The sequence below is a fragment of the Duganella sp. sic0402 genome (assembly GCF_019219065.1).
Lineage (GTDB): Bacteria > Pseudomonadota > Gammaproteobacteria > Burkholderiales > Burkholderiaceae_D > Rugamonas.
Genome location: NZ_JAHUWK010000005.1, coordinates 57,073 through 114,743, shown reverse-complemented (window position 1 = coordinate 114,743; position 57,671 = coordinate 57,073). Strand labels below are relative to the sequence as shown.

Genomic DNA, 57,671 nt, shown 5'->3' with positions numbered 1-57,671 from the left:
GCGCCAGATCCGCGAGCTGGAGGACGAGCTGGGGGTGGTCATCTTTGAACGCAACGGCAAGCGCCTGACCGGCATGACCGAGCCGGGCAAGGGCATCCTGAAAATCATCGACCGCCTGCTGATCGAGGCCGAGAACCTGCAACAGGCCAGCCTGGAATACACCGGCCAGCAAAGCGGCACGCTGAGCGTGGCGGCGACCCACACCCAGGCGCGTTACGCGCTGCCGAAAGTGGTGCAGAGCTTCCGCACCGCGTATCCGGACGTGCGCATCGCCTTGCAGCAGAGCGCGCCTGAGCACATCGCCGAATGGATTTTGTCCGGCAAGACCGACATCGGCATCGCCACCGAAGGCCTGTCGCAGTTCCCGGACCTGGTGTCCTTCCCGTGCTACCGCTGGAGCCACCTGATTGTGGTGCCGGACGGCCATCCATTGCTGTCGCGCTCGCCGATAAGGCTGGAAGACCTGGCCGAGTTCCCGCTGATTACCTATGACGTCGGCTTTACCGGCCGCGGCCATATCGACGCGGCATTCGCGCAGGCCGGCGTGCGCCCGGACATCGTGCTGACCGCGATGGACTCGGATGTGATCAAGCAGTACGTGTCGCTGGGCCTGGGGGTAGGTATCGTGGCCTCGATGGCGTTTGATCACGGCCGCGACAAAGGCATGCGCGCGGTGGAAGCATCGCATCTGTTCGCGCAGAACACCACGCGACTGGCAGTCCGCAAGGGAGCTTACCTGCGCTCCTACGCCTATCATTTCATCCAGCAATTCGCGCCGGACCTGAGCCGCGCCGACATCGACGCCGCCCTCAATGGCGGGGACCCGTCCTGATTTGTTGCCGCCGCTACATCACTGTGGCGGCGGCAAAACAGTCATTCAATTTTTCTAATTTTCATGCTGGAATGACCATATACTGACTCCCTGCATCCAACTCAGGGGAGCGCGTAATGGGTTTCGGTAATTGGAAAATCGGCTACCGCCTCGCAGCCGGTCTGGGCGTGGCCATCCTCTTCATGATCGGCATTTCGGTTGAAGGCATCGCCAAGCTGGGCCGCCTGAACGACAACACCAGAGACCTGGCGTCCGACAAGGTGCCCAAGGTCATCCTGGCTTACGAAACAATAGGCGGCTTGAACGATGTGGCGCGCGCCATGCGCAATGCCATGCTGTCCAGCGATCCGGCGGTGGTCAAGGCCGAGCTGGAGCGGGTGGAAAAGCGGCGCGTCGAAAATGGCGAGCGGCTCGACAAGCTGGGCCGGCTGATCGCCGACGATGGCGACCCGCAAAGCAAGGCCAAGCTACAGGCGGTGCTGGACGCGCGCGAAAAATACAGCGTGGTGCAGAGCGCTTTCCTGGCGATGTCGCCCGACGCCAGCCGCCGCGACGAGTCGGTCAAATACCTGCTGACCACGGTGCGCAAGGAGCAGACCGCCTATCTCAACGCGCTGACCGACATGGTCAAATTCCAGAGCGCCGCGATCGAGCAGACGGCGACGGTGGCCGAACAATCCTATAGCAGCTCGCGCACCACGATGATAGTGTTGACGGTGGCGGCTGCGGCGCTGGCGGCGTGGGTGCTGTACGTCATCACGCGCAGTATCACCCAGCCTTTGAACCGCGCGGTCGGCATGGCGCAGGCAGTGGCCGGCGGCGACCTGACCATGCGCATGGAATGCCATACCACCGACGAAACCGGCCAGCTGCTGCGCGCACTGATTGATATGAACGAATCGCTGGCGCGCACGGTGGGCCAGGTGCGCTCGGGTACGGATACGATCACTCATGCGTCGAATGAAATTGCCACCGGCAATATGGATTTGTCGACGCGCACCGAGCAGCAGGCGTCCAGCCTGGAGGAAACCGCATCATCGATGGAGGAGCTGACCTCGACCGTGACGCAAAACGCCGAGAACGCACGCCAGGCGACGCGGCTGGTGGTGGCGGCCTCCGATTATGCGAGCAAGGGCGGACAGGTGGTGGGCGAGGTGGTGTCGACCATGGGGGCGATCAAGGCGAGTTCCAGCAAGATCGTGGACATCATCAGTGTGATTGACGGGATCGCGTTCCAGACCAATATTCTCGCCTTGAATGCGGCGGTGGAGGCAGCGCGCGCGGGTGAACAGGGACGAGGCTTTGCGGTGGTGGCGTCCGAGGTGCGCGGGCTGGCGCAGCGTTCGGCTTCGGCGGCCAAGGAGATCAAGCAGCTGATCGGCAGGTCGGTGGAGACGGTGGATGCTGGTTCTGCGCTGGTGGATCAGGCGGGTGCGACGATGCAGAGCATTGAGCAATCGGTGCAGCAGGTGGCGCAGATCATGCAGCAGATCAGTGCGGCCAGCAGCGAGCAGAGCACGGGGATTGAGCAGGTGAATCAGGCGATTGTGTCGATTGATGATGTAACGCAGCAGAATGCGGCGCTGGTGGAAGAGGCAGCGGCGGCTGCGCAGAGCATGCGGGATCAGGCGGATCTGCTGGCGCAGGCGGTGAGTGTGTTCAAGCTGGCGGGAAACCCGCCACCAGCGCGGCGGCTGGCGGCGGCATGAGGCTGGTCTGGCTTACCAGGTAAAGCCAGCCTTGGCGTAGTAGTAGCGGCCGTTGAAGCCATTCGGCGCCCAGCCGCTGTACGGGTTGATGCCGTCGTTGTACAGATTGCCGGCCGACGTCACCTTATCAGGATAACGATCGGTCGCGTTATCAACACCAACGGTCAGGCGCCAGTTCTTGCCCAGCTTGACGCTGGCCGACAGATCCAGCACCCACTGCGGATCATAGGTCTGATCCAGCGTCGCATTATTCTGCGGTACGGTGAAGCTGCCATAGCGCGTCACCACCGCACGCGCGCCCCATTGCGCCAGTGACCAGTCGGTCGCCAGGCTGAACTTGTCTTTCGGCGAACCCACGGTAATCCGGTTGATGGTCTGGCGATCAATCAAGGTCAGGCCATTGCTGGTCAGGATAGGCGGATTAGCGTTCACATGTTCCAGCGAATTCTTGTTGTGGTTGTAGGCGCCGGTAAAGTCGAAACGGCCTGCATCGCGGGTTTCCCAGCGATAGGTGCTGAGGATATCGACGCCGGTGGTGCGCGTATCGATGGCGTTGGTGAAGTAGCGGCCGGCGCCGACCAGGATGCCTTGCGCGGCCAGTGTGCGTTGCAGCGCCGGGCTCAAGGTCATGTTGGCCGACAGCGCAATCCGGTCGTCGATGTCGATGCGGTAAGCGTCAATCGATGCGGTCCAGTTGCGGGTAGGCTGGAATTGCAGGCCGAGGCTGTAGTTGCGGGCTTTCTCCGCCTTCAGCTGGGTTGCGCCCAGCGCTGACGCGGCGGCACTGCCGACTGCAAAGGTGCCGGTTTCGATCGGCGTATTCACGCCATTCACCACCGAGAAGTTGGTGGTGGTAATCGTGTAGAACTGCTGCGCCAGCGACGGTGCGCGGAAGCCGGACGAGGCGGTTGCGCGCAGCGACACCGCATCATTGAAGGCATAGCGCGTCGACGCCTTGGCTGAAGTGGTGTTGCCGAAGTCGCTGTAGCGCTCGTGGCGCAGCGCGGCCGAGGCCGAGAACTGCTTGGTGATCTCCGCTTCAAAGTTGGTGTAGACCGATTGGTTGTGGCGGCTGTTGCTGCCTGCGTTGACCGGGCGGAAGCCGGAGAAACCCTGCGCACCGCTGCCGCTGTACGAGGCTTCATCACCGGCGCCGATCTTATATTCCTCATGACGGTATTCTGCGCCGAGCGCCACCGTCAGCGGGCCGCTGAAGCCGTCCACCGGAAACTCTTTGGCCACGTCGAAGTTCAGCAGCGACTGGGTGTTTTGCAACTGGCCGGCGTAGAAGTGGGTCGGGCTGTTGGCTGCCAGCGTCAGATTGACGGTGTTGTCCAGGTCCAGCTTGAATTTGTTGCGGCCGTAGTTGGCGCTCAGGTCCCAGCGCCAGCCGCTGGCTTCACCGCGCAGGCCAGTGACCAGCGAGGTGTCGGTGGACTTGCTGTTTTCCAGCGGCAGGAAACCTTCCGGGTAGATGCTGCTGCGGCCGAAGCTGCGCCAGGTGGCGGCTGCCGAGGTTTCGCGCTGGCCGTAGTTGGCGAAGGCGTACCAGTCGATATCGTCGCTCACCCGATACTGGCCGTTGACGAACAGTGTGCGTGGGTTGGTTTCCGGATCGCCGAAGCGCTGGTTGACCTTGCCGTAGCGCGGATCGGTTGGATAGCGGTAGTCGGCGCCGGCGCGGTTGGTCGGATCGCGGTCGGCCGCATCCACCGCCAGGCGTATCCAGCCGTCTTCGCCGAGATTGAAGCCGGTCGAGCCGCGTACCGAAACCTGCTTGCCGTCGCGTTCCTGATATTCACCGAAGCCGATTTCAGCGTCGCCGCCGGCCGCACCTTTCTTCAGGATGATGTTGATCACGCCGGCAATCGCATCCGAGCCGTATTGCGCAGCGGCGCCGTCGCGCAGCACCTCGATGTGGTCAATGGCCGATAGCGGAATCGCGTTCAGGTCGACCGGCGCCGAGCCGCGTCCCTGCGTGCCGTTGACATTGACCACCGACGATGCATGGCGGCGCTTGCCGTTGACCAGCACCAGTACCTGATCAGGCGACAGGCCGCGCAGCTGCGCCGGGCGCACCGCATCGGAAGCATCGGCGCCGGAAGGGCGCGGGAAATTCAGCGATGGCAGCACGCGGCCCAGCACGGTGGCCAGCTCGGTCGAACCACTGGCCTGCAGCTCGCGCGCACCGATGATGTCGACCGGCGATTCGGTATCGATGGTGCGGCGGTTCTTGGCGTAGGTGCCGGTCACCACGATGGACTGCAATTCACCATCCACCGGTTGTTCTTGAGCGAAGGCGGGAAGGACGATAGAGGAAATCAGGCTGGCCAGCAGCAAAGGACGTGCGCGCATCGGATAGTCTCTTGAAAGTATGAATAGAAAAAAGCATATCAGCGGGCGCTTATGCTGCCCACTAATCGTTATGACTAATGATATTCAAGTTTTGGATATGGTGTCGCATCCCGGATTTATTGGCCGGGATTGGTGATCTCGGCGTGGATCTGGTCGACTTGCTGGATGACTTGCTGCGGCAGCTGGATGGCGTAGGCGTCGATGTTGTGCTTGAGCTGCTCCAGATTCGTCGCGCCGATGATGGTCGAGGCGACGAACCAGCGCGAGTAGCACCAGGCCAGCGCCAGTTGCGTCGGCGTCAGGCCGTGGTCGCGCGCCAGCTGGGCGTAGCGCCGCGCCGCTTCCACCGTCGCCGGGCGCGTGTAGCGCGGACTCCAGTTGGCCGGGAAGACGGTCAGCCGGCCGTGCGCCTGCGGATTGTCCAGGTACTTGCCGCTCAGCTGGCCAAACGCCAGCGGGCTGTAGGCCAGCAGGCCGACGTTTTCGCGGTAGCAGGTTTCGTCCAGCAGGCTGGTTTCGTAGTGGCGCGCGCTCAGGTTGTACAGGTTCTGGATGCTGGCGATGCGCGGCAGGTCTTTCATCTCGGACTGCTTGATGAATTCGTTGACGCCCCAGCACGATTCGTTCGATACGCCAATCGCGCCGATCTTGCCTTGCTTGATCAGTTCGCCCAGCGCCGCCAGCGTTTCCTCAATCGGCACGCTGTCGCGCTCGTGCTTCGGGTTGAACACGTTGTTGCCGAATACAGGCACGTTACGGCTCGGCCAGTGCAATTGGTATAAATCGATATGTTCGATTTGCAGCCGCTTCAGGCTGCTCTCCACCGCCGCCTTCAGATTGGCGGCGTCGAAGTTGCGCGCGCGGCCGCCGCGTATCCAGCCGATGCTGGCGTTCGGACCGGCCGCCTTGGTGGCGATCACCAGCTTGTCGCGCTGACCGGATTGCTTCAGCCAGCTGCCCAGGTGACGCTCGGTCGCACCTTGCGTTTCAGCGCGCGCCATCACCGGGTACATTTCCGCCGTGTCGATGAAGTTGATACCGCGCTCGACCGCATAGTCGAGCTGGCTGTGTGCTTCCGCTTCGGTGTTCTGCTCACCCCAGGTCATCGTGCCGAGGCAGATTTTGCTGACGTGCAGATGGCTGTTACCCAGCTGTACCTTGTCCATCGATGCTCCCTTAGTCTTAGTGGCCGCGCACGGCGTCGGCGCAATCCTTGATCAGCGCCGGGCCGGCGTAGATCAGGCCGCTGTACAGCTGCACCAGCTGCGCGCCGCATTCCATTTTCACGCGTGCGTCCGCACCCTGCATGATGCCGCCCACGCCGATGATCGGCAGCGCATCGCCCAGTTCGGCTTTGAGCAGGCGGATCACGGTATTCGAGAACTGGAATACCGGTGCGCCCGACAGGCCGCCCGCTTCCGCGCCGTGCAGCATGCCGGTCACGGCGTCGCGGTCGAGCGTGGTGTTGGTGGCGATGACACCGTCGATCTTGTGGCGGATCAGCGCGTCGGCGATATTCTTGACCTGGTCGCCATCCATGTCCGGCGCGATTTTCAGGGCCAGCGGCACGTAGCGCTTGTGCAGGTCGGCCAGGCGCAGCTGAGCTTCCTTCAGTGTGCCCAGCAGGCCATCCAGTTCCGAGCCGCCTTGCAGCTGGCGCAGGTTCTTGGTGTTCGGCGAGGAGATGTTGACGGTGACGTAGCTGGCGTAAGGATAGACTTTTTGCAGGCAGTGCAGATAGTCGTCGGTGGCGCTTTCAATCGGGGTGGTGGCGTTTTTGCCGATGTTCAGGCCCAGCACGCCCTCCTTGTTCTGGTAAAAACGCGAGGCCTGCACATTGGCCACAAACGCGTCCACGCCGCCATTGTTGAAGCCCATGCGGTTGATGATGGCGTGCGCTTCCGGCAGGCGGAACATGCGCGGTTTCGGATTGCCCGGTTGCGCGCGTGGCGTCACGGTGCCGACTTCGATCGAGCCGAAGCCCAGATCGGCCAGCGCGTCGATGTAGGCGCCGTCCTTGTCCAGGCCGGCGGCGAGTCCAACCGGATTCTTGAAGGTAATCCCCATCACGGTGCGCGGATCGGCCTTGGGCTGCGCGACCAGCTTGGTCAGGCCCAGCGACGCGGCGCGTTTCAGTGCGGGAAGGGTGAAGTGGTGGGCGGCTTCGGCTTCCATCGAAAACAGCATCGGACGGGCCAGGGAGTACAGGAATTTGTTGGACATGGGCGGCTCTGGTTGTAATTCGCCCGTATTTTATCAGGCGTCCAGCACGCTCCACACGCCTTTTACCCGCGCCTCCAGCGGTTTGAAGTTGGTTTTGTAGGACATTTTCGGGCTTTCCTTGATCCAGTAGCCCAGGTAGACATAGGGCAGCTTCAGCTCCCGTGCTTGTTCAATTTGCCACAAAACATTGAAGGTGCCGTAGGAGGCGCCTTCCATATCAGGGTCGAAGAAGGTGTAGACCGATGACAGCCCATCTGACAGCACATCGATGATGCTGACCATGCGCAGCGTGCCGCCCGGTTCGCGGAATTCCACCAGCCGCGTGTTGACCCGGCTTTGCAGCAGGAATTGCGCGTACTGGTCGCGGCTGTCCTGGTCCATGCCGCCGCCGGCGTGGCGCTTGCTCTGGTAGCGCAGATAGAGTTCGTAATGCTCGTCGGAGAAGGACAGCGTGGCGACGCCGGCGCGCAGGTCGCCATGCTTCATCCAGGCGCGGCGCTGGGTGCGGCTGGGGCGGAACTCGTCGGTCACCACGCGCACCGGAATGCAGGCCTGGCAGCCATCGCAATATGGACGATACGTAAAGATGCCGCTGCGGCGGAAACCGTTCTTGACCAGCTCCGAATACACATCCGCGTTGATCAGGTGTGAAGGCGTGGCAACCTGCGAGCGCGCCTGGCGCGCGTCCAGGTAGCTGCAAGGGTAGGGCGCCGTGGTGTAAAACTGCAGCGTCGCGAAAGGCAGGTCGTTCAGGTGCGTCATGCACGTCCTATCGGCGGTGGTTGAGGCTCCATGTTAGCTTAACTGGCTGGAGCGAGTGGTGCAACGGGTTCCCATGCGGTGATCTGCGGCAATTCAATACTGTTGCGCAGATGCGCCAGGAATTGCGCGCGCGGGATGGGGGCGGCGCCCAGCGAAGCCAGGTGGCCGGTCTCCTGTTGGCAATCGATCATCTGTACGCCGTGCTGGCGCAGGAAGCGCACCAGGTAGGCCAAGGCGATCTTGGAACCGTCGGTGACGCGCGCGAACATCGATTCGCCATAGAACATGCGGCCGATGCTGACGCCGTAGGCACCGCCGACCAGTTCGCCATCCAGCCACAGTTCGGCCGAGTGCGCATAGCCCATCTGGTGCAGGCCGGTGTAGCCGGCGATGATGTCTTCCGAGATCCAGGTGCCGGGACCGTCGCGGCGCGGCGCGGCACAGTTGCGCATCACTTGCCCGAAGGCGCTGTCGAAGCGCACTTGCCAGCGGCCGTTTTCTTCCATGCTGCGTTGGACTTTGCGCAAGCTTTTCTTTAGCGAATCGGTGATGCGGAAGTTCTCCGTCATCAGCACCATGCGCGGGTCGGTGCTCCACCACAGGATGGGCTGGCCTTCGGAGAACCAGGGGAAGATGCCCTGCTTGTAGGCCATCAGCAAGCGCTGCGGCGACAGGTCGGCGCCGGCCGCCAGCAGGCCGGGCGCGTCCTTGGTCAGCGCTTCGGCGACGTCGGGAAACGGCGTGTGGGTGTCGAGCCAGGGTATCATCGATGCGTTACACCGGGTCGCTATCGGAACGCATGTTGCGGGTGATGTCCTGTGTGTGGAAGCCGTAGCTGCCGCCTTCGCGGATGTTGATGCGGTCGGCGAAGAACAGTTCCAGCGTGGTGCGGATGGTGGGGAAGGCCAGGTCGTCCCACGGTATTTCTTTTTCGCTGAACAGCTGGACTTCCAGGCTTTCCTCGCCAGGCGCGAAGTCGAGGTCGAGCAGTTCGGCCAGGTAGAACATATGCACCTGGTGGACGCGCGCGACGTTGAGCAGCGTGAACAGATTGCCAAGCTTGATGTTGGCGCCAGCTTCTTCCTGGGTTTCGCGAATGGCGGCCTCGGCGGTGGTTTCATTGTTTTCCATGAAGCCGGCCGGCAGCGTCCAATAACCGTAGCGCGGCTCAATGGCGCGCTTGCACAGCAATACCTTCAGTTCGCCGCCGCGTTCCCATACCGGAATCGAGCCCAGCACCATTTTCGGATTCTGGTAGTGGATCGTGGCGCAGCTGGTGCACACATAGCGGGGACGGTTATCGCCAGCGGGAATGCTGAGGCTGACGGGGGAGGCGCATTCGGAACAGAATTTCATAAACAATTGCTCAAGTCGATTTAATGCTTACTTTACACCGATTGCCGCATGCACGGCAGACGCGCGGACGCGTTGGCTCGGCATTTATTCGATCTATCGTGCTTGTTTTAGGGATTGATATTGCCTAAGCGAGGGATTTGCCCTATAATAACGGCACAGACGCGGGGTGGAGCAGTCTGGCAGCTCGTCGGGCTCATAACCCGAAGGTCACAGGTTCAAATCCTGTCCCCGCAACCAAATTCTAAAGCCGTTGATGCCGTCAGGGATCAACGGCTTTTTCGTTTTCGGCGGGATAAAAATCCTCATCGAGAAGTTGATCTGTGGTGTAAGGATTTTCTCGCGGGAAGGCTGAGGCTGGCATGCGGGTGTCCAGCACTGCGGCGCGTACCGCTTGGGGATAGGCGTGGGCGACATATTCATCAAGTTGTGGCCGCAAGCTTGGCATTTGCTTCAACACGTCCTGAATTTCTTCCCGATCATGACTGGCTGGAATTGGTATTTCAACAGATGCGCCATCAATCCGCGTAGCCGGCTGGATACTTCGTTCTTGTCTTTTCGCACTTGATACCCCAGCTCGGAAATGATGTTCTCCACATCCAGCTGGTCGAATTTGCCTGCGCGCAGCAGGGCGATCTGGGTGTCGGTCCAGATCAGGGCATCGGTTTCGTAGCGGCTGTTGAGATGAACGTCCATAGGGCACCGTCGTAGAGCGGGGATCGGTGCTTCACTTTATGCTCGATCAAGCTTGTTCGCAAGCGGCCACGGCCTGACGAACGTAGTCGAGGACCGCCGGGCTGACCCAGGTGCCTTTCAGCAGCTCGGGCTCGCTTTCGTGGGCGTGGCGGATCTTGGCTTGCGTTTCGGGATTGTTGCCGGCGCGGGCGTGGAACAGCGCCATCCATTCCTGCGCCAGCCTTTGCGATGATGCGTGTTCGGGCGGCACGCCTTGCTCCATCTGCTGATGCACTTTGATGAACAGCAGTATCCACTCATCAGCGTACTTGCGGCTGTTGGCGCGCAGGTAGCGCATTTCGTCTTCATCCAGGTATTTCGCGTACAGCGCCATCTTGCGCGCGTTGAAGGCCGCGCCGATGTACTGCCGCATTTCCTCGGTCACCGGCGAGCGCCTGCCTTCGGATTGTTCCTGCTGCAGCATCAGGGTCATGCGATGCGCGAAGGCGGGATTGGTGGCGGTGTCGTGCTCCAGCGTTTCCATCCAGCGTTGTGACAGCTGGCTGGCCTGCTCGCTATCGGTGGAGACGCCGCGCGCCATCAGCGAGTGCACCTCGGCCACCATCGTGCGCCAGGTGGCGTTGCGGCGTGCGCTCTGCTGCCAGAATGGCAAACGGCGCAGTTCCTCCGGCGTGAAGTACTGCTCGTACAGCCGCATGTGCTCCAGCGCGCCGAGCCAGTCTTCCAGCGCGGGCTTATCGTCGCTGGGCATCTGGCGCTGCAACTGGCTGAGTTGCTCGCGCAGCGTCGTGGCCTGTTTGATTTGCTGGTCCAGCGCCGCGATCTGCTGCGAGACGATGTCGGCAAACTGTGCGTCCGGGCTGGCGAGGAAGGTGGCGATGTCGGCCAGCGACATGCCGAACTTGCGCAGCGCCTGGATCTTGTGCAGGCGCTCGACGTCGTCGCGGTTGTATAGCCGGTAGCCGGAATCGGCGCGCGCCGATGGCGTGAGCAGGCCGATGTCGTCATAGTGATGCAGTGCGCGCACCGTGAGGCCGGAGCGGGCCGCCAGTTCGCCGATCTTCAGTACGGTTTTTTCCATGCCGTCTAGTTTAAACCGTGGCGCGGATCAGGCGGAAAATACCGCTGAGCTGCGCGCCGTAAAGCGCGCCCAGTTGTTCCGGGCCGAAGTGTTCGACGTGGCAAAAGCCCTGGTAGCGCAGCATGTGCTCCAACAGCTGCGGTTCGAAGCTGCTGTGCAGATGCTCTCCCTGCGCGGCCAGCGAGACGGCGATAAACTCCAGGCCTGCTTGCTCCTGCGCGGTCAGATGCTGGCGCTGAACGCAATAGTCGAAGACGATGCTGCTGCCTGGCGCGCAGTTGGCGATGTCGCCGAGCGTTTGCATGACTTGATCGGGCTTGAGGTACATGCTGACGCCAAGCCATGAGAAGCATGCCGGTTGCGCGGCGTCGAAGCCCGCTTGCAGCAGGTCTTCCATCAGCGATGCCTCGCTGAAGTCGCTGGCAACGTAGCGGACATGCTCCGGCTCGGCGATGCCGGCCGCGCAAAGACAGTCGCGCTTCCATCGCTGCATGGCTGGCAAGTCAACCTCATAAACCCTACCGTCATTCCCGCACAAGCGGGAATCCATGCTGAGCAACGACTCCCGATAAGCATAAGTATCCAGCCCCGCGCCAAGAATCACGTATTGCTGCACGCCCTGAATGCTGTCCTCCGCAAGGCGCGCCCGGACCGCCATGGTGGCGCGCATCGCCACAGCAAGCGGATGCTGCTGGCGCTGGGCGTCGGCGCGCAGTTCAGCTTCATGCTCGGCACCGAGTATGCGCAATGCCAGCGGATCGTTCAGAACCAGCGGCGCATCGTACAGCTGATGCGCGGCGCGGGCGGTGGCGGTGATCCAGGCGCTGGGCTTGGGTGGTACGGGATGTGTCATGTTCTCTCCTCATCAGGTAAAGGAGAGCGTAAAGCCTCACGTTGCGTGAGGCTCAAGCGAAATTTAATCGCCTGGATGCAGGCTGGCCCACAAGTGGGCGGCGGCCATGGTGCGGTGCGGGCTGTAGCGGGCCAGGATTTCCTCGGTGCGCTTGATATGCGGCTTGGCGTCCTCACCGAGCAGCGTTTGCAGCGCGGCGCGCACGGCCACATCGCCATGCAGCGAGCAGTCGGCGTCGCCATAGCCGCGCAGCAGGCCGTAGTTGACAGTCCACGGGCCGATGCCTTTGACGGCCAGCAGCGCGGCGGAGATGTGCTCGATGCGGTTGTCGTCCGCGAGTTCCAGCCGCAGCGCGCCATCCGTGACCAACTGCGCCAGCCGCAGCAGCGTTTCCGCCTTGGCACGTGAGAATTTGCGGCTGGTGAGGTCATCCACCGACAGCGCTGCGGCGCTGCGGGCATCCGGGTAGCACCACAGGCCGCTGCTGTGCTGCTGGCCTGCTTGCAGGATGAAGGTGCGGCGCAAGGCAATCGCAAACGACAGATTGATCTGCTGGCCGATGATGGCCCAGGTCAGCGCTTCAAACACGGTGGCTGATTGAACGATGCGTAGGCCCGGCTGGCGTTTCGCCAGTGCTGCGAACAGCGGGTCTTTTTTGACGAAGCGGTAGAACGGCGCCGGATCGATGCGCAGGCCGAGGATGTTCAGCACCGCATCGCGCGCCTGTTGCTGGCCTGCGGCGCTCAGCTTGCCGTCGGCATGCACGGTGATGCGGGCGTCGGCTGCCGCACCGGCAGCGGGCAAGGCGATGTCCAGCACCACCGGCACGCCATCCAGCAGCATGCCTTTGCGCAGGCGTTCGGTGCTGACTTGTTCCGCGATGCTTTCGGCGTCGCGGCGGTGGAAGGCCAGCACGTCGTCCAGGCGATAATCCGCCGGCAGCGCCAGGGTGTATGGCTTCATGCCGCGCGCGTCCGGAAGCGGAAACCGGTCACCAGTACGGTGCCGGTGATGACGATGGCCGCGCCGGCAAAGGTGTACCAGCCAACCGTCTCGCCGAGAAATAGCACGCCCCACAGGATGCCGAACAAGGGGCTGAGGAAGGTCACTGTCAGCGCCGACGATGGGCCGACATCCTGGATCAGGCGGAAGTAGATCAGGTAAGCCACGCCGCTGCACAGCACCGCCAGCGCGATCACGGCGGCCATGATGCCGATGGTCGGCTCGCCCGGCGCGGGGAAGAACGGTACCACCGGCAGCACCATCAGTGCCGAAGCCCACATCGAGCCATGCGCATTGGCGAACGGCTCGACCGCCTTGGCCTGCCTGGCGTAGTTGCTGGCGATGCCGTAGTTGAAGGAGGCGAATAGCACGGCAGCGATGGCGATGGCGGCGCCTGGCTTGGAACTCACATGGTCAAAGCCGACCAGCAGCGCGACGCCGCAGGTGCCGAGCAACAGGCCAAGCAGCACTTTGCCGCTGACCATGGTGCGCGACCAGGCTGCGGCGATCAGCGTGCCCCACAGCGGCGTGGTGGCGTTCAGCACCGCCAGCACCGATGCCGACAGCGTGCGCGCGGCAAATGCAAACATCAGGAAGGGCAGGGCGGAGTTGAACAGGCCGAGGATGAAGTAGTGTTTCCAGTGCTGTTTCCAGTCCAGTGACTTCTTCAGGAACAGGCCGACTACGGCCAGGAAGATGGCGGCGAACAGTACGCGGTATTCGATCAGCACGGCGGCGCCCAGCACCGGCGCGGCAATCCGCATGAACAGGAATGAGCCTCCCCAGATGGCGGCTAGTAAGATAAGGCGTAACAGGTTGGCGGTGCTCATGCGGGTTTCCGGTGGGTTGTGCGGGGCGGCGTGACCCGGCCGCGTTATTGTCGCTCAGGCTCGCACAGCAAACCAGCCGATTTTTGCTTTTGAATTCAAACGTTGAGTGAGACGTGCCCGGCCGTGCGGGTTTAAACGGCGCCGCTTTCCACCGCGCAGACAGTATCGCCAGGTTTTGTCGGGGCGGCGGCGTGCGGCACGATCATGTCGGTCGGCACACCGTTTTTAATTGCGGTCATTTCGGCCAGAATCGAAATCGCAATTTCCGACGGCGTCTTGCTGCCGATGTACAGGCCAATCGGCCCATGCAGCCGCGCCAGCTGCTCCGGCGTCAGGTCAAACTCCAGCAGCCGCTCGCGGCGCTTGCTGTTGTTGAGCCGCGAGCCGATGGCGCCGACGTAGAAGGCTTCCGACTTCAGCGCCTCCATCAACGCCAGGTCATCCAGCTTGGGGTCATGGGTCAGCGCCACCACCGCGCTACGCCGGTCCAGCTGCATCGCCAGCACCACATCATCCGGCATCTCATGCACCAGCTGCACGCCATCCACATGCCAGCCGGCGCGGTACTCTTCGCGCGGATCGCAGACGGTCACGCTGTAGTCCATGGCCAGCGCGATCTGCGACAGGAAGCGCGACAACTGCCCGGCGCCGATGATCAGCAAGCGCCAGCGCGGCCCGTGCACGGTGACCATCGCCTGCTCGCTGACCTGCATCTGCGCGCCCGCCGCCGCCTTGGACAGCTCGACTTCGCCGCTGCGCAGGTCCAGCCGGCGCTGTACCAATTCATGCCGTTCCAGCCGTTGCAGCAGCTCGGCGATCCGGCTGCGTTGCGACAGCGGTTCGATCGACAGTTCGATGGTGCCGCCGCAGGGCAGGCCAAAGCGGTGCGCTTCGTCCGCGGTGATGCCGTAGCTGACAATTTCCGGTGTGTCGCGCTGGATGCCCTCATCGCGCACGCGGGCGATCAGGTCGTCCTCGATACAGCCGCCCGACACCGAGCCGACCACGGTGCCATCCTCGCAGATGGCCAGCGTGGCGCCGATCGGGCGCGGACTGGAGCCCCAGGTCTTGATGACGGTGATCAGTTCGCAGCGGCGCCCGGACGCGATCCATGCAGCGCTGGTTTTCAATACTTCGAGGTCGATGGAGTCCATGAATGGAATATACTACGGCTCATTAAACCTTGCAGGGAACGGACATGCCTCAGAAGGAAGATGACGGATCGCCCAAATTTGGCCGCTTGCTGATCGTGCTGATCGGCGCAGTGCTGGTGTGCGCTGGCCTCACCTGGCTGATGGCGACGGTATTCCCCAACTTCCCCGGTTAAACCTTGCAAGCCGCGACCAGCGCACTGTCGAAGGCGCTGTCCGGCACGATGTCTTCAGGGTTGAATTTCTCGAACTTGTAGTTCTCCACCGGCTCGCCCTTGCCCATCGCATCCGGGTAGTAGACCTGTGCCAGCAGGGTAGTGGTGTGCTCTTCGCACGCATATACATGCAGCATCTTCACCGAGCGATACAGCTTGCCTTCAGGCGTCTTCTGCATGCGGGGGAAGTTTTGCATCGACCAGACCTTGCGGGTTTTCTCGGTCTTGATGATGCTGGCCTTGTCGATGTAGTAGGTGACAGTGCGGGTGCCGCCGACCTTCAGCCATTCCGCCGCGTGCGCCCAGCCGGCCGTCAACATCAACACAATGGCGATCAGGCCGGACTTGTTCATGGCGTGCTTTCAGTAATCAGGGAACCAGCGGTTGTTTGGACGACTGCTTGCTGCGGATCGCCGACACGGTCTTGTCGATGACGCCGAGGCGGTAGTTCACCGCAGGGTGGTTGGCAGTATAACCGTTCAGCACCGTGGCCGGATATTGGGTCGCCAGGCGCTGCCAGAAGGCGCGCGCGCCTTCGACGTTGTAGCCGGCGCGGGCCACCATGTACAGCGACAGGTTGTCGGCCGCCGCATCCAGTTCCTGCGGCATCGGCTTGACGCCTGCGGTGCCGATCAGCATCGACAGGTCGGGACGCACAGTCACCAGGTTGTCGATGATGCCGCCAACGGTGTAAGCCTGCTTGGTGGTGGCGGCGTGGCCCAGCACATTGTGGGCGATGTCCTTGGCCAGCACGTAGGCGATGGCGTCGTCGGTCTGCGCGAAGTTGACCATGCCGCGCGTGATCATCACGCGCTGGCCGTCGGAATAGGCATTAATGTTGTCCGAGTTGCCGATGTCGATCTTGAAGGCGCAGGCACGCGTGACCGGTACGCGCAGCTGCTGGTTGCTGCCGCCGCGCGAAATGCTCAAGGTCAGGATTTTGTTGTTGCTGACCAGCGGGCCAAGCACCGCAGCCGCGTCGCTTTCGGCGTTGGCCCCGACCGGCAGCAGCTTGCCGTCGGCGGCCACCAGCACGTCGCCCTTGCGCAGACCGGCGCGTGCGGCGCCGCTGCCGGCCAGCACGCTGGCCACTTCCAGGCGGTCGCCGTAGTTCAGCACCGCTTGCGCGGCGTCGACGAATTCGCCGGTGTAGGAGTATTTGTTCTTGGCGGTGAAGCCGAGCAGATTGCGCGCCTGGCTGCGGCACAGGTCTGCGTTATTGATCAGCAGCGGGCCGGCCACGCGGTACAGGCGATCCTGCAAGGCGACCATCTGGCTCAGTTGCTGGCGCGCGGCGGCCATCTTGGCAGTGACCGCCGGCGGTGTTTCGGTGGCGGTGCTGACCACCGAGGGCGCTGGCTCCGGCGCGGAGGGACGGGATTGGAAAGAGGAGCAGGCGGATAGCAGCGCGCTCGCCGCAATCACCGGTACAAGGGACAATGTGCCAAATTTATTCGTCTTGTTCATCCCTGTGCTCCGTCTCCATTTTTAGTGTTTGCCCGTGCTGCCGAAACCGCCGGCGCCGCGTTCGCTGGTATCAAATTCTTCAACCACATTAAAGCCGACTTGCAGTACTGGCACGATGATCAGCTGCGCCAGGCGTTCCATCGGGTTCAGCGTGAAGGCGCTGTGGCCGCGGTTCCAGGTCGAGATCATCAGTTGGCCCTGATAGTCGGAATCGATCAAGCCTACCAGATTACCCAATACGATGCCGTTTTTATGGCCCATGCCGCTGCGCGGCAGGATCATGGCGGCGTAGCCGGGATCGCCGACGTGGATCGCCAGGCCGGTTGGAATCAGCACGGTCTGGCCGGCTTCGATCACCATCGGCGCATCGATGCAGGCGCGCAGGTCCAGGCCGGCCGAGCCAGGCGTTGCATACGCCGGCAGTTGGTCTTTCATGCGCGGATCGAGAATTTTTACATCTACAGTTTTCATTTATTTGGCAAACAAAGAATGTTGCGAGATCCGTTTCGAGATCTCGGAAATCAGTTGGCGCGCCAGCGTCAGTTTGTCGGCGCGCGGCAAAATGGTATGGCCGTTCTCGTCGAACAGGATGATGGTGTTGTCGTCCTGGCCGAAGGTGTGGTGGCCGATATTCCCTACTAGCAGAGGGATGCCTTTTTTCTCGCGCTTGTCGGCACCGAACTTGACCAGGTTTTCCGATTCGGCGGCAAAGCCGACACAGTAAGGATGACCGGCCAGGTTGGTCAGCGCGGCCACCGAGGCCAGGATGTCCGGATTCTGCTCGAACTTCAGGTCTGGCGCGGTGCCGTTCGGGTTTTTCTTCAGCTTCTGGTCGCTGGCGTTGGCGATGCGCCAGTCGGCCACCGCCGCCACCGCGATAAAGATATGCTGATGATCGACGTTGGACATCACCGCGTCATACATTTGCTGCGCGCTCTGCACGTTGATGCGTTGCACGCCAAAAGGCACTGGCAGTGTGACCGGGCCGGATACCAGCACCACCTCGGCGCCGGCTTCGCGCGCGGCGCGCGCCACGGCGTAGCCCATCTTGCCCGAGGACAGATTGGTGATGCCGCGCACCGGGTCGATCGGCTCGAAGGTCGGGCCGGCGGTGATCAGGATGCGCTTGCCGGCCAGGACTTTCGGCTGGAAGGCGGCGATCACTTCTTCCAGCAGCTGTTCCGGCTCCAGCATGCGGCCGAAGCCGACTTCACCGCAGGCCTGGTCGCCAGCGGCCGGGCCGAAGATGACGATGCCGTCTTCGCGCAACTGTTCGATGTTGCGCTGGGTGGCCGGGTTCTGCCACATCTCGACATTCATGGCCGGGGCGATCAGCAGCGGCACATGGCGCGGACGTGCCACGCACATGGTCGACAGCAGGTCGTCGCAGGCGCCGTGCGCCAGCTTGCGGATGAAGTCCGTCGAGCAGGGCGCGATAATGATCGCATCCGCATCGCGCGTGACATCGATGTGGGCCATATTATTGTTGACGCGCGCGTCCCACTGGTCGGTGTACACCGGGCGGCCCGACAGGGCCTGCATGGTCACCGCCGTGATGAAGTGGGTGGCCGCTTCGGTCATCACCACCTGCACGGTGGCGCCGGCCTTGGTGAAGGAGCGGCACAGTTCCGCCGCCTTGTAGCAGGCCACGCCGCCGGACAGGCCGAGGACGATTTTCTTACCAGTCAGTTCCATCATGGTGCAGCTCCGTTATTTATTCACCCGGCGCAGTTCGTCCAGGATGAACAGGCCAGCGCCGATGCAGATGGCCGAATCGGCCACGTTAAACGCCGGGAAGTGGCCAAAGCCTGGCCAGTGGAAATCCAGGAAGTCGACCACATGGCCGTACAGCAGGCGGTCGATGACGTTGCCGACAGCGCCGCCCAGCACCAGCGACAGCGCCCACGCAAACAGGCGCTGGCCGCTGTGCTTCTTCAGCAGGTAGACGATGAAGATGGCGGCGCCAATGCCGATGGCGGTGAAGAAGTAGCGCTGCCAGCCGCCGCTATTACTCAGGAAGCTGAACGCCGCACCCTTGTTATATGCCAGCACCAGGTTGAAGAACGAGGTGATGACTTTCTCTTCGCCATACTGGAAGGTCTTGTTGATGGTGATCTTGGTCAGCTGGTCGATCAGGATCACCAGCGTGGCGATGCCCAGCCATGGCGTGAGGCTGGTCGAGGACTTGGTCGGGAAGATTTTTTTGGTGGCCATGAGTTAGGTTGTCTACGTCGGCAAAGGTCCCCGCTTGCGCGGGGACGACGTGCGGTATGTTAAGCGAACTTGCGCTTTTCGCCCGCACCAAACAGATTGCTGTAGCAGCGGCCGCACAGTGTCGGATGATCGGCGTGCGCGCCCACGTCGGCGCGGTAGTGCCAGCAGCGCTCGCACTTCTCGGCGGTCGACGCGGCCACATTCACCGCTTCTTCCGCTTCGCCCGTCACTTCGGTCACCGTCGCCAGCGACGTGATGAACACGAACTTCAGGTCATCTTCCAGGCTGGCCAGCAGCTTGTACTTGTCGCCTGCCGCCTTGATGCTCAGTTCCGCCTGCAGCGAGGAGCCGATCGCGCCCGAGGTGCGCAGGTCTTCCAGCTGCTTGGTTACGTCGGTACGCACCGCGCGCAGCGCCGTGTACTTGGCCAGCAGCGCTTCCGCATCGTCCAGCGCCGGCAACTGCCACCAGGTCTGGGTGAAGATGGTTTCGTCGCTGTCTTTCCAGCCTTGCGCGCCGGCGAAGATCTCCCATGCTTCTTCGGCGGTGAAGGACAATGCCGGCGCCATCAGGCGCAGCAGGCTGTGCGTGATGTGATACAGCGCGGTCTGCGCCGAGCGGCGCGATGCCGAGGTCACGCCGGTGGTGTACAGGCGGTCCTTCAGGATGTCGAGGTAGAAGCCGCCCAGGTCTTCCGAGCAGTAGTTCTGCAGCTTGGACATCACCGGCTGGAATTCATAGCGCAGGTAGTGCGCTTCGATTTCCTGCTGCAGCTGCGCCATGTTGGCGATGGCGTAGCGGTCGATCTCCAGCAGTTCTGCCGCAGCCACGGCGTCCCTGGCGTAATCGAAGTCCGACAGGTTGGCCAGCAGGAAGCGCAGCGTGTTGCGGATGCGGCGATACGATTCGGTCACGCGCTTGAGGATCTCGTCGGAGATCGACAGCTCGCCGGTATAGTCGGTCGAAGCGACCCACAGGCGCAGCATGTCGGCGCCCAGCTTGTTCCACACGTCCTGCGGCGCGATGGTGTTGCCGATCGACTTGGACATCTTCTTGCCTTCGCCGTCGACCACAAAGCCGTGGGTCAGCAGCGCCTTGTAGGGCGGCGCGCCGTTCAGCATCGAGGAGGTCAGCAGCGACGAGTGGAACCAGCCGCGGTGCTGGTCCGAACCTTCCAGGTACAGGTCGGCCGGGAACGCGGATTGTTCCTTGTGCGAGCCGCGCAGCACGGTCTGGTGGGTCGAACCGGAGTCGAACCAGACGTCCAGCGTGTCCTTGTTCTTCTGGTACTGCGCGGCTTCGTCGCCAATCAGGTCTTGCAGGTCCAGCGCCAGCCAGGCGTCGATGCCGCTCTTTTCGATCAGCTGCGCCACTTGCTCCAGCAGTTCCGGCGTGCGCGGATGCAGCGCGCCGCTTTCCTTGTGGACCACGAAGGCCATCGGCACGCCCCACTGGCGCTGGCGCGACAGGGTCCAGTCAGGACGGTTGGCGATCATGCCGTGCAGGCGTGCCTTGCCCCAGTCGGGGAAGAACTCGGTCTGCTCGATGCCGGCCAGCGCGGCCTGGCGCAGCGTGGCGCCGCCGTCTTTCGGATGCACATCCATACCGGCGAACCACTGCGAGGTGGCGCGGTAGATGATCGGCGTCTTGTGGCGCCAGCAGTGCATATAGCTGTGGTCAAACATCTTCACTTCGAACAGCGCGCCAGCTTCTTTCAGCGCGGCGCAGATCGGTTTCGAGGCTTCCCAGATGGTCATGCCGCCGAACAGCGGCAGCGATTCGGCATATTTGCCGTCGCCCAGCACCGGGGTCAGGATCTGGTCGTCCTTCATGCCGTGCGCCTTGCACGAGATGAAGTCGTCCAGGCCGTAGGCAGGCGCCGAGTGGACCACGCCGGTGCCGCTGTCGGCGGTCACGTAGTCGGCCAGGTACATCGGCGACAGGCGGTCGAAGAAAGCGTCCGACGCGTGCAGCGGATGGCGGAAGCTGATGCCGCCCAGCGCCGCGCCGTCGCAGGTGGCGATGGTCACGCCTTCCAGCTTGTAGCGCGCCAGGCTGGATTCGACCAGGTCTTGCGCCAGAATCAGCAGCAAAGGCTGGCCATCGCGCTCGGTCTGCACCAGCGCGTATTTCAGTTCAGGATGGACGTTCAGCGCCTGGTTGGATGGGATGGTCCACGGGGTGGTGGTCCAGATCACGACGAAGCCGTTTTCGGTCGGCAGCTTGTCCAGGCCGAAGGCGCTGGCCAGCTTGTCGAATTCAGCGAACTTGAAGCCGACGTCGATGGCCGGATCGCGCTTGTCCTGGTATTCCACTTCCGCTTCGGCCAGCGCCGACTGGCAGTCGAAGCACCAGTTGACCGGCTTCAGGCCGCGGTAGACATAGCCTTTTTCCAGCATCTTGCCGAGCGCGCGCAGTTCGTCCGCCTCGTTGGAGTAGTTCATGGTCAGGTAAGGATTCTGCCACTCGCCCAGCACGCCCAGGCGGATGAAGTCCTTGCGCTGACGGTCGACCTGCTCGTGCGCATAGGCGCGCGCCTTGGTCAGCACTTCAGCGGTCGGCAGGTTCTTGCCGTATTGTTTTTCGATCTGGATCTCGATCGGCATGCCGTGGCAATCCCAGCCCGGCACATAAGGCGCGTCGTAGCCGGCGAAGGTGCGCGCCTTGACCACCATGTCTTTCAGGATCTTGTTGACGGCGTGGCCGATGTGGATGTCGCCGTTGGCATATGGAGGACCATCGTGCAGGATGAATTTAGGGCGGCCGGCGGCTGCCTTGCGTACGCGCTCGTAGATTTTCTTGTCTTGCCATTGCTTGACCCAGTTCGGTTCGCGCTTGGCCATATCGCCGCGCATCGGGAATGGGGTTTCGGTCATGTTGACCTGGTATTTACTTTCAGGCTTCTTTGCGGATTTGTTATCGGACATGGTGTTCTTCAGTAGATGTATTCGGAATGCTTGGGTAGCCGGCGCGCGTAGCTGATCGCGCGGTCAAATTCGGTCGGTGGCGCGTTTGGCGAAGAAGGCGCGGGCGATGTCGGCGTCGCGGTTGATGGCTGCCGTCAGCGTCGGCAGATCGACATACTTTTCTTCGTCGCGGATTTTTTGCAGGAATTCGACGCGCACTTGCTTGCCATAGCAATTCTGCGCAAAGTCGAACACATGGACTTCCAGCAGCACCCGGCCGCTGTCATCGACGGTCGGGCGCACGCCCAGACTGGCCACGGCCGGCAGCGGCTGCTCGCTCAAGCCGTGCACCTGCACGATGAAGATGCCGGACAGCGCCGGGCGGTGCGGCACGCGCAGGTTGAGCGTCGGGAAGCCCAGCGTGCGGCCCAGTTTCTGGCCATGGATCACGTGGCCGGAGATCGCGTAAGGATGGCCCAGCAGCGCTTCGGCATGCGGGAAATCGCCCTCGGCCAGCGCGGCGCGCACGGCGGAGGAGGAGATGCGGGTGCTGCCGTTCATCACGGTCGGCAGGGTCTCGACGTGGAAGCCGTATTTTTCGCCGGCTTCCAGCAGCATCTGCACATTGCCGGCGCGCCGTGCGCCGTAGCAGAAGTCGTCGCCGACCATCAGCCATTTGACGTGCAGGCCTTCGACCAGCACTTTTTCAGTGAATTCCTGCGGCGTCAGGCCGGCGAAGGAATCGGAGAAGTGTTCGACGATGACCCTGTCGATACCGTTGTCGGACAGTGATTGCAGCTTGTCGCGCAGGTTGGCGATGCGCGCCGGCGCGCGCGACAGGTCGCCGGCCTTGCGCGCAAAGAACTCGCGCGGATGCGGTTCGAAAGTCATCACGGCCGCTTCCAGCCCGAGGCCAGTGGCGGCGGCGCGTACGCGGGCCAGCAATGCCTGGTGGCCCAGGTGGACACCGTCAAAGTTGCCGATCGTGAGCGCGCAGGGCGCGCGCGCCGCTGCATTGGGAAGACCTCGAAATACCTTCATGGGAATCTTGGGGAAAAACTTGTCGCAAATAAGAGATTATACGGGGAATCCCTCAAAGCGAAAAAAAAGCGCTGTCCGGCTTGGGCCGGAACAGCGCTTTGCGCATCAACCGCCCGAATTACATCGGGTGATTAATGTTCAGGGTCCAGTAGCGGGCCAGGTCGGCGGTGCCGTCGGTGCCTTTAACGGTTTTCAGGGTTGCCAGAGCAGGGGCTTTCTTGCCAGCGATGCTTTGAGCGATACCGTAGTGCAGCTTGATCGCTTCAGGATTGCGGCCGGTGCCCAGCTTGACTGCCTGATCCATCAGAGGCAGACCTTTGTCGGCTTTGCCAGCCGATACCAGGCCGTAGCCCAGGTTGGCCAGTGCGTCGGCATCCTTGGCTTTGACAGCTTCGGCTTCCACGGTGGCGGCTTTGGCGTCGAACTCGGTCTGGGTCTTGGCGGCCAGGTCTTTCAGGCGCTGGTGACGGGCGGCGTCGGTGCCAGTGCCCAGTACGCCTTTTTTGTAGCCCTGGTCGATGATTTTGATTGCTTCAGCCGGATTATTGGCTTGCAGCGACAGCTGGGCCATTTCCATGTATTCAGCTGGCTTGGTCAGCAGGCCGTTGGCCAGGCGCAGACGCAGCACATCCAGCGACAGCGTGGACGAGAAGCCTGGCTTGCCGGCGACACGGTTCAGCAGGTCGGCCCAGTAGCTCGACTTTGGATAGGAACCGGCCAGTTTTTCCAGGGTCTGCACGTAGCCAGCCTTGTCGTTCTGCTTCAGCTGGATATTGGCCAGCATCTGCAGCGACTGCTCGGAGGCATTCTTGTTCGATTGCAGTTCCTTGGCCGCTTCAGCGTATTTGCCGCTGATGTAGTAGGTCTGGATCAGCAGCTCACGCATCTGGCCGTCGTTTGGATTGTCTTTCAGCGCGCGCTGAATCCAGGTGATGGCTTTTGGGTAGTCCTTGGCGCGGTAGTAGATGCCGGCCAGGGCTTGGGTGAATTTTGGTTGTTCGGCAGCCGACAGCTTGCCGGAGTTGATCACCGATTCGAAGGCCTTGGCGGCAGCGTCGTTATCGCCGGCAGCAGCAGCTGCCGAAGCGCGGGTGCGCTCGATCAAATAGGTTTCGTTAGCGGATTTGCCGCCGACGGAGTCGGTTTCTTTCAGTTTGGCAAGAGCTTCCTTGTTCTTGCCGGCCGCGGCCAGTTTCTGTGCTTCTTGCAATGGTTTGCCGATTTCTGCGCGCACCGTTTCTGCTGCGTAGGCGACCGACGAGAAACCTGCGATAGGGGCTGCTGCAGTAAAACCAATAGCGGCCATTACCAGGCCGAGATGAGCGAGACGAAACTTGGTCATGGGTGAGTTTTCTTTCTTCAAAAAAGCAAATAGGCAGGAATGGTCCTGCCTATTATTGTACATGGGACTTATTACTGGAACTGTTCGTTACCGACCAGACCAATCTTGGTCACGCCCAGACGCTGGGCCGAAGCCATCACGCCTGCGACGACTTTGTACGAGACCAGCTTGTTCGGACGCAGATGCACTTCCGGCTGATCCGCTTGCGCGGCGACATCGGTCAGTTTCGCTTCCAGGGTGCCGCGGTCAGGAACAACCACGTTATCCCACAGAATCGTACCGTCGAAGTCGACGTCAATCGTGATTACCACTGGTTCCTTGGTTGGCGGCGGCGGGGTGCCGACCGGCATGTTCAGGTTGACCGAGTGATTGGCCTTAGGAATCGTAATGATCATCATGATAATCAGCACCAGCATCACGTCGATGAGGGGCGTCATATTCATTTCCATCATTGGTTCCGGGTCCGCGCCACCGGCGGCCGGAGAGCCGACATTCATACTCATGATGTTTCCTTTTAAGAAGGGCAGGCCTGAACTACACAGGCCTGCGATGCGCTACCGGGAATTAACCCTTATCAGGCGGTTCGGTGATGAAGCCGACCTTCTGGATACCAGCGCGCTGGGTAGTGTAAATAACCTTGCCGATTGCTTCGTACTTGGTTTCTTGGTCACCACGTACGTGAACTTCCGGCTGCGGCAGCTTCACAGCTTCCACCTTCAGAAAATCGAACAGCTCATTCGCGTCGCGCATTTTCTTCTGATTCCAGTAGATGTCGCCATCCTTGCTTACAACGATGTTAACGTCTTCCGGTTTGGTCTGAATAACCTGGTTGGTTTCTTCTGGCAGCTGGATCTTGATCAGCTTCAGAACAACCGGGCTCGTGATCAGGAAGATAATCAGCAGAACCAACATGATGTCCACGAGGGGCGTCGTGTTGATTTCTGACATGACTTGATCTTCGTCTCCGCTATCGGAGCCTACGGACATGGACATGGTTAATTACCCAACTTTTTTGGAGCCGGTAGCGGTCGACATTGCGCCCGAGATCAGCACCGAGTGAACGTCAGCCGAGAAAGCACGTACGTCTTCCATTGCCGACTTGTTACGACGTACCAGCCAGTTGTAACCCAGAACGGCTGGAACTGCCACGAACAGACCGAAAGCGGTCATGATCAGCGCTTCACCGACTGGACCTGCAACTTTGTCGATCGATGCGTTACCCGACATGCCGATGGCGATCAGCGCATTGTAAATACCCCAAACGGTACCGAACAGACCGATGAACGGCGAGGTCGAACCAACGGTTGCCAGGAACGACAGGCCGTCTTGCAGACGCGATTGAACTTTGTCAACAGCGCGCTGGATCGACATGGTCACCCAGGTCGACAGGTCGATTTGTTCCAGCAGGGCGCCGTCGTGGTGAGCGGTTGCCTTGGTGCCGGTTTCAGCGATGAAGCGGAATGGCGAGCCTTCGGTCAGGGTAGCCGAACCAGCAGCGATCGACGAAGCTTTCCAGAACTTAGCCGAGGTTTCTTTCGACTGTTTGAAGATCTTGGTCTGGTCGATCAGTTTGGTGATGATGATGTACCACGAACCCATCGACATCAGCGACAGAATGATCAGGGTAGCGCGCGATACGAAACCTGCATCCCAAACTGCTTTGAAGCCGTATGGGTTTTCCACTTCTTCTGCACCGTGAGCTGCTGGAGCTGCTGGAGCTGCAGCGTCGGCTGCAGGTGCTGCTGCCGCATCTGCTGCTGGCGCTGGCGCTGCTGCATCAGCTGCTGGGGCTGCAGCAGGTGCCGAGGCTTGCTCTTGCGCGAAGGCAGGAGCGCTCACCAGGGCGGTTGCTGCGGTCACCGAGAACAGCACAGCGGCCAGTACAGCGGACAAACGGGTATTCTTAAACATGCTTCCTCCAAATTGATAAAATAATCAGATCGCTGGCGTAATGACAACGAAAATTACTAATTGAGACGATGGTTTGTCTCGGTTTTACTCCAGCGTCCAGACGTATTGCATCTGCTGCCAGCCTTCTTTTGGTACGCCATCTTCGGTTGCCGGTTTGAAACGGCACTTCGTGATACCGGCGACCGCAGCTTTATCGAGATCCCTGAAACCACTCGATTTCACTACCTTACCTTCGGCAACGCGGCCATCGGCTGCGATCAGGAACGACAGCTGCACAGTGCCGGTTTCCTCATTACGCAGGGACGACTTCGGCCATTCCGGTTTGGCGCAAGTGCTGAAGTCAACCACTGCCGCAGTACGCACACCGGTCTTCGGAGGGCCTGGAGGAGCTGCCGGCGGAGCTGGCGGCGCCTTCTGGATCTCGGTGGTTGCCGGTTTCACGTTGGTCGCGTTAGCGATCGTGTTGTTAGGCGGTGGCGGCTGCTGCACGTTCACCTCAACTGGCGGGATGAATGGCGGTGGTGGTGCCTTCATCTCTGGCGGTGGTGGCGGTGGTGGGAGCTCTTTCGGTGGAGGAGGTTTGACCTCCTCGATGATCTTGGTCTCCACTGGTGCGATCATCTTATGCACCAAACGTGTTCCCAAGCCCGTCACGATCCCATAAGCGACCAGCAAGTGCAACAAAACGACAATCGTTATGCCTGTAAAGTTCTTCCCGGTGCTTTTCTCGTTGTGCGTGAAATTCATGCCTGCTTTCTCCAATACCAACTCTCTTTGGTGCTACTTAAACCCCAAAATGGCGACACAAAACAACAGCCGCATCCGGGACGTCGGCGAATTATACATACGAATTCTTGATTTTACATAGAATTTTCATCCCTAAAACCGGTTAAATTTCATAGGGTTTTCCTATATGGTAGCGCTCACTTTGCACCGTTCTGGCTCAATCAACAAGACTCTTAGTCGCATTTTTGGGCGCTGGCGCACCATGACGTTACTTAGTTTTCCCTTAAGGCCAAATACGGAATTTTATGCAGGTAGCTTTACTACGTGCAATTGATAATTTGGCCGCAAATGTTTCTTTGTCGAAATTCTTGCGGGGACTACTATACAAGTAGGCACAGAAAAATATTGACTTCTGCGCCGCGCCATGCCTCTGCCAAAAAAAACCGGGGTCAGCGCGCCGTCGCTGACCCCGGTATGGACTCTTGCAAGAGCCGTGCCTGTGATATTGCCTTTGGCACGGCGCCAGAAAAAGCCTTATATATTAGTTGGGTCAGGGAATCCGGCCGCGTTTCTCCCGTTTGACTTCCAGGGTACTGACAACTTCGCCGTTCGGCCCCACTGTTTCCAGATGGACGTCGAAGCCCCATAAGCGTGCAACATGCTTCAGTACCTCACCAGCCTGCTGGTTGAGCGGGCGGCGCTGGAACTGGGTATGGCGCAAGGTCAGCGCCCGGTCGTCCTGAGTGTTGACCGACCATACCTGGATGTTGGGCTCACGATTGCCCAGATTATATTGTTCTGCTAGTTGCTGGCGCACGTATCGATAGCCGAGGTCGTCGTGGATGGCGGAGACGTTAAGCTTCTCATTGTTATCATCGTCCAGCACGGCGAAGAAGTGGAACTCGCGTATCAGCTTGGGCGACAGGTATTGCGCGATAAAGCTCTCATCCTTGAAGTTGCGCATGGCGAAGTCCAGCGTCTTGCGCCAGTCGCTGCCGGCGATGTCGGGGAACCAGACGCGGTCTTCATCGGTCGGATGTTCGCAGATGCGGCGGATGTCGGTCATCATCGCGAAGCCCAGCGCGTAGGGATTGATGCCGCTGTAGTAGGGACTGTTGACCGGCGGCTGATAGACCACGTTGGTATGGCTCTTCAGAAACTCCATCATGAAGCCGTCGCCGATCACACCGTCATCGTACAACTGATTGAGGATGGTGTAGTGCCAGAAGGTGGCCCAGCCTTCGTTCATGACCTGGGTCTGCCGCTGTGGGTAGAAATACTGAGAGATCTTACGTACTATCCGCACCATCTCGCGCTGCCAGGGTTCCAGCAGCGGCGCGTACTTCTCGATGAAATACAGCAGGTTTTCTTCTGGCTCGACCGGGAAGCGCTTGGCGGCCTTGGCAGTTTCCTCTTCCTCGCGGCGCGGCAGTGTGCGCCACAGATCGTTGAGCTGCGACTGCACATACGCTTCGCGTTCTTTTTGCCGCGCGCGCTCTTCCATCAGCGACAGCTTGGCCGGCCGCTTGTAGCGGTCGACGCCGTAGTTCTGGATCGCGTGGCAGGAGTCCAGCAGCAGCTCGACCGCGTCAATGCCGTGGCGCTGCTCGCACTCGGCGATGTAGTTCTTGGCAAACACCATGTAGTCGACAATCGCGTCGGCGTCGGTCCAGGTGCGGAACAGGTAGTTGCCTTTGAAGAAGGAGTTGTGACCATAGGCAGCATGCGCGATCACCAGCGCCTGCATGGTCAGGCTGTTCTCCTCCATTAAATAAGCGATGCAGGGATTGGAGTTGATGACGATTTCGTAGGCCAGTCCCATCTGTCCGCGCTTGTAGCCTTTCTCGGTGCTGAGGAAGTGCTTGCCGAACGACCAGTGGTTGTACGACACCGGCATGCCGACCGAGGTATAGGCGTCCATCATCTGCTCTGCAGTGATGATCTCCAGCTGGTTGGGGTAGGTATCCAGCCCGTAGCCTTCGGCGACGCGGCGGATTTCCTGGTGGATCTGCTCGATCAGCTCGAAGGTCCACTCGGATTGCTCCGGCAGCGCGTTCGGATGCTTGGGCTTGGGCGTGGTCATGTCGTTCATTTCGGCTGCTTCTTGAACAGTTCGCGGAATACCGGATAGATGTCGGCCGGCGTGACGATCTTCTGCATGGCAAAGTGCGGATGGTGGTCCGGCACCTGCGAGTACTGCTCCCACAGGTTTTGCGGCGGCCCGTCGGTGATCTCGACATAGGTGTAGTACTGCACCTTGGGCATGATGGTGTTGACCAGCAACTGGCGGCACAGCACCGAGTCGTTGTCCCAGTTATCGCCGTCGGACGCCTGGGCCACGTAGGCGTTGTAGCTGCCAGCGCCAAAGCGCTCGTCGATGATCTTGTCCAGCAGGTGCAGCGCCGACGACACCACCGTGCCGCCCGATTCGCGCGAGTGGAAGAATTCTTCCTCGTCCACTTCGGCTGCGGCCGTGTGGTGGCGGATGAACACCACCTCGATCTTGTCGTAGACGCGCTTGAGGAACAGATAGAGCAGGATGAAGAAGCGCTTGGCGGTATCCTTGCGCGTCTCATCCATGGAGCCGGAAACGTCCATGATGCAGAACATCACCGCCTGCGTCATCGGCTTGGGCACCTTGATACGGTTGGTGTAGCGCAGATCGAACGGGTCGATGAAGGGGATGGCCAGCAGGCGCGTGTGCAAGTGGTGGATCAGCTTCTTCAGCTCAACCACGCGCGGGTCGTGCAGCGGCGCGCCATCCAGCAGCAGCTGTTCCAGTTCGCGCTCGGCTTCGGTGACGCGCTTGCGCGAGCCGCCGCCGACCGCGATACGCCGGCCCAGTGCGCCGCGCAGCGAGCGCAGCACATGGATATTCGATGGCGTGCCGGACATATTGTAGCCGGCGCGCTGGTTTTTAAAATCGGTGCTGGCGGTCAGCTGGGTCTTGACCATGTGCGGCAGTTCCAGGTCCTCGAAGAAGTAGTTCATGAATTCTTCGCGCGACAGTTCGAAGATGAAGTCGTCTTCGGTCAGCTGGTCGCTATTGCCGGCCTTGCCGCGACCGGCACCACCACCGCCTTTGGGGCGGTTGATCTGGTCGCCTTTCAGATATTCCTGGTTGCCTGGATTGACCACCTCCCAGACGCCGCCATGGGCGTGGCCGAACGAGGGTTCGCTCACATCCTTGACCGGAATGGAGACTTTTTCGCCGTTCTCAACGTCGGTGATGGAGCGGCCCTTGATGGCGCGGCCTACCGCGTCCTTGATCTGCGATTTGTAACGCCGCAAGAAACGCTCGCGGTTGACGGCGGACTTGTTCTTGCCTTGCAAACGACGGTCGATGAGGTAAGTCAAAAGATGCCTCCTGCTGGTTGCATCGCCGTCCCCGCCTGCGCGGGAACGGCGGCGTGTTACGAGGACTTCCTCACGCGCAGATACCATTCGCACAGCAGCCGTACCTGCTTGGCTGTATAGCCTTTCTCGACCATGCGCGCGACGAAGTCGGCATGCTTGTTGGCATCCTCCGCGCTGGCTTTGGCGTTGAACGAAATCACCGGCAGCAGTTCCTCGGTATTGGAGAACATTTTCTTCTCGATCACGGTGCGGAACTTCTCATAGCTGGTCCACGCCGGATTCTTGCCGCCGTTGTTGGCGCGCGCGCGCAGGCCGAAGTTGACGATCTCGTTGCGGAAGTCTTTCGGATTCGAAATCCCGGCCGGCTTCTCGATTTTCTCCAGCTCGTTGTTGAGCGACTCGCGGTCGAAGCTTTCGCCGGTGTCCGGATCGCGGTATTCCTGATCCTGTATCCAGAAGTCGGCAAAGGTCACGTAGCGGTCGAAGATATTCTGGCCATATTCGGAATACGATTCCAGATACGCCGTCTGTATCTCCTTGCCGATGAATTCGACATAGCGCTGCGCCAGATGCTCCTTGATGTACGAGAAGTATTTCTGCTCCAGCTCGGGTGGGAACTGCTCGCGCTCGACCTGCTGCTCCAGCACATACAGCAGGTGCACCGGATTGGCCGCCACTTCGGTATTGTCGAAGTTAAACACCTTGGACAGGATCTTGAAGGCAAAGCGCGTCGACAGCCCATTCATGCCCTCATCCACGCCGGCGTAATCGCCATACTCGTGGATGGATTTGGCTTTCGGATCGGTGTCCTTCAGATTGTCACCATCGTAGACCAGCATCTTGCTGAAGATGCTGGAGTTCTCAGGATCTTTCAGCCGCGACAGGATGGCGAACTGCGCCATCATGCGCAAGGTGCCCGGCGCGCAAGGCGCACTCGACAGTGAGGAATTGAACAGCAGCTTGTCGTAAATCTTGATCTCGTCGGTGACGCGCAGGCAGTACGGCACTTTGACGATGTAGATACGGTCAAGGAAGGCTTCATTGTTGCGGTTGTTCTTGAAGGTTTTCCACTCGGACTCATTCGAGTGCGCCAGCACCACGCCGTCAAACGGGATCGCGCCGAAACCTTCGGTGCCCTTGTAGTTGCCTTCCTGGGTGGCGGTCAGCAGCGGATGCAGTACCTTGATCGGCGCCTTGAACATCTCGACGAATTCCATCAGGCCCTGATTGGCCAGGCACAGGCCGCCAGAGTAGCTGTAGGCATCGGGATCGTCCTGCGAATAATCTTCCAGCTTGCGGATATCGACCTTGCCGACCAGCGAGGAAATGTCCTGATTGTTTTCGTCGCCCGGCTCAGTCTTGGAAATGCCGATCTGTTTCAGCACAGACGGGTAGCGCTTTACCACGCGGAACTGGTTGATGTCGCCATTGAATTCGTGCAGGCGCTTGACCGCCCACGGCGACGGGATATTGCGCAGGTAGCGGCGTGGAATGCCGTAGTCTTCTTCCAGAATGGTGCCGTCCTCGTCCTCGTTGAACAGGCCCAGCGGCGACTCGTTGACCGGCGAGCCTTTCAGGCAATAGAAGGGCACATGTTCCATCAGCGACTTGAGCTTTTCCGCGATCGACGATTTGCCGCCGCCCACCGGGCCCAGCAGGTAGAGGATCTGCTTGCGCTCCTCCAGTCCCTGCGCCGCGTGGCGGAAGTAGGACACCACCTGCTCGATCACTTCCTCGGTGCCGTAGAACTCGCGGAAAGCCGGATAAATCTTGATCACCTTGTTGGCGAAGATGCGCGACAAGCGCGTGTCGTTGCGCGTGTCGACCAGGGTAGGTTCGCCGATGGCGGCCAGCATGCGCTCGGCGGCGCTGGCGTAGGTGAGCCGGTCTTTCTTGCAAAGTTCGAGATACTCCTTCATGGACATCTCTTCTTCTTTGGTCCGTTCGTATCGTGCGGCGTAGTTGTCAAAAATGGTCATGTTTGAATGTCCTTTAATGATGGAAACCTGCTTGTCACGAGTCACCGGCAGTTCGCCTGCCCTGGCTCTGGTTCGTTGAGTCCTCTCTGTATTATTTTTCTTCTGGTCAGCTTCCTTTGGTGACGCGGATTGCCCGTGTCTTTGAGCTGGCTTTATGGCCGGATGGCGGCTTTATGTGTTGGTCGTAACGCTTCTTACGTCTATGAAATTGATTATTGCGCTATTGGTGCAGGAAGTCAAAAGGTATGTCGTAATATCGTTAATACCCTTTTGTAACTGCATGATTCAAAAAGAAAATTACGCGTAAAACACGCGCTCCGGATGGTGTTTTCTGGTCCTTGAACACCACAGTAACACGGCTTGCGAAGATGTGCTGACACGCTATCCGCCGCATGAGATAAGATGCTTCATTAAGTCACCCAAGTAACAGGAAATATCATTATGTTGAATGAACAATTGCGCCGCGTTTTGCAGCAGATGCCGAAAGCCGAGCTGCACATCCACATCGAAGGCTCGCTGGAGCCGGAGCTGATCTTCGCGCTGGCCGAACGTAACGGCGTCAAGCTGGCTTACGCTTCGGTGGAAGAACTGCGCGCGGCGTATGCCTTCACCGATCTGCAATCCTTCCTCGACATCTACTATGCTGGCGCCAGCGTGCTGTTGCAGGAGCAGGATTTCTATGACATGACGGCCGCCTATCTGAAGCGCGCCGAAGAAGACAATGTGCGTCACACCGAAATCTTCTTCGATCCGCAAACGCATACTGCGCGCGGCGTCGATATCAAGGTGGTCATCGACGGCATCCACCGCGCCTGCCAGGACAGCCCGGTCAGCGCCACGCTGATCCTGTGCTTCCTGCGCCATTTGTCGGAAGAGGATGCGATCGCCACGCTGGATGCGGCGCTGCCATACCGCGATAAATTCATCGGCGTTGGCCTGGACTCATCGGAAGTCGGCAACCCGCCGGAGAAATTCGCGCGCGTGTTTGCCCGCTGTCGCGAACTGGGCCTGCACCTGGTGGCGCACGCCGGAGAAGAAGGTCCGCCGGAGTACATCTACACCGCGCTGGATACGCTGAAGGTGGAGCGCATCGACCACGGCGTGCGCTGCCTGGAAGACCAGGCGCTGACTGAGCGTCTGGCGAAAGAGCAGATGGCGCTGACGGTGTGCCCGCTGTCGAATATCAAGCTGTGCGTGTTCGATAAGATGGATCAGCATAATCTGCTGGAGCTGCTGGATGCGGGGATTGTCGCCACCGTCAATTCGGATGACCCGGCTTACTTCGGCGGCTATATGAACGACAACTTCATCGCCACGTTTGAGGCACTGCCGCTGGGCCTGTCGCACGCACAGCGCCTGGCGCGCAACGGCTTCGCGGCTGCCTTCCTGCCTGCTGAGCAAAAGCAAAAGTTCCTCGATGAAGTGGACGCATTTTTCGCCAAGGTCTAAATGTTCAAACTCGCCCTCAATATGACGGCGCGCGACTGGCGCGCCGGCCAGCTGCGCTTTCTGCTGATCGCGCTGACGGTGGCGGTGGCCGCCTTGTCCGCCACCGGCTTCTTCATCGACCGCCTGCGCAGCGGCCTGGATCGCGACGCGCACCAACTGCTGGGCGCTGACGTGGTGGTCAGCGCCGACCTGCCGGTGCGCGCTGACTGGCGCGCGCAAGCCGTGCAGCGCGGACTGGTGGTGACCGACACCATCAGCTTCCCCAGCATGGCGCAGGCAGGCGAGGGCGAACAATCGACATCGGTGCTGTCGGCATTGAAAGCCGTCGGCCCCGGCTATCCATTGCGCGGCAAGGTCAAGACCACCAGTGACGCCGCGCAAGCCGAGCAAAGCATCGGCGTCGCCGCCACCGGCGTGCCGACAGCCGGCACCGTGTGGGTAGAGCCTGGTCTGCTGGGTAGCCTGAACACCGGCGTCGGCCAGCAGATCCAGTTGGGCGACAAGAAATTCACCATCACCCAATTGATCGCTGCCGAGCCGGACCGTGGCGCCAACTTCCTGGCTTTTGCACCGCGCGTGATGTTTGCGCTGGAGGACCTGGATGCGACCAATCTGATTCAGCCCGGCTCGCGCGTCAACTACCGCATGCTGGTCGGTGCGCCGCCGTCGCTGAAGGATGGCGCGCAAGTCGCCAAGGCCTATGAGGAATGGCTGAAAGCGGCCATCAAGAGCAACAACATCAAGGGCGTGCGTGTGGAGTCGCTCGACGGCCGTCCTGAAATGGAAACCACGCTGGAACGCGCCGACCGCTTTCTGTCGCTGGTCGGCCTGCTGTCGGCCATGCTGGCGGCGGTGGCCGTGGCGATGGCCGCGCGCCGCTTCATGCAGCGCCACCTGGATGCCTGCGCCATGCTGCGTTGCCTGGGGCTGACGCAAAACCAGGTGACGGCCATGTACCTGATTGAATTCCTGCTGGTTGGCGTGATCGGCAGTGCGCTGGGCGTGGCAGTTGGTTTCGGTGCGCACTATGTGCTGCTGGAGGTATTGGGTTCGCTGGTGTCCTCGGAACTGCCGGCGCCGACCATCTTCCCGGCCTTGCAGGGCATGGCGATCGGCATCCTGCTGCTGGCCGCGTTTGCGCTGCCGCCTATTCTGCAACTGCGCAAGGTGCCGCACAACCGCGTGATCCGCCGCGAGCAGGAGCCGCCGAAAGTCAGCGCCCTGGCCACCTACGGCATCGGCATGGCCGGCTTTGTGGCACTGCTGCTGTGGCAGGCGGGCGATCCGAAAATGGCGCTGTACACGGCGCTGGGCTTCCTGGGCGCATTTGCCGTATTCGGCCTGGTGGCCTGGCTGGGATTGCGCTCGCTGCGTTCGCTGCGCGGCCTGATCGATCATCAGGGCTGGCGCTTCGCGATCACCTCCTTGCAGCGGCGTCCCGGCGCCACCATGGTGCAGGTGGTGTCGCTGGCGCTGGGCATGATGGCGCTACTGGTGCTGACGGTGGTGCGCGGCGACCTGATGACGGCCTGGCGCAACGCCACGCCGGCCGATGCGCCGAACCGCTTCATCATCAATATCCAGCCGGAGCAGGGGGAGGATATCGCCAGGCGCCTGAAGGCGGCAGGCGTCAACTACGCGCCGCAATACCCGATGATACGCGGCCGCCTGACCCAGGTGAACGGCCTGCCGGTCACCGCCGAGACCTACACGGAAGACCGCGCACGCGGCCTGGCCGATCGCGAATTCAATCTATCGACCATGGCGCAGATGCAGGCCGAGAACAAGATCGTGCAGGGCAAATGGTTTGAGGACAAGCCGGGCGCGCCGGAAGTGTCGGTGGAAGAGGGCATCGCCAAGACACTGCGCTGGAAGCTGGGCGACAAGCTGCGCTTCGATATCGCCGGCTCGCCGGTGGATGTCACCATCACCAGCATCCGCAAGCTGGATTGGGGTTCGATGCGGGTCAACTTCTTCGCCATCATCAATCCGGCGGCGATGAACGATATCTCGCAAAGCTGGATCAGCGCCTTCCACCTGCCGGCCGGCCAGGGTGCGGTGATGAATGCGCTGACGCGTGATTATCCCAACCTGACCATCGTTGATGTCGGCGGCATCCTGCGCCAGGTACAGGCGGTGCTGGACCAGGTGATCACTGCGGTGGAGTTCCTGTTCATCTTTACGCTGGCTTCCGGTGTGCTGGTGCTGTACGCGGCGCTGATGGGATCGCAGGACGAACGCACCCGCGAGGCCGGCCTGCTGCGCGCGCTGGGCGCGACCCGCAAGCAGCTGTCGCAGGCGCAGCTGATCGAATTCACGCTGGTTGGCGCGCTGTCCGGCGTGCTGGCGGCGACTGGCGCGGCAGCCATGGGCTGGGCGCTGGCCACCTATCAGTTCAAGTTCGCCTGGGAATTCAGCCCTGCGGTATGGCTGGTCGGACTGGTGGCCGGTGCGCTGTGCGCCATCGCCGGCGGCTGGCTGGGACTGCGCAATGTGCTGCGCCAGCCGCCGCTGCAAACGCTGCGCGAAGCCTAAGCAGCGATGAACTGCGGCTGCGGCTCGCGCAGGTACTGCGCATAGGTGTACGGACGCTGCGCAAAGTAATGCGCGGGCAGGTCGAACAGCGCCCAATAATACGTCTCTGTGCCGTAGCAGATGCGCGGCGCTGCGCTGTAGCGGTGCCAGTGCTTCGCCATGCCGCTGGTGTACATGCCGTCGCCATGCGGGTCGTGAAAAAACGTCAGTACATGCCGCTCCAGCAGCGCATTCAGTAGCGAGCGTGGCGCATCGCTGTCGCGGGCGATTTCGTACTGCGCCTGTATGCCTTGTTCGGTTTCGATCATCATCAGCGTAGCCTTGCCGTGCCGGTCGAGGAACAGGATGCCGGCCGGGTTGGGAAAGATGTAGTGTTCCACAAAGCCCAGCGTGCGCTTGAGCTCCTGCACCACCTCCGTCAGCGCCGGATCGGTCAGGAAGCGGTAATCGTGCAGCGCCACCAGTTCGCGCAGCGTATCGGAACGGCTGTCGAAATAGCAGTCCTGCATGGCGTTGATCTCCATTTCCAGTATGTCCAGGGCGTGATCGTCGCTCTTTTTGATGTAGCGGTCGATCAGGCCGCGGTTGAAGGCGACGACAGCGATTTTCTCGTCGGCCGCGCCGGTGAACAGGATCTTCTTGCACGGCAGATGCGCCACCGCTGCGCAAAATTCCAACCCGTTCATTTGCGGCATCGAGTAATCCACCACCAGCACCGATGGCGTGGCGAAGCGTTCGCGTTGTTCGGCGATGCGGTAGATGCGCTCCAGGTCCAGCGCCACATTGCATTGATCGGCTGGCAGGTTGTGCATGTCGAAGTTGACGTGCAGCGGTATGCCATTGCCGGGCGTGCCGGCGCACAGCCAGTGCAGCGCCGCGCTGGTGTCGTGAAAGGTCTTGTTGGCCAGCGCGGAGTCCAGCTGGAAGGACAGGCTGCTCAGGAATGAATCGCTGTCGTCGATCAGCACGGTCAGCGTTGGATGGGCGTAAACAGGCAGGTGCATGATTTACCTCGCGGGGAACTCCAGAATGAAGATGGCGTAGGCGTTCTCGCGCGATACGCAACGTATGCCGGCGCTCCACGCATCCATGATTTCACGGCACAGGGCCAGGCCGATGCCGGCACCGTTGTGCGGTGGATGCGAATAAAAACGACGGAAGATCAGCGCCATCTGCGACGGCGGAATGCCGCAGCCGGTGTCGATGAACAGCAGGCGTGGCGGCTGGTGGCCGCCATCGATGACGATACGCACGCGCCCCTTGCCGGCGCGCTGCACGGCGCGCAAGGCGTTGCGCAGCAGGTTAAGCAGCACCACCACCGCCAGCTCGGTCTGGCCAGCAAACTGGAAGTTATGCCGCAGCTCCAGCTGAACTGTCTTTTGCTGCTTGCTGCTGGAGAAGGGGTAGCGCTTGAGTACTGCCTCCACCACGCTCTCCATCGACACCGTTTCCGATGGGTGCAGGTTTTTCCGCACCGCTGTGGCGCTCAGCAGGAACAGGTCAATCATGTGGTTCATGTGGCGCACCTCAAACTGAATCCGCCCTAGCGCTTCGACCGTGCTGTCACGCTCATCCTGGACCGGGTGGGCGGCGGCGACGCGCAGCAGGCCACGCACATTGGCGTCCACGCTGGTGAGTGGCGTGCGCAATTCATGCGCGACGGTGGCCAGCCCCGCGCCCATGCCGGCCAGCTTTTCCTGCGCCAGCACATGGCGGCTGATCTTGGCGACGGAGAGCACGGCGATGGTGAACCAGTGGATTGGCAACTGCTGTAGCACCTCCTGGCTGAACAGTAACTGGCCGTTGCCCATGGCCGTCGCCGCCACGCACGCCAGCACCGTGCCGATGGCGTAGGCGCGCAGCGCCAGTCCGGTATCGAAGTGGAATAGCACCACCAGGCCGATCAGCAACGATTCACTCCACACTCCGGATGCATGGTTCATCAAAAACATGAAAGTAAAGAAGAACGGAAAGATGTAGCTGAGTGCCACCAGCAGGTACAGATTGAGCATCTGCTGGCTGAACTGGCGCGCGAACAGGCCCAGTACGCACAGCAAAATGCCGAGCAGCCGCAGTGGCAGCGATTCGTACTGCTGCGGGAAGAAGTGCTGCCAGATTACATAGAACAAAGGCATGCCTACCGTGCCGATGCAAGCCAGCAGCAGCACGCGCACGGTCGCATGGTCTTCGCGGCCATGGTAAAGCAGCAGCGACTGCAACAGTCCATACTGCCGGCGTTTAAGGCGTTCATGCAGTGAGAGCTTCATGGCGGCGATTGATTTTTACCAAGTGACCATCATCGCCCTAATTTGCTCGCGCTTATTCGATATCAAAGCGGTCATTGATACGTATCAATCTCGGTGAGTTTTTTTCCCGCATGGTGGCGACTGCCGTTCGCAAAAGGCAACCATTCTTGTTCAATCTCAAGGAGATACCTCATGACTTACGCTATTGCCAAGAAACAAGCTTGCTTTGATCTGCCGGATTTTCTGACCCGTCGCATGGATCTGCATTACATCACCCGCATTGAGCAGCTATTAGGCGGCGAGCATCCGCACGCCTGGCAAGCGACGCCGGCCGGTGCGGTGTTCCTCGCCGGGAATGACTACCTGTGCCTGGCCGGCGAGCCGGCGCTGGTGGAGGCGCAGGTCGCAGCGCTACGCCAGCAGCAGGGCGAGTTGCTGATGTCGGCCGTGTATTTGCAGGAGGGCAGCGCACAGCACCGGCTGGAGCGCAAACTGGCGTACTTCATGGGGGCTGAGGATGGCATTCTGGCGCAGTCCGGATGGGCGGCGAATGTGGGGCTGGTGCAGACGCTGGCCGGGCCGGAGATTCCGGTGTATCTCGACATGCAGGCGCATGCCTCGCTATGGGAAGGCGTGCAGTCCGCAGGTGCGCTGCCGGTGTCCTTCCTGCACAACGACATGGAGCATTTGCAGAAGCAGTTACAGCGCCACGGACGCGGCCTGATCGTGGTCGACGCGCTGTACAGCACCAACGGCAGCATCGCACCATTGGTGGAGCTGGTGGAGATTGCCGAGCGCAGCGGCTGCATGCTGATTGTCGACGAATCGCATTCGCTAGGTACGCATGGGCCGCGCGGGGCCGGGCTGGTGGCGCAACTGGGGTTGAGTGAACGTGTTCATTTCCGAACGGCGTCGCTGGCCAAGGCGTTTGCTGGACGCGCGGGTTTCATTAGCTGTTCCAGTTACTTCAAGGGTTACTTCCTGTCCGAGTCGCGCCCGGCGATTTTTAGTTCTTGCATGCTGGGGCATGAGCTGGCGTGGTTCGACGCAGCCATCGACTTCATCGCCGCCGCCGATGATCGCCGCACCGCGCTGCATGCGCATGCCCGCGCGCTGCGTGCGGACTTGAGCGCATTAGGCTACAACGTCAGCGATGGTACGGAGCAGATCATCGCGCTGGAGGCGGGGGCAGAACCGCGCACGCTGGCGCTGCGCAAGCTGCTGGAACAGCATGGCGTATATGGCGCCATGTTCTGCGCGCCTGCCACGCCGAAGAACCGATCGCTGGTGCGGCTGACGCTCAATTCCGGGCTGAATCAGGGGCAGCTGGCGCGCATCGTTGACGCTTGCGAGGCGATACGCGAACAGATGGATCTGGACAGCTGGTCATCCACGCGGCGCCTGCGCAGACTGGCCTTGGTATAAGTTATGATGGAGGGTATGACTGAAGAATCCCGTACCCTCTATGAAGTAATTGGCGGCGAGTCGACCATCCGCGAGATGGTCAACCGCTTTTATGATCTGATGGAACTTGAACCGGAGTTCAAACTGCTGCGCTCCGTGCATGGTCCATCGCTGGACAACGCCAATCAGCGTCTGTTCATGTTCCTCAGCGGCTGGATGGGTGGCCCGGATCTGTACCAGCAGGCGCACGGCCATCCACGCCTGCGCATGCGCCACATGCCGTTCGCCATCGGCACGCAGGAGCGCGACCAGTGGCTGCGCTGCATGGCATGGGCAATGGAGGATGTCGGCATCGACACCGAGCTGCGCGTGCGTCTGATGAATTCCTTCTTCCAGACTGCGGACTGGATGCGTAACAAACCGGATTGATGCCATGAGCCAGATCGAGTTTTTCGTCTTGCTGGCCGCGCTGGCCATCGTGATTGCGTTGCAGGTGCTGGCGATGCTGCGTTCCCGCAGCGCACCGGCGGCTGATCTGGCGGAGCGCATCGAACGCGTCGAGCGGGAAGTGCGCATGCAGTTGCAGACCACCGCCCAGGCCAGCAATGCCGCCTCCGTGCAGCAGTTTGAAGCCATGCGCCGCCAGCTCGAAGCGCAAGGGCTGGTTGGCCGCAACGAGCAGGCGCGCAGCCTGAAGCTGTTCTCCGACACCATGCATCAACGCATGGAGGAGATACGCGCCACGCTGGAAGTGAAGATCAAGGATCTGCAGGCCGACAATGGCGCTCGGCTGGAAGAGATGCGCAAGACGGTGGATGAGAAACTTCACGCCACGCTGGAGTCGCGATTGAACGCTTCGTTCCAGCAGGTGTCCGAACGGCTGGAGCGCGTGCATCAGGGCCTGGGCGAAATGCAGCAACTGGCGCTCGGCGTCGGCGATCTGAAACGGGTGCTGACCAATGTGAAGACGCGCGGTACCTGGGGCGAGGTACAGCTGGAGATGTTGCTGGAGCAGGTTCTCACGCCCGATCAATATGCGAAGAACGTTGAAACCATCGCCGGTAGCGGTGCGCGGGTGGAGTTTGCGCTCAAGCTGCCAGGCCAGGGCGACAACGGCCAGCCGGTGTGGATGCCGATCGACGCCAAGTTCCCGAAGGAGCAGTACGAGCGTCTGCTGGAAGCTGCCGACAACGCCGATGCCGAAGGCGTGGCGCTGGCCGGCCGCGAACTGGAACGCGCGGTGCGGGTGGAAGCCAAGACCATCTCCGAGAAATACGTGTCGCCGCCGCACACCACTGACTTTGCGATCCTGTTCCTGCCGACCGAAGGACTGTACGCGGAAGTGATGCGCCGTCCCGGCCTGGCCGATGAACTACAGCGCGTCAACCGCATCAGCATCGCCGGTCCGTCGACGCTGACCGCGCTGCTCAACAGCCTGCAAATGGGCTTCCGCACCTTGGCGCTGGAAAAGCGTTCGTCGGAAGTGTGGCAGGTGCTGGGCGCGGTGAAAACCGAGTTCTCCAAATTCGGCGACGTGCTGGCTGCCACCAAGTTGACGCTGGAACGCGCCGCCAAGAATATCGAATCGGCCGAAACGCGCAGCCGCGCCATGGCGCGCAAGCTGAAAACGGTGGAGGCGCTGCCGAGTGAGCAGGCGCAATTGCTGATGGGCGCTGATCCGGATAAAGGTGACCTCGACACGGAGTAATCCTTGTTTGTGCTTAATTGTGCGCATTTGTACGCATTGATGCGTATTTGTGTACAATGCACGCATGAAACCCGAACCTCTACTGCTGCCCGAGCGGCATGAATTAATATTTAAGCAACTGCATGCTGAAGGTCGCGTGCTGGCCGCAGCGCTGGCGCGTCAGCTTCACGTCACAGAAGACACCATCCGCCGCGATCTGCGCGATCTGGCTGCCGCTGGCCTGTGCCAGAAGGTTTACGGCGGCGCCGTGCGCATGCCGCCCGGTCCCGAAGCCGGCACGCTGGTACAGCGCATGGAGCGCGGGCAGGATGGCAAGTCGCGCCTGGCCGCAGCGGCCGTCAAGCTGGTGGCGCCGGGCAGCACCATCTTCCTCGATGCCGGCAGCAGTAATCTCGCTGTTGCCGAAGCGCTGCCGGTCGCGCCGGTGACGGTGCTGACCAACGCGCCATCGATCGCCGCGCGTCTGCTCGACAGGCCGCATGTGGACCTGATCATGATCGGTGGCCGCATCAGGCAAAGCCTGGGCGGCAGCGTCGGCGCCACCGCCATGCGCGAGTTGGAGCTGATCCATCCCGACCTGTATTTCATCGGCGCCTGCGGTGTCGATGTGCAGGCCGGCGTCACGGCGGTCGATTACGAGGAGGCGGAGTTCAAGCGCCGCCTGGCGGCACACAGCAAGGCCACCGCAGTCGTCGCCACCGGCAGCAAGATCGGCGCCGTGGCGTCCTACCATGTGCTGCCGATTTCCCAATTAACCCACCTGATCGTCGAAGCGGAAACCGGCGTGGATGTTGCGGAGGCCTATGCGGCCGCTGGCACCCGCCTGCTGCGTGCCGGCGCGTGAATGCAATGAAAACTACTGGTTTAAAACAGCGCGTATCGACGCGCCTGGCTTTCCTGGCGGCCGGCATGGCCATGTCTTCGTGGGCGCCGCTGGTGCCGTATGCGCAAACCCGCACTGGTGTCGAAGCTGCGCAACTGGGTTTGCTGTTGCTGTGTCTCGGTATCGGCTCGCTGCTGGCAATGCCGGTGACTGGCGTGCTGGCAGCGCGCTTCGGCTGCCGCCGCGTGGTGCTGTGGTCAGGCCTGGCCTGCTGCGCGGTGTTCCCATTCCTGGCGATCGCGCCCAGCGCACCCTTGCTGGGATTGACCTTGTTCCTGTTCGGCGCCGCCATCGGCACGCTGGATGTCTCGATGAACGTGCAGGCGGTAATCGTCGAGAAGGACTATGGCAGTGCGCTGATGTCGGGCTTCCATGGCATGTTCAGTGTCGGTGGCATCGCTGGCGCCGGCGGCATGAGCCTGATGCTGTGGCTCGGCATGGACATCGTCAGCGCTTCGGTGGCGATGACCATCGTGGTGGCGGGCGTGCTGCTGGTGGCGGGGCCGCATCTGCTGCGCGAAGCGCCGGCGGCGGAGCGCGACGCGCCGTTTCTGGTGGTGCCGCGCGGCGCCGTGGTGCTGATCGGCGTGCTGTGCATGTTCGTGTTCCTGGCCGAAGGCGCGGTGCTCGACTGGAGTGCGGTGATGCTGACCGATGGCGGCATGCGCGGCGCACAGGGCGGCCTCGGTTATGCGGCGTTTGCGGTGGCGATGACCATCGGCCGCCTGAATGGCGACAAGATCGTGCAGCGCTGGGGCGGTCGCCGCATCTTGCTGCTGGGCGGAGTGGCTGCCGCTGCGGGCTTCCTGATCGTGGTGCTGGCGCCATCGGCGTGGCTGGCGCTGCCGGGCTTTGCGCTGATCGGTTGCGGCGCGTCGAATATCGTCCCGGTGCTGTTTTCGGCGGCCGGCAATCAGCAAGACATGCCGGCCGGGCTGGCGGTCAGCGCGATTTCAACCATCGGCTACGCCGGGATTCTGGCGGGGCCGGGGCTGATCGGTTTTGTTGCGCATGCCGTCGGCTTGCAGTGGGCCTTTGCGGCGCTGGCCGCCGGCATGCTGCTGGTGGCTACACAAGCCCGTCGAACAGCATAACGTCGACCGTTTGGCCAGCGGCGACGTTGGCCTGGTCGTGGTGCAGCACGACGATGCAGTTGGCCTCGGTCATAGAGCTGAGGATGCCGGAACCCTGGGCGCCGGTGAGGCGTACTTGCGGTGTGCCGTCATCGCTCTTGCTGACGATGCCGCGCTGATACTCGGTGCGGCCAGGGCGCTTGCGGATCGCTTGCGTGGCGCGCGCCTGCATGGTTTGCAGTGCGCTGTCGGCGCCCATCATGCGCAGCAGGGCGGGGCGGGCGAACAGGTAGAACGACACCATGACGGCGACCGGGTTGCCGGGCAGGCCGAATAACCAGGCGCTGTCCTGCCCCGCTTGCACTTTGCCGAAGGCCAGCGGCCGGCCGGGGCGCATGGCCAGCTTCCAGAAGGCGACGTCGCCCAGCAGCGCCATGATGTCGCGCGTGTAGTCGGCCGCACCTTCGGAGACGCCGCCGGAAGTGATGATGGCGTCGGCGCTGGCGGCGGCCTGGCGCAGCGCGGCTTCCAGCGCTTGCGGATCGTCGCGCACCACGCCCATGTCGATCACTTCGCAGCCGAGTCGTTGCAGCATGCCGAACAGGGTGTAGCGGTTGCTGTCGTAGACGCAGCCGTCTTCAAGCTTTTCGCCGAGTGAGCGCAGTTCGTCGCCGGTGGAGAAGAAGGCAACTTTCAGCTTGCGCTTGACCGTGACTTCGCCGATGCCGAGGGAGGCGATCAGCCCCAGATCCGCAGGGCGCAGCAGCTTGCCCTGGGCGATGGCGATGCCGCCGGCTTGCAGGTCTTCACCGGCGCGGCGCAGGTTGGCGCCGGCGCGGATGGCGTTGTGGGTGATAGTGACGTCATCGTCGTTGATGTTGGCAGCGAGTTCCTGCGGCAGCACGCTGTCGCAGCCGGGCGGGATGGCGGCGCCGGTCATGATGCGCACGCATTCGTTGGCGTGCGGCGCTTGCGTGAACGGGTGGCCGGCGTAGGCGACGCCGATGGTCTTAAACTTGGCGCTCGCGCCTTCGGTCGGCAGGTCCTGGCCGCGCAGCGCATAGCCGTCCATCGCCGAGTTGTCGTAGGCGGGGACGTTGATCGGCGAGATGATGTCTGCGGCCAGCACGCGGTCTAAAGCGGCCAGCAGCGACAGCTGCTCGGTCGCCTCGACCGGCGCGACGCGCGCGCAGATCAGGCGCTGCGCATCCTCGACCGCCAGTGCGGCTGGATCAGCGTCCGGTGCGCGGCTGCTGGGCGCCGGTGCGGTGCTGCGCTCGTGGTGGTGCAGGTCTTCGAGGGTGTTGATGTTGCCGAAGGCGGCGCTGTCGTCGAACAGCACTTCCGCCACGTGCAGCGTTTTGTAGAAGCCTTCCATGCGGCGCGCACCGGTTTCAAGGTAGGTCTCCAGCTGCGGCAGCACGCTGCTCTTCACCAGGCTGAAGACCGGGTGCGGCTGGCGGAATGGCGCCGCTTCCGGCTGCTCGGGATCGTGCTCCATCGTCACCGCCATCGCCAGATCGGCGCCTTCCGCCTCCATGGCCGCGTGCAGGCGCTCGGCCATATCCAGCGGGAAGAATGGCGAGTCGCACGGCGCCGTCAGCAGCAGTCCGGTGGGGCAGAACTGCAAGCCAACCTGCAAGCCCGCCAGCGGCCCGGCAAAACCATCCAGATAGTCCGGCAGCACCGGCGACTCGCCGGCCACCGCCTGGTACTGCGGCAGATTGCGATTGGCGTTGATTGCCACCGACGCCACTTGAGGCGCCAGCCGCGCCAGCACATGCGCCACCAGCGTTGCGCCGCGAAACGGCTGCAAGCCCTTGTCCACGCGGCCCATGCGGGTACCACGGCCGCCTGCCAGTATCAGTCCCGTGACCTTGTTCTTCAAAGACAAAACTACCCCCCGATATAAGACATTTCCACTTTGTTGGCGCCGCGCCGTAGCGCCGCCGTCTGGCTGGTACGCAGCGCCGAATAGCGGTCGCCGCGCGCGCGCCACAGATGCGCCAGCGCGGTGCTGATTTCAGCATCGCTGCGGCCCTCGCGCAGCAGTGCGCGCAGATCGTGGCCGCTGGTGGCGAACAGACAAGTGTACAGTTTACCCTCAGTCGACAGCCGCGCGCGAGTACAGTCCGCGCAAAACGCCTGGGATACACTGGAAATCACGCCGATTTCGCCGCTGCCGTCGGCATAGCGCCAGCGCGCGGCCGTCTCGCCGGTGTAGTTGGCGGCCACCGCTTGCAGCGGCAGTTCGGCGCTGATGCGGCGCACCACCTCGGCCGATGGAATCACTTCGTCCATCTTCCAGCCGTTGGAGGCGCCGACGTCCATGTACTCGATAAAGCGCAGGATGTAGGGCGAACCACGGAAATGCCGCGCCATCGGCACGATCTCCTGGTCGTTCATGCCGCCTTTGACCACCATGTTGATCTTGATCGGCCCCAGTCCCACCTGGTGCGCGGTGTCGATGCCTTTCAATACATCGTCTACCGAAAAATCGACATCGTTCATACGCTGGAAGGTGGCGTTGTCCAGCGCATCGAGCGACACCGTCACGCGTTGCAGGCCGGCGTCCTTCAGCGATTGCGCTTTGCGTGCCAGCAGCGAAGCATTGGTGGTCAGCGTCAGGTCCAGCGGCTTGCCGCTGACGGTCTTCAGCTCGGCCAGCATGCCGACCAGCCGTTCGATATGCTTGCGCAGCAGCGGTTCGCCGCCGGTCAGGCGGATCTTCTCGACGCCATGCGCGACAAACAGTTTGGCGATGCGGGTAATCTCTTCAAACGATAGCAGCGCGGTGTGCGGCAGATAGGGGTAGTCGCTGGTGAACACCGCCTTCGGCATGCAGTACACGCAGCGGAAGTTGCAGCGGTCCGTGACCGAAATGCGCAGGTCGTGCAGCGGCCGCGCCAGCTGATCGCTCAGCAGGCCGACAGGTGTTTCCAGCGTGGAGGGGATGACCGGCACGTCGCCACGTTGCTCGGTCATCATGATGATCTTTTCTGCCATGGGTATTGCAATCTTGCTGTTTTTGAAAACCTGGGCACACCCTCGCGCGCCCAACCAGCTACGATACCACGGGCAGCAATTCCGTGCCCAGTCCAGAGCTTAGAAGCCCGCCTCGCGCCAGGCCACTGAAGCGGCGGTGCGCAGGAAGCGCAGCGCCGGCGCTTCCCACTGCCCGGCGATGGCGACATGGCCGCGCCATTCCGGGCTGGATGGCGGCAGTTCGGCATCCGCCTGCAGCAGCACGCGGTACACCGCATGCTCGGGATACAGCACGCCATTCTTCTCGCGCACCAGCACATCGCCGCCGAACAGCGCCGCCAGCGCCGGTTCGCCCAGCACCCGGCTGGCGTCGCGGTCGATGGCGGCCACGGTCAGGCGCAGTGCTGGCCCCCCCATGCCGTCGGCGATGAACAGCGCGCGGTCCCCCTTGGCGATGCGGCGTACCGCTTCTTCGTCGACGTAGGTGACGACTTGCCATTTACCGGCGGCGACCAGCGAACCCAGATACTCCTGGTTCTTCAGCCATTCGCCGGGGCGCAGATCGGGATCGACGTCGACCAGCATGCCGGCATACGGCGCCTGCGGCCGATAGCGTTGCTGGTCGGCGCCGACGGTGGCGCGTTCGGCGCTGGCGTAGGATAGCTGGTCGTTGAGCACCTGCCAGTCCTTGCGGCTACCGGCATCCAGCCCGGCGGCGGCCGATTGCCAGGCCAGCGCTTCGTGGCGCGCGCCGGTTTCGTCCTCGCGCAGCGCCAGTTCCGGCGACGACAGGCGCAGCAGCGGCGCGCCGGCGGCGACCTGCTGGCCGTTCGTCACCGGCAGCGCTTCGAGTGCGGCATGCGGCGGCGCATACAACGCCAGGCGCTGTTGCGGTTGCAGCAGGCCTGAGGTCAGCACGCGGTTGGGCCATGGCAGCACGAACAGCGCGGCCAGCAGCAACAGCAGCAGGGCGCTGCGTTTGCTGCGGCGGCCATGGGGCAGGTCGCGCCAGACTTTGATCTCGCGCCACACCGGCAGCGCGACGAACCAGCAGATCTCGACGATGAACAGCAAAATGCCGACCGCCTTGATGAAGAAGTGATAGACCAGCGCCGCAATCCCGAGGAACAGCACCAGCCGGTAAAGCCACACTGCCCAGGCAAACAGGATCAGGCCAGTGTGCAGGCGCGGCGGGAATGGTTCCGGCGCCGGCTCGCCGAGCGCAAACAGGCGCTCGCGCAAATCCCAGCGCGCCAGCGCGAACGAGCGGTTGTGCAGGTTGGGCAGGCCCAGATAGTCGGACAGCAGGAAGTAGCCGTCAAAGCGCATGAAGGGACTGGCGTTGATCGCCAGTGTGGTGATCCAGGTGGTGGTCGACAGCAGGAAGGCCACCTGCTGCGGCCCGCCTTCCGGCAGCCACACCCAGGCCAGCGTGGCCCAGCAGGCGATCATCAATTCGGTCATGATGCCGGCGCCGGCTACCGCCAGCCGCTGTTCGCGGCGCGCCAGCTTCCACACTTCGTTGGTATCGGTGTAGGCCACCGGCCACATGACCAGGAAGGCCAGGCCCATGGTCGGCACGCGGCAGCCATAGCGCTTGGCGGTCAGCGCGTGGCCCATTTCGTGGCACACTTTGGCGAAGGTGATGGCGCAGCCGTACAGCAACGCGCCTTGCCAGCTCAGTGTGTCCATCAGCGTGGCGCTGAAGCGGTCCCACTCGCGCCAGGCGCCGGCCAGGCCGAAGACGCCGGCGGCCAGTGTCAGCCAGCGGAACAAGGGCGAAAACAGGAAACCCAGTTGCGGCGTGATGCGGTCCAGCCAGCGGTCCGGCCGCACCAGCGGGATGCGGAAGAACAGATAATTATGCAGCAGCCATTGGTGCCAGCTGCCGCGCTGCTTGTCGCGCATGGCCGCCAGTGTGGCTGCCGAGCCGCGCGCCGGTTGCAGCAATTGCTGGTCGCGCAGGAAGGCCAGCAGGCGATCGAGGTCGCCAAGGTCGAGTTGCAGCGTGGTGTCGCGGTTGATCTGCTCCAGCATCGCGTGCGGGTTTTTCAAATCCCAGCGGCTCAGCATTTCAAAGCTGGGCCAGTCGAGCTGGAAGAACTGGTTGCGTACCGGATCGTGCAGCGTCCAGCTGGGCTGGCCGTCGGTCAGGCGCGGGCCGGCGTCGATGGCGAGTTCCTGGCGCAGCAGGGGCAGTTGCAGCAGCATGGCTCAGAACGCGATGAACTGGCGGATCGCCGCCAGCGGACGGCGCACTACCCAGTAAATCAGCGGTACCCGTTCGCCGCCCAGCTTGGCCGTGCCTTTGAGGCCGATGCGCTGGCCGGCCGGCGCGTCCAGTGTGGCGCGCACGCGGTAGGCGTAACTGCCGTCGGGACGGGCGGTGGCGCGGTGGCTCATGTAGCGCAGCGTGCCGCTCAGCGGCGTCAGCGGCGAGGACGCCAGGTACAGTTGCAGCGGTGCGCGGTCTGCCAGCGGGATGGCGTCGCCGATCGGTATCCAGGCTTCGATTTCCACATCGTCGGCGGCCGCCACCTGCATGATGCGTTCGCCGGTCTGCACCGGCCGGCCGATCCATTCGGAGGGATCGTCGAACAGCACGATGCCGGCTTGCGGCGCCAGCACCCGCGAGCGCTGTGCCTGGCCTTCGAGGAAGTCGGCCTGGGCCTGCTTCTCGGCCATCTTGCCCAGCGTGGCCGCCAGTTGGGTGCGCACACGCTGATCGTTCAGCATCAGCTGGGCGTTTTGGCGGTACTCGGCCTGCGCGGTCGACAGCGCTTCGCGGGCGACGTCCAGCCGGCTGCCAATCGGCGCCTGGTCGAACGAGAACAGCGGCTGGCCGGCCGCCACCACCTGGTTCGGCCGCACCGAGAATTCAGCGATCACGCCCTCCAGCGGCGCGCGGATGGTGGCCGGCTTGGACGGCACCAGTTCGCCCGGCGCCAGCACCGTCATCCGCACCGGGAACAGCAGCACCGCCAGCAGTACCAGCGCGACACCGGCGCGGCGGCGCCAGCGCTGATGTTGGGCGCCGCCTTGCCACCAGTCGCGCAGCAGCGTTGGCGTGCGCGCCAGCGCCCAGCGTGGCGGTGGATGGGCGGCACGCCAGGCGTGCTGCCAGATGTCCATCCATTCGGCCAGCAGCGCCAGTTGATTCGGCGGCAGCGAGGCGTCGCCTGCCAGCAGCAGGCCACCGCTGGCAGGGCTGCTGGACGCGTCGGCATCGGATCGACGCGTTGCCCCAGGCTGCACGCCGCGCAGCGGCAGCCAGACGGCATGCGCCGGCAGCCAGTCATCCCACTCGGCCTTGATGGCCGCTGGCAGCGTGGCTGGATCCACTGCCAGTGGCGTGTCGGCGCTGTGCTGTGCAGCCAGCGTGTGGCAGAGCTGGTCCAGCCATTGCGCATATGGCGCGTTGCTTTCCACCGCCACCACGCCGGACAGCGTGTGCACGCCGCTGCTGCGGAACCACAGCGCGGCCTGGCGGTAGGGCGCCAGGCCGCGCGTTTCGTTGACGGCCAAAAAGGCCAGTTCGTTACTGCTGGCCGCAGCGCGGGCGCGCTGGGCCAGTTCCAGCAGGGAGATCAGGGGATTGGTCGGTGCGCCATCGTTCATGACGACAATGCTACCAGACGGGCAGCGGCGCTGCTACGCGCGCTGCGCATCTGTTCCCCCAGGCTGGCGCGGCCCACCGGATCGGCCGGTTCGCCCTGCCAGTAGCCGGTCTTGGCGCCGTCTTTGCTCACCACGATCTTGAACATCTGTGTCGCGACCCGTCCCTGGCTGTCGCGCGCCGTCACGCGGAAACTCAGCGTGCCTTCAAAGGCCGGTGGCGGCGTGCCTTCAAAGCGCGCGGTGCGGCCGTCGAAGCGCAGCCAGCCCGGCAGCGTGGTGCCGTCGGCCATTTGCGCGCTCAGCGTGACATTGGCGCTGTCGCCCGAGTGGGCAAACGCGTCGCTGCCGATCTGCACCGAGATCCGTTCACCGCTGGCGCTGGCGATGTCGGGGATCGGCGTGTAGGCCACCAGCGCGGCGCTGCCCGGCAGTTCGGGCAGGGTGAGGATCTGGAACGCGTTGCCGGTCAGGGACTGGATTTCCGGCATCGGCTGCAACGTGACGAAGGTGGGCAAGGTGTCGATCACCGTCGGTGGCGCCTGGCCTGGCCAGGTGGTGATGATCTCATTGCCGCTGCCGAGCGGCGGCAGCACTGCCGGCGGCACCGGTTGCGTTTGGCCTGGCGAGCCCGCTGCCCCTGGCGTTTCACCGTTGGGCGTGAGCGCCGTGACCGGTCCGGCTGTGGTTGGTTGCTGTGGCGCGTCCGGTTGCACCGGCGACTCCGGCTGCACCGGCGTTTCCGGTCGCACTGGTGGCGGCACTTCCGGCTCGGTCGGTGTGGTGGGGAGGGCACTGACGGTCAGCGTGCGGCCGGCATTGCCGGCGGCGTCGCGTACTTGCAGCAGTGCGCTGCTGGCGCCATTCAGGCTGAGCGACCACGCCTGGGCGCTGCTGCTGAGCGTACTCCAGGTGCTGCCGTTGTCGCGCGATACCAGCACGCTTTCGCCGCTGCCCAACGGCGCCGACAGTGAGCCGCTGATGGCGCCGTCCGCCGTCTGCGTGCTCAGCACTGGCGTGGCAACCGGCGCGGTGGTGTCCAGCACATAGGCGCGCGCCAGCGAGGCGCCGTTGCCGCCGGCGCTGGCGACGCGCGCCACCAGCGTGTTGCTGCCGCTGAGCGCGACGCTGGCGCTCCAGCTGGTGCCGCTGACGCTGGCATTCTGCCAGGTGGCGCCGCCGTCCAGCGACAGCTGTACCGTCTGGTCGGCAGCCAGTGGCGCCGACAAGCCGCCGCTGACGGTTTGCGCGGCGACATTGGTGATGAAATCGCTGTTGCTGCTGCCGCTGTCGGCCGACAGCGTCATGCTGGTGACGCCGGGCAGCGTGTTGATGGTCAGCGTGCCGCTGCCGCTGCTGCGGTTGCCGGCCAGGTCGGTCACGGTGGCCACCACGCTGTAGCTGCCGCCGGCGGTCAGTGACAAGGCGCCGCTGGCCGGCGTGGCGCGGGCCAGGTCCAGCGTCCAGCGGCCGTTGACGACGCTGACCGCATAGTTGGCGCCGCCCACCGCGACGCTGAGGGTTTCGCCATCGGCCAGCGTGGCGGCGCCGTTCAGCACCGGCGTCAGCGAGCTGCTGCTGAATGCATCGGCCAGCGGGGCTGCCGGCGGCGTGGTGTCCAGCGTATAGGCGCGGCTGTAGACGGCGCCGTTGCCGCCGTCGCCGCTGACGCGTACCTGCAAGTTGCCGCTGCCGGCCAGCGACGCACTGAACGACCAGCTGCTGCCGCTGGCTGCCGCATTGCTCCAGCTGGTGCCGCCATCAAGCGACACCTCGACCCGTTCACCCACCTGCAACGGCGCCGACAGGCTGCCGCTGATGGTTTGCTGCGCGATATTGGTGATGAAGTCGCTGTTGCTGGCGCCACTGTCGTTGGACAGCGTGGCGCCGCCCGCCGTGGTGGTTGGCGGCGTGGCTGGCTGTGCCAGCGTGCCGACGATCAGTTCACCGCTGGTGGTGTCGTTGCTGCTGTTGCCGGCGGTGTCGGTGATGGTGGCGGTGACGTGGTACTGGTTGTTCAGCACCAGCGTCAGCGCGCCGGTGGCCGGCACGGCGCTGGCCAGGTCCAGCGTCCAGGCGCCGGCCACCGGGGTGACGTCGTAGGTGGCGCCGCCGACGCTGACGGTCATGCTGTCGCCGGGCGCCAGCGTGGCGCTGCCGCTGAGCACCGGCGTCAGGCTTTGCGTGGTCAGCGGCGTGACGCTGGCGGCGGTTGGCGCCGTGGTGTCGTAGGTGTAGGCCTGGCTCAGGATATTGCCGTCGTTGCCGGCGGTATCGCTGACCTTGACCAGCAGCGTGGCGTTGGCGCCGACGCTGGTCAGGCTCATATTGCTGACCGACCAGCCGTCCCGGCCGTCGCTGGTGGCGGCCTGCCAGGTGCCGCCGTTGTCGGTCGAGACGTACACCGTTTCGCCGGCCAGCAGGTTGGCCGACAGCGTGCCGCTGACGGTCTGCGTGCCGACTTTGGTGATGAAGTCGCTGTTGCTGCTGCCGGTGTCGTCGGAGAAGCCGGCGCTGATGACGCTGGTGCCGGGCGGGGTGGTGTCCAGCACGTAGGACTTATAGGTCATGGTGCCGTCATTGCCGGCAACGTCGCGTACGTAGAACTGCAAGGTGTTGCTGGACGCCAGCGTGACGCCGTCCCAGCTCAGCGTGGTGCCGCTGACCTTGTCGGTGATGTCGCGCCAGCTATTGCCGCCGTCGTACGAGCCGAACACCTGTTCACCGGCGGCCAGCGCGCTGCTCAGCGTGGCGCTGACGGTTTGCGCAGTGGCATTGGTGATGAGGTCGATCTTGCTGCTGCCGGTGTCGCTGGAGAAACGGATGGTGCCGAAGGTGGTGCTGGGGCCGGTCTGATCCAGCACATAATCAAACGTAGCGGTGCTGCCGGTGTTGCCGGCGGCGTCCTTGACGTACACCTTGATGGTGTTGCTGCCGCTCAGCGTGCGTGCGTCGATGGTCCAGTTGCTGCCGGCAGCCACGGCGATGATCCAGCTGGCGCCGTTGTCCAGCGACACCATGACGGTTTCGTTGCTGGCCAGCGTGCCATTCAGCGTGCCGCGGATTTCGGTCTGGCTGGCCTGTTTGGTGATCAGGTCGGTGGCGGAACTGCCGGTATCGTTCGAGAACACCACCGTGCTGCCGGTGATGGCGGGGGCGATGGTGTCGATGACGATGTCGCGGTTGGCGCCCAGCGAACCGGCGGTGCCCGGCGCCAGCAGTGTCACCGAGGCGTTGCGGCCGGCGCCGTTGCTTTCATAGATCAGGGCGTTATTGAGCGACAGCGCGGCGCTGCTGGCGTAATCGAGGTCGGCGCTGTTCTCGCCGGCGCCGACGGTGTAGTGGAACACCAGCGTGTTGCTGCCGCCGCCGCTGAAGTAGGTGGCGGTGCCACCGCTGCTGAGCGCCAGCGTCGGGATGCCGCCGGTGGTGTTGACTTCCACTGCAGCGCTGAACGAGACGGTGATGCTGATCGTGCTGCCGGCGCCATAGCTGCCGTTGGCGGTGCTGCTGACATTGGTGATGCTCGGCTGCGAGCCGTCGACCAGCACGCCGCCGGTGTTGCCGATGCTGTTCAGCGTGGCGCTGCCGGCGTTGCCGGCGGCGTCGTTGATGCTGCCGTTATTCAGATACAGGCCGTTGACGGTGACGCCGTTGGCGTCGGTATCGCCGTTGACCACGTTGTAGCGGAACAGCAACCCAGTGCTGCCGGAGCCGGCTACGTAGCTGGCATGGCGCGTGACGCCGCCCACATCCAGTTCGATGTAAGGCGTGCCGCTGCTGGTGTTGACGGTCACTGCCTCATTGTAGTTGATGACGAAGTCGAGTGCCTCGCCGGTGTAATAGGTGGCGTTGTTCGGCACGCCGACCGAGGTCGCTACCGGCGCGGCCGTGTCGACCAGCACGCTGGTGGTCGCGCCCAGGTTGTTCAGCGTGTTGCCGAGCGTATTGCCGGCGGCGTCGGTGATGTCGCCGTTATTCAGCTGGATGGCGTTGACGGCGATGCCGTCGCTATCGTTTTCGCCGGCCTGCACGGTGTAGGAAAACACCAGCGTGCTGCTGCCGGAGCCGCTGACATAGCTGGCATAGCGGGTGTTGGCGCCGATCGTCAGTTGCAGCCGCGGCGTGCCGCCGCTGGTGTCGACGTAGACCAGGTCGTCGGTGTGGACGCTGAAGGTCAGCGCGGTGTTGGCGCGGTAGCTGCCGTTGGCCGGTACATCGACCGAGGCAATCGCCGGCGCGGTGGTGTCGAGCGTGATGGTCAGTGCCTGCGAAGCGGTCGAGACGTTGCCGGCAGTGTCGGTGGCGGTGACGGTGAAGCTGTGGCTGGCGCCGCTCAGGGCGGCGGTGGTGTAGTTCCACACGCCGCTGGCTGAGGCCATCGCCGTGCCCAGCTTGGTGGCGCCGTCGTAAATGGTGACGGTGCTGTCGGCTTCGGCGCTGCCGGTCAGCGTTGGTGTGGTGTCATTGGTGAGTTTGTCGTTGTTCAACACGCCGGTGTCGCTCAACGTGGCCAGCGTCGGCGTCGGCGGCGCCGACGGCGTGGCGCTGTCGATGGTGTAGCTGTGGCTATAGATCGTGGTGCTGTCGTTGTTGGCGTTATCGACCACCTTCAGCTTGATGCTGCTGGTGCCGCTGAGCGTGAGGCCGTCCCAGGTCAGTGTGTTGCCACTGAGCTTGCTGGTGATGTTGCTCCACTGGACGCCGTTGTCGAGCGAGCCCAAGACCAGGTCGTTGGCGTCCAGTGTGCCGAGCAGCGTGGCGTGGATGGTCTGGCTCGCCTCGTTGGTGATGAAGTCGGTGGCACTGTTGCCGCTGTCGGTCTGCAGGTGGACGTTGGTGAACGTGACGGTGGGGCCGCTGGTGTCGAGCGTGTAGTTGGCGCTGTAGACGGTGGCGCTGTCGTTGCCGGCCAGGTCGGTGACCTTGACGCGAATGGTACTGGTGCTGCCGGTCAGTGTCTGGTTGGTCAGGGACCAGCCGGAGCCGATGACGGAGGCGGTGGCCCAGGCGCCGTTGGCGATCGAGACCTGCACGCTCTCGTTGGCGCCGAGGTTGGCCGACAAGTTGCCGCTGATGGTTTGCGCCGGGTTGTTGGTGATCAGGTCACCCGGCGTGCCGCTGTCGTTGGACAGCGCGACGCTGGTGGCGTAGGCGGTCGGCGGCGTGGTGTCGATGACGTAGGCCTGGGTGGTGGGCGTGCTGTCGTTGCCGGCCGCGTCCGTCACCTTGAAGGCCAGCGTGTTGCTGCCAACCAGGGTTTGGTTGGTCCAGTTCAGCGTCTGGCTGCTGACGAAGCTGGTGACGTCGGTATAGCTGCCGTTGACGCCGGTGGTGGAGACCCAGACTTTTTCGCCGACGTCGAGCGTGGCGCTCAGCGTGGCCTTGATATCCTGGGTGCCGGTATTGGTGTTCAGGTCGGTGTTGCTGCTGCCGGTATCGGCCGAGAAGCGGATGGTGTTGAAACTGGTATTGGAGGGGACGGTGTCCAGCGTATAGGTCTGGCTTTTGGCGGTGCCGCCGTAATAGGTGCTGCCGCCGTCGTAGCTTTCAGCCACGCGCACCTGGATGGTGTGGGTGCCTTCGACCAGCGTGGTATCGACGCTCCAGTTGCTGGAATTGGCGGCGTAGGTGGTGGCGTCGCTCCAGAGGGTGCCGCCGTCGTAGGAGACCTGGACTTTCTGGGTGGCCGTCAGCTGCGCCGACAGCGTGCCGGAGAAGCCGTTGGCGGCGGTCTTGGTGAGGAAGTCGCTGCTGCTGTTGCCGGTGTCGTAGGTCAGCGACGACACGTTGACCGTGGTGGTGGGCAACAGGTGGGCGACGATGCCGAAACTGGAGAAAAATAGTGAGCCGTCCGTGCTTCCGCCGGTGTCGACCGAGCTGATCTTGAGCTGGGTCATGCCTTTCAGCGTGGTGAGGCTGTAGGTGTCCTCGATAATTTCGCCATTGACGTCTGTTGCGACAAGGCCGCTGTGCGTCGCATCGCTGGCCGCACCGCCGGTGGGGTGGTAGGTGACGGTTCCGGAGACGGCGCCGGTGGCTGAGGTCATATCGAAGATATAGCCAGCGGATACCGTGACGATCAAGCCGCTCGCATAGGTGTTGTTGAAGCTCATTACCCAGGCGATGTCGGGGTAATAACCGCTAAAAAAGCCGGCGTGGAGCGGGTCTTCGGTGCCGGGGATGATGGTGAAGGTCAGCGTCGCGCCGCCGACGATTTTGGTGAACGAAGGCGCGCCGTACGCATAGCCCGTAGTGATGTCGACGTTGATGAGCAGGTGGTCGTAGTCGGTCAACGCCAGCTCGCGCGCCTCGATGGTGCCGGTATGCGATTCCAGCGTCCAGTCGCCGCCGAGCCGGGCCGCGCCGGTCAGGTTGGTGGAGGCGGCGATGTCGGCGCCGGTGGCCTTGGCCAGGCCGGCCAGCAGCGTCGCGCCATCGCCGGCGGCGACGTCGCAACCGTACAGCAGCAGGTCGCCGTCGGCGCTCAGCGCCTGGCCCAGCTCGGCCAGTTCAGCCTGCACGCTGGCCGAGGACAGCGAGGCGGTGGTGATGCGGCTGGTGCCCAGGTTGAGCACGCCGTCGTCGCCGTGCGACAGGATGTGGATCGCGTCCAGCCCGCTCTGGGTGGCGGCCCAGACAGCGATCTGCGCCAGGCCGTCGCCCTTGCCGTCGAATTCGACGATGCCGACGCCGTCGCGCACGCCGGCTTCCAGCGTCTTGTAGTTGGCCAGCGAAGTATCCACCAGCACCACCTCTTTCCTGCCCTGGTCCTTGGCCGGATCGGCCGCGCGCACCGTCACCGCCGGTGGCACCGTGGCCGCCGCCACTGCGGTGTCGTGCGCCTGCGCCGCGTGGGCCGCATCAGCTACCGCGCCGTCGAACATGAAGCGCTGTTCCAGCGACAGCAATTGCGAGCTGCGCTGCAATGGCCGGCGGCCGGCGGCCTTGGTGGATTGGTCGGCCTGGTGCAGTGGGTACAGAGGTTGGTTCATGGCTTGCTCCTGAACACGCGCGGCGTGTGCGAATGAAAGTGTGGTTTATCCGGCGAACTTGGCCAGGTGGACGGCGATTTTGTTGTCGAGGTCGGTGCGCCATTGCGGCGGCATGATGGCCAGCACCTGCGCCAGCAGTTGCTCGGCCTGGTTCAGCAGCGCCGGGTCGTTCAGACGGGCCTTGGCGGCGCTGGTCCACAGGTAGATCTTGGCCAGGTGGGCGGCGCTGGGGGCGCCAGTATTGGCGTCGGGCGGCAGGTGCGCGTACAGCGTCGCCGTCGGCAGGTAGGCCGGCAGGTAGCCGGCGGCGGCCAGCTCTTCCAGCGCGGCCAGTGCGGCATCGACGTCGACCGCGCCGCCTTCGCCCTGGGCCTGCATGATGGCCAGCTTGTAGCGTGCTTCGGGCATCTGCCGTTCTGCTGCCAGCTGATACCAGTGACGCGCGCCGGGCAGGTCGCGCGGCACGTCGGCGTCGTCGCGCAGGTAATTGGCCAGGTACAGCATGGCTGGCGGTGAGTTGGCCAGCGCGGCCTGGCTGCACATGCCCAGGCCGCGCGTGACGTCGCGCGCGACATAGCGGCCGCGAACGTAGAACTCGGCGGCGGTGCACAGCGAGATCAGGTGGCCGTTGCTGGCAGCGGCCTCGTAGCTGGCCAGCGCGGCGCTGGCGTTGCCGGGTGCGTCCGGCGTGCGCATCAGGCAGTCACCGGTGGCGTGCAGCGCGGCCGGGATCTTGCCGCGCGCAGCCTTGGCGTACCAGGCGCAGGCGGCGT

At 62.8% G+C, this 57,671-nt stretch carries 44 protein-coding genes, 1 tRNA gene and 1 pseudogene (2 of these 46 only partly in view); 11 read left to right on the top strand and 35 right to left on the bottom strand.

Features of this window, described 5'->3' with window-relative positions:
- Together KW842_RS14480 and KW842_RS14475 are read left to right on the top strand one after the other, a co-directional pair.
- Positions 1–832, top strand: partial view of a CysB family HTH-type transcriptional regulator gene (locus tag KW842_RS14480; RefSeq protein WP_218304816.1) — the 3' portion only. Its footprint begins 101 nt before the window's first position; 832 of the gene's 933 nt are visible here — the last part of the coding sequence; its start codon lies off the left edge, out of view; the stop codon is at positions 830–832.
- A 116-nt stretch (positions 833–948) separates the two neighbouring features.
- Positions 949–2,541, top strand: a complete 1,593-nt coding sequence (locus tag KW842_RS14475) for a methyl-accepting chemotaxis protein (protein ID WP_218304815.1) — start codon at positions 949–951, stop codon at positions 2,539–2,541.
- Between the two features lie 12 nt (positions 2,542–2,553).
- Here the strand turns inward: KW842_RS14475 and KW842_RS14470 are convergent, their stop codons facing one another.
- The 6 genes from KW842_RS14470 to KW842_RS14445 form a co-directional block, all read right to left on the bottom strand.
- Complete coding sequence (locus KW842_RS14470) at positions 2,554–4,896, bottom strand: TonB-dependent siderophore receptor (protein WP_218304814.1); 2,343 nt, start codon at positions 4,894–4,896, stop codon at positions 2,554–2,556.
- Positions 4,897–5,012: 116 nt separating this feature from the next.
- Positions 5,013–6,062, bottom strand: a complete 1,050-nt coding sequence (locus KW842_RS14465) for an aldo/keto reductase (RefSeq protein WP_218304813.1) — start codon at positions 6,060–6,062, stop codon at positions 5,013–5,015.
- Positions 6,063–6,078: 16 nt separating this feature from the next.
- Entirely contained in the window at positions 6,079–7,119 is a 1,041-nt protein-coding gene (locus KW842_RS14460) for a quinone-dependent dihydroorotate dehydrogenase (RefSeq protein WP_218304812.1), read from the bottom strand.
- Positions 7,120–7,152: 33 nt separating this feature from the next.
- The gene (locus tag KW842_RS14455; protein ID WP_218304811.1) at positions 7,153–7,881 is read right to left on the bottom strand and encodes an arginyltransferase; all 729 of its coding nucleotides are present in this window, start codon (positions 7,879–7,881) and stop codon (positions 7,153–7,155) included.
- A 38-nt stretch (positions 7,882–7,919) separates the two neighbouring features.
- Positions 7,920–8,648 carry a leucyl/phenylalanyl-tRNA--protein transferase gene (gene aat, locus KW842_RS14450; protein WP_218304810.1) on the bottom strand — a complete coding sequence of 243 codons (729 nt, stop codon included), beginning with the start codon at positions 8,646–8,648 and terminating at the stop codon, positions 7,920–7,922.
- 7 nt (positions 8,649–8,655) lie between these two features.
- On the bottom strand, positions 8,656–9,237 hold the full coding sequence (locus KW842_RS14445; RefSeq protein ID WP_218304809.1) for an NUDIX hydrolase: 582 nt from the start codon (positions 9,235–9,237) through the stop codon (positions 8,656–8,658).
- A 160-nt stretch (positions 9,238–9,397) separates the two neighbouring features.
- On the opposite strand from KW842_RS14445, the gene KW842_RS14440 reads away from it, so the two are divergent.
- Positions 9,398–9,474: transfer RNA gene (locus tag KW842_RS14440), tRNA-Met, on the top strand.
- 22 nt (positions 9,475–9,496) lie between these two features.
- On the opposite strand, the pseudogene KW842_RS27500 reads toward KW842_RS14440, so the two are convergent.
- The 6 genes and pseudogenes from KW842_RS27500 to KW842_RS14405 all read right to left on the bottom strand — a co-directional run bounded on the left by KW842_RS27500 (position 9,497) and on the right by KW842_RS14405 (position 14,850).
- Positions 9,497–9,930, bottom strand: a pseudogene (locus KW842_RS27500) (DUF29 domain-containing protein).
- 46 nt (positions 9,931–9,976) lie between these two features.
- The gene (locus tag KW842_RS14425; protein WP_218304806.1) at positions 9,977–11,011 is read right to left on the bottom strand and encodes a MerR family transcriptional regulator; all 1,035 of its coding nucleotides are present in this window, start codon (positions 11,009–11,011) and stop codon (positions 9,977–9,979) included.
- Between the two features lie 10 nt (positions 11,012–11,021).
- Positions 11,022–11,864 (bottom strand): class I SAM-dependent methyltransferase, encoded by an 843-nt coding sequence (locus KW842_RS14420; RefSeq protein ID WP_218304805.1) that lies wholly within the window; start codon positions 11,862–11,864, stop codon positions 11,022–11,024.
- Between the two features lie 63 nt (positions 11,865–11,927).
- Positions 11,928–12,827 carry a DNA-3-methyladenine glycosylase gene (locus tag KW842_RS14415; RefSeq protein WP_218304804.1) on the bottom strand — a complete coding sequence of 300 codons (900 nt, stop codon included), beginning with the start codon at positions 12,825–12,827 and terminating at the stop codon, positions 11,928–11,930.
- Positions 12,824–13,696: a DMT family transporter gene (locus tag KW842_RS14410; RefSeq protein WP_218304803.1), complete on the bottom strand. Its 873-nt coding sequence runs from the start codon at positions 13,694–13,696 to the stop codon at positions 12,824–12,826. The genes KW842_RS14415 and KW842_RS14410 overlap by 4 nt, the downstream gene beginning before the upstream one ends.
- 131 nt (positions 13,697–13,827) lie before the next feature.
- Positions 13,828–14,850 (bottom strand): XdhC family protein, encoded by a 1,023-nt coding sequence (locus KW842_RS14405; protein ID WP_218304802.1) that lies wholly within the window; start codon positions 14,848–14,850, stop codon positions 13,828–13,830.
- Positions 14,851–14,894: 44 nt separating this feature from the next.
- Here KW842_RS14405 and KW842_RS27615 point away from each other — a divergent pair, with 44 nt between their 5' ends.
- Complete coding sequence (locus tag KW842_RS27615; protein WP_255584275.1) at positions 14,895–15,023, top strand: hypothetical protein; 129 nt, start codon at positions 14,895–14,897, stop codon at positions 15,021–15,023.
- Here KW842_RS27615 and KW842_RS14400 read toward each other — a convergent pair.
- The 15 genes from KW842_RS14400 to KW842_RS14330 form a co-directional block, all read right to left on the bottom strand.
- Entirely contained in the window at positions 15,020–15,415 is a 396-nt protein-coding gene (locus KW842_RS14400; protein WP_218304801.1) for a surface-adhesin E family protein, read from the bottom strand. The genes KW842_RS27615 and KW842_RS14400 overlap by 4 nt on opposite strands.
- Positions 15,416–15,431: 16 nt before the next feature.
- Positions 15,432–16,529, bottom strand: coding sequence for a M48 family metallopeptidase (locus KW842_RS14395; RefSeq protein ID WP_218304800.1), 1,098 nt, complete (start codon positions 16,527–16,529; stop codon positions 15,432–15,434).
- 21 nt (positions 16,530–16,550) lie between these two features.
- Entirely contained in the window at positions 16,551–17,000 is a 450-nt protein-coding gene (dut, locus tag KW842_RS14390; RefSeq protein WP_218304799.1) for a dUTP diphosphatase, read from the bottom strand.
- Positions 17,001–18,224 carry a bifunctional phosphopantothenoylcysteine decarboxylase/phosphopantothenate--cysteine ligase CoaBC gene (gene coaBC / locus KW842_RS14385; RefSeq protein ID WP_218305022.1) on the bottom strand — a complete coding sequence of 408 codons (1,224 nt, stop codon included), beginning with the start codon at positions 18,222–18,224 and terminating at the stop codon, positions 17,001–17,003.
- Between the two features lie 15 nt (positions 18,225–18,239).
- On the bottom strand, positions 18,240–18,743 hold the full coding sequence (gene lspA, locus KW842_RS14380) for a signal peptidase II (protein WP_218304798.1): 504 nt from the start codon (positions 18,741–18,743) through the stop codon (positions 18,240–18,242).
- 59 nt (positions 18,744–18,802) lie between these two features.
- The gene (ileS, locus tag KW842_RS14375; protein ID WP_218304797.1) at positions 18,803–21,670 is read right to left on the bottom strand and encodes an isoleucine--tRNA ligase; all 2,868 of its coding nucleotides are present in this window, start codon (positions 21,668–21,670) and stop codon (positions 18,803–18,805) included.
- Positions 21,671–21,733: 63 nt separating this feature from the next.
- Positions 21,734–22,690 (bottom strand): bifunctional riboflavin kinase/FAD synthetase, encoded by a 957-nt coding sequence (locus tag KW842_RS14370; protein ID WP_218304796.1) that lies wholly within the window; start codon positions 22,688–22,690, stop codon positions 21,734–21,736.
- A gap of 118 nt (positions 22,691–22,808) precedes the next feature.
- Entirely contained in the window at positions 22,809–24,032 is a 1,224-nt protein-coding gene (locus KW842_RS14365; protein WP_229223698.1) for a lipopolysaccharide assembly protein LapB, read from the bottom strand.
- A gap of 71 nt (positions 24,033–24,103) precedes the next feature.
- Positions 24,104–24,535, bottom strand: a complete 432-nt coding sequence (locus KW842_RS14360; RefSeq protein ID WP_218304795.1) for a biopolymer transporter ExbD — start codon at positions 24,533–24,535, stop codon at positions 24,104–24,106.
- Positions 24,536–24,596: 61 nt separating this feature from the next.
- The gene (locus KW842_RS14355; protein WP_218304794.1) at positions 24,597–25,025 is read right to left on the bottom strand and encodes a biopolymer transporter ExbD; all 429 of its coding nucleotides are present in this window, start codon (positions 25,023–25,025) and stop codon (positions 24,597–24,599) included.
- 6 nt (positions 25,026–25,031) lie between these two features.
- Positions 25,032–25,943 (bottom strand): MotA/TolQ/ExbB proton channel family protein, encoded by a 912-nt coding sequence (locus KW842_RS14350; RefSeq protein WP_218304793.1) that lies wholly within the window; start codon positions 25,941–25,943, stop codon positions 25,032–25,034.
- Positions 25,944–26,027: 84 nt separating this feature from the next.
- Positions 26,028–26,690 carry an energy transducer TonB gene (locus KW842_RS14345; protein WP_218304792.1) on the bottom strand — a complete coding sequence of 221 codons (663 nt, stop codon included), beginning with the start codon at positions 26,688–26,690 and terminating at the stop codon, positions 26,028–26,030.
- Positions 26,691–27,219: 529 nt separating this feature from the next.
- Complete coding sequence (locus tag KW842_RS14340; RefSeq protein WP_218304791.1) at positions 27,220–28,761, bottom strand: SpoVR family protein; 1,542 nt, start codon at positions 28,759–28,761, stop codon at positions 27,220–27,222.
- Complete coding sequence (locus KW842_RS14335) at positions 28,758–30,026, bottom strand: YeaH/YhbH family protein (protein WP_218304790.1); 1,269 nt, start codon at positions 30,024–30,026, stop codon at positions 28,758–28,760. The genes KW842_RS14340 and KW842_RS14335 overlap by 4 nt, the downstream gene beginning before the upstream one ends.
- A gap of 56 nt (positions 30,027–30,082) precedes the next feature.
- Positions 30,083–32,005 carry a PrkA family serine protein kinase gene (locus KW842_RS14330; RefSeq protein ID WP_218304789.1) on the bottom strand — a complete coding sequence of 641 codons (1,923 nt, stop codon included), beginning with the start codon at positions 32,003–32,005 and terminating at the stop codon, positions 30,083–30,085.
- A gap of 441 nt (positions 32,006–32,446) precedes the next feature.
- Between KW842_RS14330 and KW842_RS14325 the strand changes: the two genes are divergently transcribed.
- On the top strand, positions 32,447–33,454 hold the full coding sequence (locus KW842_RS14325) for an adenosine deaminase (RefSeq protein WP_218304788.1): 1,008 nt from the start codon (positions 32,447–32,449) through the stop codon (positions 33,452–33,454).
- Positions 33,455–35,989 carry an ABC transporter permease gene (locus tag KW842_RS14320; RefSeq protein WP_218304787.1) on the top strand — a complete coding sequence of 845 codons (2,535 nt, stop codon included), beginning with the start codon at positions 33,455–33,457 and terminating at the stop codon, positions 35,987–35,989.
- On the opposite strand, the gene KW842_RS14315 is transcribed toward KW842_RS14320, so the two are convergent.
- A complete protein-coding gene (locus KW842_RS14315) occupies positions 35,986–36,993 on the bottom strand; it encodes a hypothetical protein (protein ID WP_218304786.1) in 1,008 nt (335 codons plus the stop codon). The genes KW842_RS14320 and KW842_RS14315 overlap by 4 nt on opposite strands.
- Before the next feature lie 3 nt (positions 36,994–36,996).
- Positions 36,997–38,256, bottom strand: a complete 1,260-nt coding sequence (locus KW842_RS14310; protein ID WP_218304785.1) for a HAMP domain-containing sensor histidine kinase — start codon at positions 38,254–38,256, stop codon at positions 36,997–36,999.
- Between the two features lie 171 nt (positions 38,257–38,427).
- On the opposite strand from KW842_RS14310, the gene cqsA reads away from it, so the two are divergent.
- The 5 genes from cqsA (at position 38,428) to KW842_RS14285 (ending at position 43,324) form a co-directional block, all read left to right on the top strand.
- A complete protein-coding gene (gene cqsA / locus KW842_RS14305) occupies positions 38,428–39,660 on the top strand; it encodes an alpha-hydroxyketone-type quorum-sensing autoinducer synthase (protein ID WP_218304784.1) in 1,233 nt (410 codons plus the stop codon).
- Positions 39,661–39,675: 15 nt separating this feature from the next.
- On the top strand, positions 39,676–40,068 hold the full coding sequence (locus KW842_RS14300) for a group II truncated hemoglobin (RefSeq protein ID WP_218304783.1): 393 nt from the start codon (positions 39,676–39,678) through the stop codon (positions 40,066–40,068).
- A 4-nt stretch (positions 40,069–40,072) separates the two neighbouring features.
- Positions 40,073–41,347, top strand: a complete 1,275-nt coding sequence (locus tag KW842_RS14295) for a DNA recombination protein RmuC (RefSeq protein WP_218304782.1) — start codon at positions 40,073–40,075, stop codon at positions 41,345–41,347.
- A gap of 64 nt (positions 41,348–41,411) precedes the next feature.
- Positions 41,412–42,191: a DeoR/GlpR family DNA-binding transcription regulator gene (locus tag KW842_RS14290; RefSeq protein WP_218304781.1), complete on the top strand. Its 780-nt coding sequence runs from the start codon at positions 41,412–41,414 to the stop codon at positions 42,189–42,191.
- A gap of 5 nt (positions 42,192–42,196) precedes the next feature.
- Entirely contained in the window at positions 42,197–43,324 is a 1,128-nt protein-coding gene (locus KW842_RS14285) for an MFS transporter (RefSeq protein WP_218304780.1), read from the top strand.
- On the opposite strand, the gene glp is transcribed toward KW842_RS14285, so the two are convergent.
- The 6 genes from glp to KW842_RS14255 form a co-directional block, all read right to left on the bottom strand.
- Entirely contained in the window at positions 43,299–45,197 is a 1,899-nt protein-coding gene (gene glp, locus KW842_RS14280) for a gephyrin-like molybdotransferase Glp (RefSeq protein ID WP_218304779.1), read from the bottom strand. The two genes, KW842_RS14285 and glp, sit on opposite strands and share 26 nt — an antisense overlap.
- 2 nt (positions 45,198–45,199) lie before the next feature.
- Positions 45,200–46,309 (bottom strand): GTP 3',8-cyclase MoaA, encoded by a 1,110-nt coding sequence (gene moaA / locus KW842_RS14275; RefSeq protein WP_218304778.1) that lies wholly within the window; start codon positions 46,307–46,309, stop codon positions 45,200–45,202.
- Positions 46,310–46,408: 99 nt separating this feature from the next.
- Positions 46,409–48,499 (bottom strand): HlyD family efflux transporter periplasmic adaptor subunit, encoded by a 2,091-nt coding sequence (locus tag KW842_RS14270; protein ID WP_218304777.1) that lies wholly within the window; start codon positions 48,497–48,499, stop codon positions 46,409–46,411.
- A 3-nt stretch (positions 48,500–48,502) separates the two neighbouring features.
- On the bottom strand, positions 48,503–49,906 hold the full coding sequence (locus KW842_RS14265) for an efflux RND transporter periplasmic adaptor subunit (protein WP_218304776.1): 1,404 nt from the start codon (positions 49,904–49,906) through the stop codon (positions 48,503–48,505).
- The gene (locus KW842_RS14260; RefSeq protein WP_218304775.1) at positions 49,903–56,898 is read right to left on the bottom strand and encodes an Ig-like domain-containing protein; all 6,996 of its coding nucleotides are present in this window, start codon (positions 56,896–56,898) and stop codon (positions 49,903–49,905) included. The genes KW842_RS14265 and KW842_RS14260 overlap by 4 nt, the downstream gene beginning before the upstream one ends.
- A gap of 45 nt (positions 56,899–56,943) precedes the next feature.
- A protein-coding gene (locus KW842_RS14255; RefSeq protein WP_218304774.1) for a tetratricopeptide repeat protein crosses the window boundary here: on the bottom strand, positions 56,944–57,671 show its 3' portion. It continues 244 nt past the right edge of the window; 728 of the gene's 972 nt are visible here — the last part of the coding sequence; its start codon lies beyond the right edge, outside the window; the stop codon is at positions 56,944–56,946.

What these genes read in the sequence shown, in the direction of transcription:
- KW842_RS14420 (WP_218304805.1), bottom strand. Translation starts at nt 11,864, where the DNA reads ATGACACATCCCGTACCACCCAAGCCCAGCGCCTGGATCACCGCCACC.
- KW842_RS14350 (WP_218304793.1), bottom strand. Translation starts at nt 25,943, where the DNA reads ATGTTTAAGAATACCCGTTTGTCCGCTGTACTGGCCGCTGTGCTGTTC.
- KW842_RS14410 (WP_218304803.1), bottom strand. Translation starts at nt 13,696, where the DNA reads ATGAGCACCGCCAACCTGTTACGCCTTATCTTACTAGCCGCCATCTGG.
- KW842_RS14445 (WP_218304809.1), bottom strand. Translation starts at nt 9,237, where the DNA reads ATGAAATTCTGTTCCGAATGCGCCTCCCCCGTCAGCCTCAGCATTCCC.
- KW842_RS14345 (WP_218304792.1), bottom strand. Translation starts at nt 26,690, where the DNA reads ATGAATTTCACGCACAACGAGAAAAGCACCGGGAAGAACTTTACAGGC.
- KW842_RS14405 (WP_218304802.1), bottom strand. Translation starts at nt 14,850, where the DNA reads ATGGACTCCATCGACCTCGAAGTATTGAAAACCAGCGCTGCATGGATC.
- moaA (WP_218304778.1), bottom strand. Translation starts at nt 46,309, where the DNA reads ATGGCAGAAAAGATCATCATGATGACCGAGCAACGTGGCGACGTGCCG.
- KW842_RS14370 (WP_218304796.1), bottom strand. Translation starts at nt 22,690, where the DNA reads ATGAAGGTATTTCGAGGTCTTCCCAATGCAGCGGCGCGCGCGCCCTGC.
- KW842_RS14400 (WP_218304801.1), bottom strand. Translation starts at nt 15,415, where the DNA reads ATGAACAAGTCCGGCCTGATCGCCATTGTGTTGATGTTGACGGCCGGC.
- KW842_RS14270 (WP_218304777.1), bottom strand. Translation starts at nt 48,499, where the DNA reads ATGCTGCTGCAACTGCCCCTGCTGCGCCAGGAACTCGCCATCGACGCC.
- KW842_RS14475 (WP_218304815.1), top strand. Translation starts at nt 949, where the DNA reads ATGGGTTTCGGTAATTGGAAAATCGGCTACCGCCTCGCAGCCGGTCTG.
- KW842_RS14285 (WP_218304780.1), top strand. Translation starts at nt 42,197, where the DNA reads ATGAAAACTACTGGTTTAAAACAGCGCGTATCGACGCGCCTGGCTTTC.
- KW842_RS14310 (WP_218304785.1), bottom strand. Translation starts at nt 38,256, where the DNA reads ATGAAGCTCTCACTGCATGAACGCCTTAAACGCCGGCAGTATGGACTG.
- dut (WP_218304799.1), bottom strand. Translation starts at nt 17,000, where the DNA reads ATGAAAACTGTAGATGTAAAAATTCTCGATCCGCGCATGAAAGACCAA.
- lspA (WP_218304798.1), bottom strand. Translation starts at nt 18,743, where the DNA reads ATGGCCACCAAAAAAATCTTCCCGACCAAGTCCTCGACCAGCCTCACG.
- KW842_RS14300 (WP_218304783.1), top strand. Translation starts at nt 39,676, where the DNA reads ATGACTGAAGAATCCCGTACCCTCTATGAAGTAATTGGCGGCGAGTCG.
- KW842_RS14290 (WP_218304781.1), top strand. Translation starts at nt 41,412, where the DNA reads ATGAAACCCGAACCTCTACTGCTGCCCGAGCGGCATGAATTAATATTT.
- KW842_RS14340 (WP_218304791.1), bottom strand. Translation starts at nt 28,761, where the DNA reads ATGAACGACATGACCACGCCCAAGCCCAAGCATCCGAACGCGCTGCCG.
- KW842_RS14295 (WP_218304782.1), top strand. Translation starts at nt 40,073, where the DNA reads ATGAGCCAGATCGAGTTTTTCGTCTTGCTGGCCGCGCTGGCCATCGTG.
- KW842_RS14330 (WP_218304789.1), bottom strand. Translation starts at nt 32,005, where the DNA reads ATGACCATTTTTGACAACTACGCCGCACGATACGAACGGACCAAAGAA.
- KW842_RS14470 (WP_218304814.1), bottom strand. Translation starts at nt 4,896, where the DNA reads ATGCGCGCACGTCCTTTGCTGCTGGCCAGCCTGATTTCCTCTATCGTC.
- KW842_RS14465 (WP_218304813.1), bottom strand. Translation starts at nt 6,062, where the DNA reads ATGGACAAGGTACAGCTGGGTAACAGCCATCTGCACGTCAGCAAAATC.
- KW842_RS14415 (WP_218304804.1), bottom strand. Translation starts at nt 12,827, where the DNA reads ATGAAGCCATACACCCTGGCGCTGCCGGCGGATTATCGCCTGGACGAC.
- KW842_RS14360 (WP_218304795.1), bottom strand. Translation starts at nt 24,535, where the DNA reads ATGAGTATGAATGTCGGCTCTCCGGCCGCCGGTGGCGCGGACCCGGAA.
- aat (WP_218304810.1), bottom strand. Translation starts at nt 8,648, where the DNA reads ATGATACCCTGGCTCGACACCCACACGCCGTTTCCCGACGTCGCCGAA.
- KW842_RS14365 (WP_229223698.1), bottom strand. Translation starts at nt 24,032, where the DNA reads ATGACCAAGTTTCGTCTCGCTCATCTCGGCCTGGTAATGGCCGCTATT.
- KW842_RS14260 (WP_218304775.1), bottom strand. Translation starts at nt 56,898, where the DNA reads ATGAACCAACCTCTGTACCCACTGCACCAGGCCGACCAATCCACCAAG.
- KW842_RS14325 (WP_218304788.1), top strand. Translation starts at nt 32,447, where the DNA reads ATGTTGAATGAACAATTGCGCCGCGTTTTGCAGCAGATGCCGAAAGCC.
- KW842_RS14315 (WP_218304786.1), bottom strand. Translation starts at nt 36,993, where the DNA reads ATGCACCTGCCTGTTTACGCCCATCCAACGCTGACCGTGCTGATCGAC.
- KW842_RS27615 (WP_255584275.1), top strand. Translation starts at nt 14,895, where the DNA reads ATGCCTCAGAAGGAAGATGACGGATCGCCCAAATTTGGCCGCTTGCTG.
- KW842_RS14425 (WP_218304806.1), bottom strand. Translation starts at nt 11,011, where the DNA reads ATGGAAAAAACCGTACTGAAGATCGGCGAACTGGCGGCCCGCTCCGGC.
- KW842_RS14265 (WP_218304776.1), bottom strand. Translation starts at nt 49,906, where the DNA reads ATGAACGATGGCGCACCGACCAATCCCCTGATCTCCCTGCTGGAACTG.
- KW842_RS14355 (WP_218304794.1), bottom strand. Translation starts at nt 25,025, where the DNA reads ATGTCCATGTCCGTAGGCTCCGATAGCGGAGACGAAGATCAAGTCATG.
- coaBC (WP_218305022.1), bottom strand. Translation starts at nt 18,224, where the DNA reads ATGGAACTGACTGGTAAGAAAATCGTCCTCGGCCTGTCCGGCGGCGTG.
- KW842_RS14395 (WP_218304800.1), bottom strand. Translation starts at nt 16,529, where the DNA reads ATGAACAAGACGAATAAATTTGGCACATTGTCCCTTGTACCGGTGATT.
- cqsA (WP_218304784.1), top strand. Translation starts at nt 38,428, where the DNA reads ATGACTTACGCTATTGCCAAGAAACAAGCTTGCTTTGATCTGCCGGAT.
- KW842_RS14460 (WP_218304812.1), bottom strand. Translation starts at nt 7,119, where the DNA reads ATGTCCAACAAATTCCTGTACTCCCTGGCCCGTCCGATGCTGTTTTCG.
- KW842_RS14455 (WP_218304811.1), bottom strand. Translation starts at nt 7,881, where the DNA reads ATGACGCACCTGAACGACCTGCCTTTCGCGACGCTGCAGTTTTACACC.
- KW842_RS14320 (WP_218304787.1), top strand. Translation starts at nt 33,455, where the DNA reads ATGTTCAAACTCGCCCTCAATATGACGGCGCGCGACTGGCGCGCCGGC.
- ileS (WP_218304797.1), bottom strand. Translation starts at nt 21,670, where the DNA reads ATGTCCGATAACAAATCCGCAAAGAAGCCTGAAAGTAAATACCAGGTC.